The sequence below is a fragment of the Vibrio sp. 1401 genome (genome assembly GCF_033340295.1).
In genome coordinates this window covers 1-45,277 of the sequence record NZ_JAWOWF010000044.1, presented here as the reverse complement: position 1 = coordinate 45,277, position 45,277 = coordinate 1, and the positions used below count along the sequence as shown (strand labels likewise).

The following is a 45,277-nucleotide window of genomic DNA, read 5'->3' as shown; positions in this document are numbered from 1 at the left end:
CTGAAACTCAGTATATTGTTTAATAATTATTCAATTTCGGACGACTTGGTTTTCTGTCCGAATTACGCAACAAAGCCGTTCAGGAGTTAAACTATGACCATGCGTCGTAAAGCTAATTGCTAGCTTGGTTTCTTCTTGTCCAAACTGGCAAAGTTCAACCAAGTCTTCATGCAATGTTGGCTCACCTCCACCAAAGCCGATACCAAACACACCCATACTATCCATTTCAAGCAACCAATCTTTTACTCTACTTTTATCCAGAGTTGAACGATGCTTTGGCGCATAACAATGCGCACACCTCAAGTCACAGTTATTAGTAAGTGCGATAGAAACCTGCCTAGGACTAAGAGTCCAATCGGACTCAGGTGGGATTTCATCATCTAGAAGTATGTTAAGCCCATTTTGGCGGCTAAATAAGTGGACACCATCAGGCCCCTTTCTAATTTTGAACTCGTTGTGTTGGGTAACGCCATTTTTATTCTTTATATACAAAGTTTATTCAATACCTTAAATGGTTAGATCGCAGTGCAATATCAGCACAAGATGAAACTAATAACTAAAGGGTTACTCTTAGTCACTTCAAACATGCCAACCCTACCTATAAAATTCACTCCTACAGATGGCGAGTACATTGAATTGCCACCAAATCCATAGGCACTTTGTGACATAAGAAAAAATAGGTCAAATAACCTCGCTTAGAAATGAGGTACAGAACAGCTCTAGCTTAGAATGGGGCATTTTTGAGTTACCCGATTGCAGTATGTCGTCAGCGAAGGCAGCACATCATTTTTGTTTGCTTGCCTTTGTTATCAGCTGAAACTCCATACCAGTGCGTTTAGTGTTACGGGTTCTATAGCGCGTTGGATATTTATCAAAAAAGTCAGATAACTTCTTCAACCCGTAGTTTCGAGGGTCAAAATCTGGCTTCAGTCTCTTTAAGTACTTGCCTATTTCACCTAGTTTTGCCCAGCCCGATTCATCTCGATAGTTCTGCCAAGCTTGATGCATTAATCGCCATAATTCGCGTTCTGAGTCTTGATTAGAGCTTGGTTGTGCCTCCCCAAGATCAACATCAGCGTTTAAGTTCTCTATCGCTACAAAGTCATCACAAGCGTTTTTAAACGAAGTCGGAGTCATCGCTTTTCCTACACCGATGACGTGTATCTCCGACTCTCTTAATCTCGTAGCAAGACTTGTAAAGTCACTATCACTGGATATCAAAGCAAAAGCATCAAACCTTTGGCTGTACAAGAGATCCATTGCATCAATAATCATTAAAGAGTCTGTCGAGTTTTTTCCAGATATAGGCAAATTGCTGCTTAGCTTGAATCGCTAACTCATTCAAAGGCTGCTTCCAGTTTTTTAGTTGTTCAGCAGAAAAATCGCCATATGCACGTTTAACGATGATCTGCCCAAAACTAGAAAGCTCTTCAATAATCAGGTTTAGCTTTGAGTGTGGAGTGTTTTCTGAATCAATTAATACAGCGATTTTTCTGTTACCCATAATCCGTGCGTGACCATCCTTTATGTAGTTAGTTGCACTATCCAATTTTATTCCTTCCAAGGTTATTGTTCGCGCTCAAAAACAGTTACTAAGGTGCGACGCCCATTATCGTTAACAATAAGGTATGTGAATTTGGAAGTTGGATGCCCCCAAGCTTCTACATTGTCGGCAGTACCGTATTTTTTCGCTTTATGGGCCAAAACATTTGCAGGCAAATTTCGAATTCTCAACTCAGGATGTTTAAGTCGATTGACTAAACTCGCCCAGGGCTTTTTGGGATCTCCAGTGCTCAATCGCTCTTTATACTGTTCAACAGCGTGAGCGGTAACATAAACGGTCCCCATTGCTGGTGTTTCAACGGCATCATGCGTATTTGCATATTCCTGGCGATTTGCATCTAAGAGCACTGTTACACATGATTTTGGGTCGGCCATGAACTCACGACTTTGTGATACCTCTATTTGCACTCCAGCCATTCGGTTTTGAAGAAATGCTGCAAACTTTTGTGCATGTTTTTTCGTAGATTTACCACGGGCAAGCTTTTTGATTGCTCCCTTTGACACAACGAGTTTGTAGCCAGAACCAGAACCCGGCTCTCGACCCATTACTTTTTCTTCAAAGAGTAGGTATTGAATGGCTGATAATTCTGAAATCAAATCAGAATCTTCATGGGAAAAGTCGATTTTTACATCAAGAATTCCACTGCGTTTAGTGCCCACACGCCAGAATACTCGGCTCGTTTGGTCATCTAGTTTTTCAGAAAGAGTGGTTAGAATCATCATAGTCTTATCTCCGGTATTTAAGATCCCTTCCGGCATCGCCGTAAGGACCTCATTTAGTTAATATTCATACTTACTTTATCATGCTTTTTGAAAACGCAACCCCTCCCCTCCACTTTCACATGTGAAAGTCTAAGTAGAAATCCAGCTAGTACGCCCAACTGTCAAAATCTGTATGGGTGAGAATTTCACCGTCTTTGGCCGGACGAACATAAACACTTCCATAACCCCCTTCTGTTCCAATCGCGTAACACGCAATAGAAAATGCAATTTGAGGGTTAGGTATAGTGGCAACTATTTCTTCATTGATTGTTACGACAGAACAATGACCCGTGTACGAATCTGGCAACTCAGAAATTGCGGTTGCTGCATCGAGCGTTTCACTTCCATCCGATATCAGAATGCTCATATTTAGCTACCAAACTGTACTAAAATCCAAAGAAACTACCACCACCAGCAAGTCCTGCCGAATCGCCAACAACAGCAGCATAAATGGCAGCAGCTATTGCCGCAACGATGACAAACTTAACGATGGCAAAGCCAAAAGAGAACAGCCTCCATATTAAAAAGAACCCAATCACAGCAGCAATCCAGCGCCAATCAAAGGGTATATCACCTAAAGAACTATCAAGGGCTCTCTGAACTTCATATAGCCAGCCGTTTATCATATCCATAAGATCAATCTCCAGAGCATCATGCTCTTAGTGTACCGACATGACATTTTTTTAAGAGATGAGAACTTGCCCTTTTTTGTGCAAATTGAGGGACATGACAAAGAGCTACTTAGTAAAAGAGTGATCTGCTTTAGGATGGCAATCCTATTTGTGGTAAGTTGTGTTAAATTATCTACCACAATTCTATTTTGTGGTATCATTGATAACACAATTTACCAAAGGAGCACGACAATGGATATCTGGCACTATCCTCGTACACAGCTTGCTACGTTTATCCTTAACGGGATGGACAAAGGTCTTCTTCAACGTGTTTCAATCTTCGCTCCACGTAAGCGAGGAAAAACTCAATTCATTCAAAAAGATATCATTCCTATGGCTCGTGAACTTGGTGTCTTACCTATCTATGTAGATTTTTGGATGCAAAAAGACGACCCAGAAGGCATCTTCATTAAATCCGTCATTGATGCTTGTGAAAGGAATGAAGGATTTCTACATAAGCTTGGCAAAGCTCTCAACTTCAAAAAGTTAGGTTTTAGTGCAGCTGGTGGCAAAGTTGAAGTAGAGCGTTCTCAGGGAGAACTGAGAGCTGACTTGTTCGCTGTATTTCAACGCTTAAACGAGCTGGATATGCCTGTTTTACTGTTGCTTGACGAAGTTCAACATTTGGCTACTCGCAAAGAATTTGACTCGTTTACGGCAGCTCTACGCAGTTTTGTAGTGAACAGAGAGGATAACAACGTCAAATGCATCTTCACAGGTTCAAGTAGAGAGGGGTTAAGTCGCTTATTCAAAGACAACAAGGCTCCATTCTACAACTCCAGCCAAACCCAGATATTTGAAGAGCTGGATATGGATTTCGTTGAATTCGAGTTGGCCGCATTCAAAAATGTCACTGGTGGTGTCGAACTCGACAAACACAAAGCCCTAGAAATCTTAATCAAACAAAATCGCGCTCCCGCTCGGTTTGTTGAAATGTTAAAGAATATGGCCCTGAACATGGTTCATGACCTAGATATTGGTGTCCATCGTTATGACGTTGATCGTATCGAGTCAGAGGACCACTTTTCAAAAACATACGAACAACTGAAACCTATCGAAGTGGCGATCCTAAAGCTTGTTGCTGCCAATGAGTCAAAAGGTCTTTATACCAAAGCAGGACTAGACAAAGTAAAAGCTTTCACTGGCGACCCAGAAACAGACGTTACAAAATGGTCGGTGAAAAATGCAGTCACACGATTGAAGTCGCTTGAGCTAATTTACAGCCCAGAGCGTGGGAAGTTGGAAATTGAGAACCACGATTTTCGTGATTATATTCTTGAAAAATAAGTGCCTTTCGGCATGTTAAGACTATTAGCCCATGCTTCATGCGTGGGTTTTGTTTATGAGTTGTACTTCTATATTCTCAAACCCCATGTCTCTAACCTGATTTACCAGGATATCAAGCCTCCACACTCTCAAGTCACTGGTTCTTCCATGTCTAATTGCATACGCGATTCCTTTACCACTATCAATCCCAACCAAATGAAACTTGTTAGGATGCAGTTTAGATTCCTGCGCAATTAGTTTGGTCATTGTTCGAGTCTCCGCGAGACGGCGGAACTCACCTTCTTTTACTTGATGAAAAACGACTCCAGACATACATATCACCATTATGTTGACTACATATGCTCATTATGTCGATTTAAAGGGGGAAATCAAAGAGGTTTTATTGCTGGGGCACGATAAGTAATAAGCTGAGGTTCGAAGCAGAAACGCCATCAGCCAGGTCAGTGATGTAATTTTGCACAAACTTTAACTAATTGTCCAAAGTCTCAAACACATCCCCCAGCAATATAGCACAATTAGTTCAACTGACAATATTAGCCCCTACCAGTTGAAGCGTGTCAGTGAGGGAACCACCACTAGCATCAAGCCCTAAGCGGTCAACGGTTTCACTACTAACAAGAGCTTGTACAACATTGGCAAAGTCGCGTGAGCTTAATTGTTCAATACTAAGCTTTGTCTTACAGCTACTTTCCACTGCGGCCTTGTATTGAATGGTGTATTTCGCGTTAACTGGGGCCATAGAGTGCATCGCCATTAGATACGCATCAACTTCTGTTTTAGGGAAAACATCCGCTTGAGCTGAAAATGCAGTTAACGTCGCTAGCAGTAGTCCAATTTTCTTCATCATTCTTGTTCCTGTTACATTGTTCAAAGTGGCATTATTTACTCGACTGATTTTCAAGCTAAATATTACATTCAGTCAAGCACTTATCACTTTTCGAACATGGGTAGTAATTCCTGAACGCTTTTTTCACAAGCGGCTTGTCTACGGCCACTTTCGTAAAAGTAAGCCCATAGACTTTGTGGCATCCCCTCAAGAAACTCGATAGGAAAAGGATTAGGTGTTTTAGCCCAATAGTTTTGCTTCTGGTCAGAATAACCTTGTCGTTGCGCATCTTGCTGAAATAACGTGTACAACGCTTTTAGTTCATCATCATTATAGAAACAATGATAATTACCACCAACTAGTTGGTTAGTCCCTAGTTCTATCCATAGAGGATACCGGGAAGAACTACCGAAACAAATTAACTGATACTGTGGCTTCGATTGTCTTACCTCATCTTCACAAAGCTCTACTTTGCTGGTGGTAAATGTGTCTTTCCCTATTAAAAATGGATTGTATTGATACTGACTAGCCATTTTATCTCCTTGATATTCATATTCGCGCTGGGTTTGCCCGGTTCCGGCATCCACCTCAGCCAATAACTCGCCATCGAGGCCGTAAACATAAAGCACATCCACGCCACCAGCTGACTTCCTCACTCGTTGATGAGCACTGTTATAGTGATAGATTGATGTTTCGCCATTGACCGTAGCCTCAGTCAATCTATTGAAAGCATCATAGACAAAGACATCCGTTCCTCGGCCAATCGTGTTTCCGTTTGCATCATAGCTGTAGGTGATCGAGCCAATACTTGTTTTGGTTAGGCGATTGCTATTGAACACAATGCTGTACGAATCTTTCACGCCGTCGCGGTAGATAGCCGTCCGGTTGCCGTTGTAGTTGTAGGTGTACTCTCGGGTCCCGTAACCACCAGTAGCCTCAATCAAGCGGCTCAGCTTGTCGTAATTGAAAGTTTGGCTATAGCTACTATCCATTAAGTCTGTAATTGAATCGACATTGCTATTGGCCGTATAGAGATAACTGCGGTGCATTGCACCAGCAACCTGTACAGACTCCAATTGATAGTTCATGTCGTAATGGCGCTCTTCCCAAAGCCCATTTCCATGAGTCAGATCAGTTACAGGCCCAAAAGGTTTCCGTACCAAGTCAGAGACTAATGTTCTGCTGTTAACACCATTCTTCAATGTAACGCCAATGACCTCACCAGCTACATTTCGCTGATATACCGCTTTGCGGCCACTCGGGTACTCGATACTCACCAACTGCCCTGCACCATCATAGGTGTAATTGGTTAACAAGGTGCGGCCATCCACAATTAGTTCTTGGCTGGCTATCTCACCACTGGCTGTGTAACTGTATTTTGATACGCCAGAAGCGTCTGTAATGGAAGTAAGCTGCCCTACCCCATACAGCGCTTCTGGCTCATCGTAGCGGAATGTCACACTAGCATTAGGTTGACCATCCACAGTGATTGAAGAAAGGCGATTAAGCGCGTCGTAGTGATAAGTGAAAACCTGACCTTTGGCATCTGTTTTACCGATCAGGTTTCCAGCCTTGTCATAAGTGTAATGAGCCGTGCCTGTGTCTGGGCTTTGTACTGAGAGAACATCGCCATATCCGTTGTATGAATAGTAAGTTCTCCGCCCTCTTGGATCAGTGACTCTCGTTACTAAGGCATTATCGTTATACTGCATTGCAGTGGCGCGGTTAACAGGGTCAATTGATTGGAGCAGGTTGCTAAAACCATCATAGCGGTAGGCATAAGCATTTCCAGAAGGATCAACTTTGCCAGTCAGGTTGGCTGTCTTGTCATAGGAATAGGTATAAACATTGCCCGTTCCATTTGTTGTTGACGAAAGCCAACCATTCAAAGTGTAACTATGCAGTTGCTTCCAGTGAGCAATACCACTGTTATCTTTCAGCTCAACTTGCTCAATATTTCCTAGTAAATCTCGATTAATGCTTTGTCTATTTCCATTTGCATCAATCACGGCCATAAGCTGCTGAGCTGCATCGTACTCATAAGTGAAAGTGCTGTTGGTTGGTAAGGTGATAGATACCAAGAGTCCTGATTCATCGTAAGAGTACAATGTAGTTCCGTCTGGACCAGTAGAAGAAATCAATTGACCTAACGTGTTGTAGTTAAGCGAGTAGCTTACTCCATTGGCATCTGTGACGCTCTGAGCCCTTCCATGAGCATCGTAATTGTCAAATGACACTACGTGCCCAAGAGAGTTGATAACTCGGCTTAGGTTGGCTTGAGCGTCGTATTCAAAGCGCGTTACATCATCAACATCCACCCGAGGACCATCCACTGATTTCAGTTGTCCAGGAACACCGAGAGAGTCTGGATAATATTCAAATGTCCACTGCCTGACATCTGAGTTGGTTCGGTCAATCAATTTAAGCGTTAACAGCCGCTGGTGGTCGTCATAGGTAAATTCTTGGACCAAGTATGACGATGTAATTTTGGTTGGTTTTGGGAACTCTGAATGCCATTGTGTTGTGATCGTATCACCAGTCGAGCTTGTCCTCGAAATTTCAAGTCCTCTTTGGTCATATTGGTAAGAGAATGATTGGCCTTCTTCATTGATAATAGACTTCAACTCACCGTTGGCATCGTAGCCAAACGACTTCGTACCACCAGCAAAACCAGTACATGCAGCACCCTGTATACTGTCAGGCTTTAGTTTTCCGTTATAACGACTAAACAGATAATGTTGTTCGTGACCTAGAGCATTCGTTACCGTAACCGAGCCATCAGGGTTGTATGTAACACTTGTCCTATCAACACCACTGCTATGTTCGCTAAGAACAGCGCGACCCGAAGGATCATAAGACCACGTAGCAAATCTGCTTCCCTTTTCATCCGTAAGGCCAGTCAAAAGGCTTGGGTTTAAACTGTCTTCATAGTGGTAACGTCGCTGATTGGCATCCGGTTTATGCACTGCAACTAACAATTCATTCGAATAATCGTAAGAGAAGATTTGTCCAGCAGGGTCGATCATCTTTATGATCTTCCCTTGATCATAACTAAACCTTAAAGTCCGGCCAAAACTGTCAGAAACAGAGTCTAACTTACCGTTGGTATAATTCAGATCCAGCTCATTTCCCGATGGATGAACAATACGTATCAACTGACCATTACTATCATATAGTTCGACAACACCATCAGCTCTCTGATATCTCCAACCAGAATCTTTGTATAACCGATCATCACTTTTCCATGTTGTCATCCAAACCGCATTTGTCCGGTAGAATGCTAACTCTTTCCCATCTGGCCGATGCAAGACAACCATATTCTCTCCGTGACTTTCTTTGTCAAAAATCACTTTGTTTGAATAGTTGTGGCTCCATCCAATACCAACATCGCTTTGTTTACCACTCAACGCTAACTGGCTGTTGTAATGTCTTGTGAATACAAGAGGCTCCATACCAGCGCTTACATAATCGGTTTCTTGCTGATATTTATTACCAGTAGCTAGGTTGATAGGGTTTCCAACGCACAATTCTGTCTCTGGTTTACCAAGATCTCTATTGAGAAGTGGAGAATCAGTCATCTCCCCAGGAATTATGAATTTTGTCAGTGTAGTTCCAGAGAGAGCTCCAAAGTAACAAGTGTCAGGGTCATAACTACCTGGAGCATCACTACGATGCATACACAGCCATGAGATTAGTCTTCCATCACTATACGTTTCACTCGGGTATAGCTTTTCACTCACATAGCTGTGTGTGCTTGCGAGCTCGTTAATTCTATAGTCCCTTAAAAATTCATGCGCTTGCTCTGGGAGATCAAATCTCATTGCATCAATTTCTGAACTACCACTGGCATTGATACGCCACTGAGCAGAAACAGCACTAGGAACTATAAGTGCTAACAAACAAGCTCTTGCAATTAAGTTAGTATGAAAATGATCCACTGGTTTCTAAAGTCCATTAATTACCTTCTACACGGACTCTATTATCAACTTAATCAAAGAGATTAACTTCATGCTTAACTGCCCTATACGGGCGCATACAGACATGAAACAATGGCTAATATGGAAGCGGGTTTTAATTGAATCGCTCGACTTTGTTTTACTGCTCATAGCAGTGAAACGAAGTTGAGTGATCAGCGAAGCCGCATCAGCGGTGAACGCTACTGATCATATATAGATCCATAGGATCATAAGATCATGCAGCGTGTTAGGTAGCTTAATATCAGGAAATTTCCTAACTTTAAGCTTTGTTTCTGTAAGCTAAAGCTTAATATTAGGAAATTGAAGCTTAATATTAGGAAGTTCATCTCTATCACATAGCTTAATATTAGGAAACACACCTATATCTAAGCTTAAAATGAGGAAACGCCTTAATCCGTATATATAGCTTAATTTTAGGAAAAAGGCGTTAAGCAATAGCTTAATTTAAGGAATTGGATTACTTGGAGGACTTACCAGTACGAAGTTCGGAGAGCTCTGATGCCATGCCACCACCAAATGGGCCATGACTGGTTTGTTGGGCCAAGCGCTTCGATTCCTCAGATAGAAGGGAGTCATCTCTGTGTATCAATCCTGGCTCTTCTGAAAGACGCGATAACCGTCTTTTAACTGGTTTATCTGCTCCTGGCTTTTTCTCATTATCACTATCACCGTCTAATTGATCATTTCTAAGTTGGATAACGACTTCTTGATCAACGTGCAATAGTGAATTGTTACTCCAGTGCAGCCTTATCGGTTTTCTCCACTGCTGGTCAAAAGGCACATAGTTAGCTTTGATATGACGCAAACGAGTCTCTTGTACCGTTCCATCTTTCTTGTCTATCAACTGATCTAAATACAGATGAAGTTTTGACTTTGAGAGAGTGGAAGATAAACCAGAGCCAGAGACGCTGTTGATTATCTCCTTTCCTCTGCTCACATCTTTTGTCGGATGGTGAACAACAAGAACCGCGACATTCGCTTCATTGGCAAGCCTCTCCAAAGCAATTCTGATGTAATAGTCATCATCTACTACGTCAGCTGAGCCAATTGCATCACGCAATGTATCTATAACTACCAAGTCGTACCCTTTGGCCGTGGCAATAAGTTTTTCCAGTGCACTGGATGCTTCTTCCCACTCTTTAGTATGTTTAGATGAGCCTGAACTACAAATTGGATCAGAATGCTTGTATATCCCAATGCTCGATTTTAATCGGTCTTTGATGCTGGTGGAGAACTCAGTCAAATGTGCTTTGATACGCGGAAGTGTTCCGGGCAAGGAATCTTCGATCGGCCATATCAAAGTTCTAAGCACTTTGTTTTCCTCATCCCGTACACCAATTAATGGGTACTCTGGCAAAGCCATCTCATAAGCTATTGATAAAGACAAATAGCTCTTACCAGAATCAGGTGGAGCGATCAGAAATCCGACACTGCCTCGAAACAAACCTTTCAAAATCTGTTCTTTGTTGGAATTGGCTAAACTTTCATTAATGTCTTCTTCGCTTAGAGCGATAACATCCTCATTGTGGAGTGTTGTTGTCATGTCGTTACCTCTTCTTTCTCTTCATCGCCCAGGTACAACAGCATAATATCTTGCTTACCATCGTCACGTACTTTCTCTTGGAGTAGCAATCGGAAATCTCGCAATAACACATCCTTTTTCAAAATGACTTCGGCCATAGTGTTATTGATATGGCGACTCAGATGCTGTTTAGACACTCTAACCTTGTTGGCATAGTAATCTTTAATAAGGTGACTCAGATACTTACCATGTACATATTCACGCTTATGAGCATCAATATATTTACAGAAGTCAGTAACAGCATGTTTGCCCGTTAGCTGCGGGTAGACTTTTAAAAAACGTTTCCGGCTAATAGCTCCCTCTTGTCGCAAAGACGCAGTGAAAGTCTTATGCACTCCAACTATGAAGTGAGTGATCGTATCTGCCCTGATAGATCCTTTATTTTTAATCCCATCCAGAACCAGCAATGGAATGTAGTTGCTGTCCACCAGCTTCATTCGCGTGTGGTAGTGAGGTAGCGTTTCACCATCCTTCTCGTAATCCAAGACCAGTAACATTTGTGATAGCCTTTGAAGTCTTGTCATTACTGTGTTCTTGTTGGCCTTTTGATTTTTCAGGTTCAAGAACTCAAACAGTGTTGTGAAGTCACAAAGGAAGTAGTCGTATACCCCACTAAACATTTTTGTATCGAGAAGGTTGTGGTATTGGTGTGACAACTTATCCAGTTCGACATTAATCTGCGCGAGCTCAATAGCCTGGCGAAGCGTTAAGCCAGATAGGTCTACGTACATCCCCCCTACACTAACGATCCCTTCCAGTAGATGTCTGTCATCGGCCAAGCAGACAGCACTGTATACGTCGATTCTAACGGCATCGAATTCACGTTTATTAGTCCCCTTCTTCCAGTATGGCTTTGACAAGCTGGTGGATAGAAGAGGCTTTTGTGCCAGTAGCTGTTGCTCAAGTTCAGCCTTGTTACCACTGATCCTTGTAATTAAGTCTCGCGGAATTCTACCTGGCAAAAAGATGCAATCCATTAACGTAGTAGTCGATGGCCTGCTGCCAAATGCCTCGTTGACTATCTCAGCAGGGAAATACCCTTCTAAATTGTCTGTGTTACTACTCATTTTTTAATACCGTAATGTTTTTTTGAAGCATACCACATACCTTAAAAAGAGGAAAACAAGCCAAATAGATGTGATTTATACCTTAAAAAAGGACAATAGAACGCTTTACATTTCACGTTATAGCTTAATTTTAGGAAATGTTCGACCATACCTTAATTTTAGGAAAAGCCAGATCACGCTCTTAGGCATTGCTACATAAGACTTTCACATGTGAAAGTGGGCTAAGCGTGTTTCTGGGTCACGGTTGCATTTTTTAATTCCATGATATTATGGAAGTGTAAGTTGAATTGAATGAGGGCTTGACGGTGATGCCGAGATAGCTTTCCAGAGTCAATTAAGGAGACGAAAAATGAGACACATACTTAACCTAGTTGCTTTAGCAGTGATTCTTCTTGGCGTTGCTATGATTGAAACTAACGATAATCAATGGGGTTTGGCTGTAATCAGCGTAGCGGTTGTTTTCTGGTTGATGCCTCTGCTTAGGCTTGTTCATAAAAATGCAGTAGTAATGGTCGTCTTTTGGTCTGGCGTAGCTTACTTTTCATGGCAGGTTGCCGTAGTTGCTCTTTTGGCGTTTGTTGTTTTTTCGGCCACAGCTTCAATCAAGCGCGTTCCAAATACTCCTGCTATTAAAAAGCAACGGTTTATAGTTAATCCTTCTTCTGGTCTGGTGATGAAGAACAAACACTTTGATATCGCTGGCAATGGATTTGCCATTCTCTAGGAGCCATCCTTGCCTCCTAGAGCCCTTAGCAATCTACTTCCACTGAGCCGAGATTGGCAATCTCAATTCTCGTATGACTTTTCCCGTTTGCACTAACAGCTGATATGAGTATATGAGCTGACAATTCAGCTGACTCGTCCATAGTTAAGCCTTGCTCAATACAACTCTGAATGAACATTTCCGCAAGCTCTTTCTTTTTAGGGTCCATTCTATTTGTTCTCCGTGATAGTAATTGCCATAGTTAGATGCTGATTTTCGCTCTCTGGCGCACCTTTTTTAAAAGGAATGATATAGCCGGATTCTGGAAAACCTTCGGCTACCGTGTAAACAGTATCGCTCCCCTCTTCTGTTGGCTTTTGGGCAAATAAAGCTAAAGCTTGCCCTTGATGCTCTTCGTTTAGTAGCCAGAAGGATTGGTTTTCATGTGTGTGTAGCTCTCCATTTGGATGACGCACAAGATATTGTTCAGAGCCATATGCGTCACGCTTCTCTCGTACTTGAACGATATAACCAACAGCATGGTCGAAATCATACTCACTACACATATGTACGACAGGCCCTTTGCTGAACCTGTCGAACATCCTGGTTATTGCACCAACGGCTTAGTCCTGCTTTATCACATTGCTCTGGCATTCTTGCTATCCCAGATTTTTTTGATGTTGCAGAGTATTGAAACGCAACTTGCTTTTAACCAAGCAAAATGTGGCACCTAAGATGGTGCTTGCGGCTAAATAAGCAACGGAGATAAGCGTGATGCGATCCCAATCTAAAGGTGAAGTAGAACCAGTAAAATGGGTTACAGCAGCAAACTCCAGAGCCAGGACTAAAATACAAAGCATGGATACAACCAGTGTGCTTGGTGTGTTTGAAGGTTTGTTCATAATGTACTCTCCAGTAATCACGAGTTTATTTAACACTTCGACCGACACAGGCCAAAGCAGGATTCATCCAAAAGCCAGCAAACGAGCTAAACAACTCAGCTTGTGTTCGCACGTACTCTAAAATTAAGTCACATGCAACCCAACGTCGCCCCGCTCTCTCCGCTGCCAGTCCGGTTTTATTGCTACCAGAAAAGAGATCAACCACCAGCTCATCTTCATTGGTTAGGAACTCAATAGCGAATGATGGAATGTCTGTAGGAAACATTGCAGGGTGTGGTGGTAAACCCAATTCCTTGGCTATCTTCCTTACTGCTGATGTATCAGCACAACGATGACCTCGTTGGATTATGTTTTTAGGGATCTTGCCTTGCGTTTTATTGGAAAAGGCATTCCCTCTTAATCGGTAAGCACCATCACCGTAAGTAGCGATACGACTATCGCCCCCTTGTTCGAGTAATTTCTTATGTTGCTCAGTGTGCTCTACCAAAACTCTTCGGTTATCAGAGCGAACTCGGTCTGGATCGTTCGTAAACCAGTAAACAGGTTCCCACGCGGAACAAAGCTGCATACGGTTAACGCAAGCCCATTGGGTTGGAGCTGGTGGCTTGGATGTGTTTATCCAGGGCCAACGGTCCATTAATGAAAGCCCTAATCGATCATTTAGAGCTAAGACCATACGTTCAAGGTAAGTTGAACGCGAAGGGCGTTTACTTTCAAAAATGTCGTTACTCACGTTGAGTACCACAGAACCCCCTGGCACCAAGTTTTCTACAATTGGTTCCAAAGACTCGGTGATAAAGTCCACCCATGCCTGTTCACTAACATTCCCATACCCGCGCTCGATTTTTAAAGGATACGGAGGGGATGTCACACAAAGGTGGATCGGTTCTCCAAGCTCTGTGAATACCTTTTTGCTATTTCCCCAAATAGCGATGCCTAGATTTGTTGAATATGCGACAAGCTTTACTTCGCCCATTGCTTCATGAAGCCCTTTTTTATTTTTGTTTGCCAGCTTCTATACGCCACGCTCACCGTCCACTTTTTGGATGATATTCATGGACTTTAATGTTTGCTGAAACCAACGAATTTTTCTTTTGATAGGGCTGTGTTGTGCCTTGGCTTTGCCGATTTCGGCTTTAGTATTGATTTCAGCCTCTGATAGCCCGGCTATACTTGCTACCTTCGCATATAGCTCGGCATTGGTCATTGGACCATCAGCTTGTGCATAAGCTTCTTCCACATGGAAAAGCTCCAGCTGCCCCTGCATGTTTGGTTTCATTTATGCTCCAGACCAATATTAATAATTCATAGAATCATTTTATAGTTCTTTAAATGAAATGGCAATATCTAAATCCTGTAGAGATGTCGGTATATCTCTTCGATGGAATTGAACTAATTGGATAATGGGAGCTCTTTAAAGTGATTCATTGTTGAGTTTATGGCGACTTAGCTAGGGTAACGTTTTGTAAAATATGAGATTCCTGCCAACTTATGCCACAGACTTTCACATGTGAAAGTGCGAGTTGGATCTTCTTTATCTATAATGAGATCCTTGCGATGTTCTGACAGAACATTTTATGTTCATTGATAAGATCTACTATATTAACTATTACTTATCGTGAACCTTTGAAAGCAACTTATTTATTGGGTAAATATTAGTGTTTAAATTAAATACACTGCACGAAGCTGTGCCTGGCGTGGATCTAGATAGCCTGCCAGACATTAAAGCAGTAATAGGCCAAGCAGAACCGCTTGAAGCAAGTATGATGACGGTAATTGCATATCGTGAAATGCATAACGCCAACATTTTGAACCTTAGTGAGCGAGAGCGATTTTTTTTGAGTATGTCTTTGATGAAATGCTTTGTGGAGAAAGGGCTTCTATCGTCAGGTGATATGATGAAGTACCGACTTTCACATGTGAAAGTCGGCTGAGGATTTAGTGGATTTGTGTCGGTTGCTGGCACATTGGACAAACGTTACCGCGATAGTTAGGCAATACCAAAACTCTACTTGCCACGTTAACTAAGATTTTGTAGAGCAACATTCTCGCCGTTACCAAACCAACTGCAAAACACCCACCGTAACCAACAACTCTATTTTGAGCAGCTTTTAAGTACTCTTGCCCTATGAGTTCTTCTGCGTTCTCGTAGTTTGTAAGTTCGGTCATAGTTGTTAGATAGACACCTCTAATCTCTTGGGCAAGGAATGCCGCAACACAAAAGATAATGATGGTACACAGTATTCTTACATGGGTTAAGCGGGATATCCCCGCTTTAAACTCATAGTAGATATTGAATACAAGGGAGAACATAAGAGCAAAAAGTAGTGGCTCTGGAAGCGTCAGCTGGTGGAGGTATATCCGGATCAGGCCGATATAGACAAAAATACCAAATACATTCAAAGCCAATGTGCTTACATCCCTACCCAGTTGGTTGTTAATGGATAGTTTCACTTTTTACGTCTCCATTCCCAAGGTGGCATTCTTTCTGCCTCCGGCAATGCCCATAAGCCTACACCATTCTGTTTTGCCTCTTGCTCGTAAGAAAACAGTTCAGTGCTTTTTGCATACCGCCTGTATACCCATGCGTTACCCGTTTTTACCAGTTGTCCGTTTACCCACAAATCATCGACGTAGATATGACCAACAATGCGGCCATAACGATCAACGTCGGTTTGTTCTACACGAACGACTTTCCCACCCACTATAGAAAGAAGGGCTTGTTTTGCTTTCTTTCCCCAGGGTTGTTTCGACTCGGGTGTGTCGATTTCTGCAAGTCTAATACGGTGTTCTTTTTTACCATCGGTACACTGATAGGTGCCAGTGCATGAGGCATCTGTGAGGACTTTTATAGTGTCACCATCGCTGACTCGTACCACCTTCCCATAAAAGGTTTCAGCCATAATTGGTGCATTAAAAACGAAGTAGAGAAGGGTGGTAGTTAGAATTTTTTTAAGCATGATTAATTCCTTACTGTTGTCCTGATAGAGCATTCCACATTTGTTTGTGTAATGCCGAAATAGCGGTATAGGCCCCTTTCATTTCTGGTCGCTCCAGTTCCTTCAAGAACCAAAGAGACCCTAAGAGAATCGCTAAACATCCACCAGCCAGCATTAGATCATTGAACGTCATGAATAGGCTGTACCCAGACAAGCAGACATTGCACAGCATCCAAATTTTAGTGAAGAGCAATCCAGTTGAGTGATAGGTTACAAGCAAGTACGAAATGAAAGATGCGCATACTAGAACTAAAATTGGACCTCCCAACCACGTCGTCCATGTTTGAGTACCAAGAGGCGAGGGTAGTTCTAGTAACCATACTCCAGCACTCCAAATTACAGCTGATGCCATCATGTAGGCTGCTGCCATTTTTATCATCATTTGTGGTTTCATAACACTCCTTACCTATTCCACTTTCACATGTGAAAGTTGTTTTTAGGTTGTTTTTTCATTTAATTCCGATCCATAGCTGTGACGGATACTGTCATCGTTGAACCAGAAGCCCTTTTTGGATGGGGACTTAGTAGTCTCCAATCAAAAAGGCCCCAATTACTGGGGCCGCTTTCACATGTGAAAGTCAATTTGTGCTGATAGAGATAAATACTGACTTTGTGCCATTTACATCTTTCAGCCATGACATTGCACCATAATCTCCATCGACCATCGCGCTGTACCGTTCCCGCACACCTAGACCACACAAGAGGTCATCAATCGCTGTTGTTGGGTCACAGGATGGACGATATGTTTCTTGCCAATGGATATCTCCAGATTCGATGTATGCCTCTTTGATATGGAAGTACTCGCCATTCCAAGTTGTATATAACTTGTCGTCATTTCCAGAAAACAAACGTGGATATATAGCACCGTTTGAATTGAGCTCTGTGACGTTACTTGCTATGGATTGTTCTAATGTGGCAAACATTAGCTTCTCTGTTCTGATGGTATTGCCAACAACATTGTCGCGTTGACGCCACACAGCATGAACATCTCCATTGGTACTGGTTAAGCTAGCTTGCCCTGCATCGGCACTTATATTGGGAATGCCTGAGATAGGAGAGTAACCATTGTTGTCATTACGCCATGTTACGCCGATTAGGTCAGAAGAACCCGACCCTCGGCTTTCAGACCATAGCGCATAGCTAGTAAGGTTAGTGTTGATAGATGCTAAACCACTCTTGACTCCATCATCATCAATAACGCTGCGTTCCACTACAGGCGTATTGAATGGACCAAGTTTGACGGTATGTTTGGCTAGGACATCATTTTCATCATCAGCGCCCTTTTCGATACTTAGGATTTCAAGTACGCCAGGAGAAGTTTCTACTGAATGTATCGAGATAGCACTTTTAACTTCACCGTCACTGTTTGTTTTTATATTTCTCGAAAGTTCTGTCGTTGCAATGATATTGGCTTTTGTGCCGTCGTTGCTTAACCAGGCTATTGCCAATGCATTTGTATCGGAGCCAAAAATCGGAGTTTGCCAGATAACGATGCTTTGTCCTGACGGGTCAGTGAAGAGAGTGTTGTCGGTGATTTTTACTCGACTTTCCTCATTCGTAGCTGCCGCGTCAGTCATAAGTACATGATCAACTTCTAATGGTGGGGACCATTCTTGTGTTGTTGCGTCGTAATAGGAAACGTTCAGTTTCTGGTTGTTACTATTGTCTCTCTGTACCCATGTAATATAGGCATTACCATGATTTGAAAGGCTCATTTGAACAGAGCTCTTATAGTGGTTTTCATCGACAATGAATGGTTGCCAGTCTGATCTTAGTATTTCACCAATATCGGCACTTATCTTGACTTTGTTAGGTACATTGCCATTCGCATAGTCTTCGATAGGGGCTACAGAAGCATATAGCTCATCCGGTTTGTCATTGTTGGCTTCTTCGACCCAGGCACTGTATAGAACAGCCGAACCATTTTCGTTTTGTAGCTGGATGACAGGAAGTGTTGCATCTCTTGTTGGAGAGCTCAGTAACACTTCTTTTTGCCATTCTCGCTTAGCGACCGTTGTTGTTTCTGTTGAGTTGTCTTGGTTATTGCTTTCACTACCATTGCCATTGGAAGTAGTTCCAGTGCCTCCACTGGAACCACCACATCCTGCCAACACTGATAGTAGAGCAGCTGCTAAAGCTGTTCTTCTTAACATCAATTACATCCTCTGTTGTTAGTTGTTTTCGGATTCAATCATCATTTTTCGAATGATGGCCGCGATAGCTTGTGATGGCTGTGCCCCACGAATAAGCTGAGTTTTCCCAGTTTGGTTATCTACGATGAAAGTCGCTGGTGTACCTGAAATGCCATTTTCAGTAGCTTGCTTCACATCTGCTGCTATTTTCAGGTCGTAACGGCCAGAAGCTAAACACTCTCGAACTAGGGAAGCATCGGCACCAACACTCTCAATAACTTCTGCCAAATTAGGCACTCCACCACCATTGCCTTGTGATTTGGCAAATACTTCGTCTAAGAACACCCAGAATCCACGGTTGCCTTTTTGTTCAGCAACACATTCCGCTGCTAACGCTTCTTTTTCTGCCGCTGGGTTATGAAAACTCAATGGCAGATGTTTCCATTGCCAGTTGATATTCCCGTTACTTGCATCCACCACTTCTTTTGGTGTGTCGTGGAATTTTTTGCAGAACGGACACTCCAGGTCAGAAAATTCCACCAGCGTGAATCGAGCGTTCAGGTTTCCATATATGCGTTTATCGTCAGGCACTTGTTCGGGAGCTGATTCGTATTTTGCGTATTTAGCCTGAATATCCTGTTCGCGTTTCTGTTGAACGAAATGTTCCAGTGCTTTTTGAACTGCATTGTTAAAGCGCTCTTCTGATTTAAAGCGATAGTCACTTTCTAGTTGAGTAATCTTCGACTGGAGAGAATCGCGCTCTTGAATGAGCAACTCTTTGGTCTGGTAAATTTGATATCCCACTGTAGCGACAGACGCTCCCAAAATTAGGGTCATAGCAGCACCAACGGCCAGTAGCTTTTTCTGCATTGGACTGAATGATTTTTGTTGTTGTGGTGTGGTTTGTTCTGACATTACATTTTGTCCTTAGTAAACTTTTACAGTTGCCAATTCATGAATCAGGGTTGAAGCTTCCATTTTTGCGCGTTGTGTTAAGCGCTTAACGATGTCTTCACTTGGTGAGTAATCAACGAGGTTTGTTTCTTCTATAACATTGCGAGAAATAGAGTGTAGGCTTCCTAAACCATCAATTAACCCAATCTCAAGTGCTTGCTCTCCATTCCAGATCAATCCAGAGAACACTTTTGGATCGGCTTTGAGTCGTTCACCACGGCTCTCTTTTACTCGCTCGATGAACTGCTGGTGGGTTTTCGATAGCACTTCCTTCCAGAAGCTAGTTATCTCTTCTGAAAGAGGGGAGAATGGGTCTAACAAAGCTTTGTTTTCACCAGATGTTATAGCTCGTCTTTCAATACCCAATTTTTCCATGAGCCCGGTAAATCCGAAGCCAGAACTGATGACACCAATAGAGCCAACCATACTTGCTTTGTCCGCATAAATTTTGTCTGCGGCCACGGCGATGTAATAGCCACCAGATGCACCGATATCATCAATTACAGCGATAACTTGTTTTTCTGGGTATTCTGCTTTTTGAGCTTGAATCTCTTCGTATATTCGACCTGCTTGCACAGGGCTTCCACCAGGACTGTTTATTCGTAGAACGACAGCTTTTGCATGGGGATTTTTGAAAGCAGCCTGAATGGAAGGTATTAGATGATCTTCATCTGCAAGTGAACCCGCAGCGATTTCTCCTTTGATATTAATGAATGCAACATGTGGAGTGTCAGCTTTGGATGTCTGCCAAGGTAGTCCTCCTGGATTTGAAGCTACGGTTAGAAATGCAACTATCATAAGGACAAAGCCAAGGGAGCGAATCAACTGAATCCCTCTTCGCCATCTTCTGTCTTTTACCTGTTCCTTATGGAGGGTAAAGACCAGATCTTTAATCATGTCTTTTTCCCATGCTTCTGGTTTATTGTTTTCACTCATGTTTATTCCTTAGTTGTGGTTTGTTTTCGACCTGGGTGAGGTGGAACCAGAAACAGCTCCCATTCTTCCTCGGTTAATTTGTTCTCTTTCGCTAATTCAAGTTTGTCGGCTTGTTTTAACCTCTCTGATAACGTGGATTCCGCTAACCCGAAATTAGTAGCGACTGCCGCAACGGAAGGGTATCCCTTGCCATTTATCACAATTTCAACATCGGCTTTTCGATTAGGGGGAATAGCGTTGAGTACCTTTTCCCAGTCCATATCTGAAAGCTCGTTACATCGTGCCTTTTCCAATAATTCTCGATGTCGAAGTCTCTGGTAGAGAGCCGAGTACGTTAAGTTAGCGGCTTCGGCTAGATGGTTTAACGTGGGGTAGGAATCACCTTTATAGGTGATAGGTTTGTTGGCCGCCTTTGGGCCCTTGTTTGGAGCTGGTGGTTCAGATAAGACTGAGTTCCAGTTCTCATCTGTCATAGTGTTGGTTTGGTAGGCTTTTAATAGCCCTTTATCCCTAATCCTTGAATAGAGAGTCCTTTCTGCTTTACCAGTTTGTTGGGCCAGTTCGGTTAAACTAGCGTAGGGTTTTCCTTTGACGTAAATAGGTGAACTCTTTCTTCGCCTTGCTTTACGTTTTTTAGTCTTTTTTTCTGGGCAAAATGTGCCAGCTTCTCTTTGTTCTATGAAGACAGAGCTAGTTTCTGCGTTGAAGAACTCATCCGCTATTCTATTTTTAAGCTCCGTTGCCCTGGCTATGACGACATCAAGCATTCGATCAACAGCCACAGCATTTGCTGCACTATACGGAACCAGCTTTCCTTCGCGGTTGCGTTTAAGGCTAAGTGCTTCTGCTTCTCGGCAAAGCTCTGTACATTGAATAGCGAAATGTCCGGTATCTTTCATTAGGTATGATGAAATGATGCCGCTCATTTTCCTCGTGAATCTTGAAGTCATATATTGAACATGCCCATCCATCAACTCCTGGCTTTCTATACCAAGCTTTCTGGACAGCTCTTCAATATCTTTTTGTTTATAACGGAAAGCCGAGTGTTTTAAGCTTTGTGCATTACGAATAAGCTCTTGACTCGCGCCATGTCTCTCCAAGTCGGATATTAGGAATGGGGCCAATAGATCCATGCGCACTACACTCCAACTCCAATGACCTTCAAGACAAATAGGCATAGCATTGAATAGAAGGGGGTTAGCAGTAGAGATGCCATGACCATACCGAATACTCGTGCTGGCATTTTTTTAGCGTACATAACCATCCAAGGCATCATTGCACATAAGGCAGCGATCATTGCTCCACCAGCGCCAAGCTCAGGGAAAAGCACTGATTGGATAAGGATAAACAGGCATTGAGCATAGCCAGCTTGATTCAATGGCTTGTTACTAAGGTTTTCTTCACTTTTTTCTGGTGTTTGAGTTCTTTCCACATTTCGCTCCTTACGCCAACTCTGGTTCACCGAAGTATTGACGGTATAAGTCGTGATCATTCGCTAACAGACGCTTGACTGTGCTTTCATCAATCTCATTAATTGCCATGATTAGGATTTGGTCTTTCCCAATCACACTCATATCTACAGTGAACCAAGTGCCTCTGACCGATTTAGCAAGAATTTGTAGGTTCCAAGGCACTTTTATCTCGTTGGCCGCAGTGATGTTTGAAACCTTAACAACCGTTGCATCCTTCCCGAGCCAGCGTTTGTTATCAATGACAAGATCCATATTGTCGAACGCTGATTTGGCTGCTTTTTTGCGGATTTCTATGATGGAGTTTGAGCCTCCATTCTTGGCCGCAAGCCAAAGAACTACCCCTAATGCTGTACAGGCGACGATAGGTTTACCTGCAAGACCAGCAATTACTCCGCCGATAGATATCAGCAACATCATTGCTTTATTGATTCTTGTTAATGGCATAAGCCCTCCTTTGCCATGAGAGTAACGGATAAACAGCAAAAGCTTCTCACGGCAACATGCCCAATAAGGGCAACTGAGAACTCAATGAAACAATCCCTCACACGAACAGGACGTCTTTATTAGTCCTTGCCTAATAGCCTGATATTTGTAGTAGAGAGAGACGACTTTTTTTTCATTCAGTAACTTTGTTCTGATGTAACGAACCTTGTTCTTTCCGTCGGGCTGTGGGACAACCGTTCTAACGTACCCGTAATCGGATACCTCTAAGTTGTATTGATTTTTAAGAATCACTCGGTATACAGATAGCTGGATTACATCCGATTCAAAGATCCTGTTATCTTTCCTTAACTTGGTATCCAGAGGGATAAGGACTTTCTTTTTTGATAAAAAAACCTGATCAACTCTTCCATGCAGAGGTACAGGTAGTGTTGTTGCCACATCTTCTTCACAAAGAAACAGAGTTGCGTTTCTCAACTCTTTTGGCATGTTTTCTTCACTCCACCAGCTGAGCACCTCATGCAAATGCTTTTTCCGCCATAGGTCTACTTTGGCAATTAGAAATGGAGCGACAATCAGTGAAACTAACAACAAGACTATATTCATAAGATACTCTCGATTACTTTATAGTATCATTATATAGCCCCTTAAATATTTGTCACGTAGCCACTTAGGAAGTACTAAGCATTTAGGTTCGGTATGAGGGAAGGGGTAGCGTGAAAGACTTTTAGGGCAGGGAAGAGCCCCGTGTAGAAGGGGCTATTGCAGCTGGTGGAGCACTAGTGAAGCAAAGAGGGGACTTTCACATGTGAAAGTCTACCGTCAGACATCATATCTAAGGTGTCTACATCTAAATTTGAGTCTCTTAGCCCTTTTCCTTCGTAGACGATATCTGGTGTGCAGCTTGATTTAAATACGCCGTGGGGAATATGATCGAAATCCCCAAGCCACATTCTAAGTCTGAGATCAACGATGTAGTCTCCTGGCAATGTAATCCAGCAATGAGGGGTTACTACGTCTCCTGACGACTTTTCTGTTACATAGCCGAACATGCAACAGTGTTCAACGTTGGCTTGTTTCAGAAGATGGCTTACTAGATAAGTCATTCCATCACAGTCAACCTGACAGTCCTCCAACACAAACAGAACTGTTTCTAATTCAGAAAACCATTCCTCATTGATCATTTGAAAGTTCCTTTTTATTTATCTCATTCTCAAAAGGGTACGGCTTTCTTCTTTCCGCCAATTCAATGTCTGCTCCGCACTGTTTACATAACCCCTGTTCCTTTGCACAGCTGTCGCAGACTGCATCAGTAGCAGTTGAGCCGAACTGCATTGTTTCTTCGCAAACACCACAAGGTTTTGATGTTATCGCAGCTCCTCCTATTCGTTGAGAACGAGCGTAATAGCAACATAAACACAAATGCATGGACTCTCGTTTTTCCTTTTCGACGTCAGAGGTAATCCTTTCGGCAAGTTGGAGTATGTGCTGGATTTGTTCTTTAGCTCTTTTGTTTCTATATGAAATTGTTGAGCGTGTAATTTGTTCTTTCTGCTGCTGCATGTCTACCTCCTGAAAAAGGCAATCTCCCTAAGCAAAATGCTTGGGGAGAGCTAATTAGTTCTCTGGGTGTATGAACAATAGAGGTTCGCCATTGTCGAGTAGATAAGGCGTTTTAAATTTAGATTCACCTACCTGTATGTTCCCAGATGCTACGTAAACATAAGCCCAAGAGGGAAGTTTTCCGCTTACAAGTGAATATATTTTGTCGCTTGGGACATGGCTACCTTTGCCGGGAGTAACTCGGAATCGGTTGTAGTAAACACTGTGGTTTGATTCAAAAGCATACGAATCAATTTCATCGACTCCGACAAAGCTAGGGGCCTTTGCTTCGCGGGGCTCAAAGACTTCGGTTGCTATGTAGCAGAGATCCACATTTGTCATGCCTGGTTTGTATATGGGGCAACCGTACTCTTCACTGTGAAAGTAGAACTCTACTTTGCGTTCGGAATTGCCATTTGTTGCTTCATACTCTAATCCCATTTCTTCTAGCGTTGATTCAATGGCCGTTTTCATTTCAGACAAAAGTTTTTCTTGAGCATTTTTGGTGGATGACGCTTCGGACTTTGGCATCCATGCAATTACGCTGTTTCTGGATGCTGTGTCGGGCTGCTCTAAAAGAGAGGTGACAAGCCCCAATCCTAACCCTGATGTTAAATCTAGGTTCGCACCGAAGGAGGAGGTAAACAAAAGAGAGTTTGTCGCAGCGCTGCCTGCAAATTGCAAAGACTCGTAATTCTCTCTTGGGACGTATTTGTCACTTACATCGTACAATCCACCAGCCTGCGCGATGTTATATGCACGACTGTGTGATTCATCGTATGACACTGGTTGGGAAGTTGACGCACAACCAGTCATTATTACCGACATTATTGACACGCCTAAACCTATTAGTTTTCCATTTATCATTACCTAACTCCTAAGTTGTTTTTAGGTTGCTTTTGTGTTCCTTTAGTGAACAATGCAACTTTACCTTATCTATCAAAACACTACCTTAAAGGCACTTTGCTTTTCTTGACGGCATTCAATCTATTTTTATGCATACCCAGCATTCAATCTAAATGTCGTCTTTGGGTTGCTTTTCGATATTTCACATTGAAAAGCCAAGTCCGTTTTCGGTTTGCCTTTTAAGCTCATTATATGACCTTATAAAGATGATGCAATACACTAATTCACGGCTGGTTAAAGTAAATGTCAGTACGGTCGATTAAAGAAAATCAGTGTCCTATGCTTTTTATTGGACGCTCAGAATTGGCTTGGAGAGCCTTGTATGGAATTTGTCGTTATTACTTTCTTTGGATTAGCTATATCCACGCTGGTGGTGCAATACACTTCTCGGCGTACTAACGGAACAACGCTAAGTTATTCCCAGTCTTTTAAGGTCGTCTTAATTCGCAGTGGAGTGGCTGTGGGGGCTGGGTTTTTGATTGGTAGATTGTTCTCAGTAGCGATTTCAAAAGGCTTTCTGAATAAGGATGTTTTGATAGAACAACCTCTGGTTGTTGCAGGTATAGTTGCGTTTTGCGGCCTAGCTTCGTTCCTGGCATTTCAGTGGGGTTACTCAAAGATTTCCGGCAAACAGGTCTCTCTGTTGTCAGCTCTCAAGTTCGCAGTCAAAGAGATAGGGTACTTTATGTTACTGCTTGCTGGAGTGTTTGTTCTTTCGTTAGCTCTGTTTGGTATTGTGGAGGTTATGGCGAGTAATGGTTCTGAGTTGTCTATCCGGTCTTGATTCGATGTGTGATGTTATTTCGGTGCTCGGAAACATCACCAAACCGGGTTCTAATTCATTGATTAGCCTCTAGTGCTATTTATCTTCTTTGCTTTCACCAAAGCAGTTCCTATGGACCGAAGGAAACACAACTAGGTAGTACCAAGCATTACATAAATCCTTCGGTATCTTCAAGACATTCATATCTGCATCATTTTTTATGACGTTCATCGTATGGCGATAGTGAGCTGGATACCGCGTTTGCAAAGGTAATAAAGCTCGCAATACTTGAGAATAGAACTTCTGAGCTGGCCGCAAGGCAAGTATACACATTGATTTTCTGGATTAACGTAAGACCAGCAAGTGGTTTCGTTAACTCTAGGACCTGCACTGTTGGAGTCTTTTAGGTTGCTAATTGGTAGAGCTCCCTAATTTGGTTTTGGGGTAGGTTTGATATTGATTCATAGACATAAGGCGCGATCGGTTAACTGATCGGGTCTGTATGTTAATTGGCTTGGTGTGTTCTGGTGCGTCATTTGTGTTTTGTCACGCTATGTTCTGCTGTGACATTGTTAGAGCTCTCGTCTCGTTCGAATTTTACCTGGCAATCATGTTTAGTATCCGATTGGTGATTTGTAGAGGGCAGCGTTGTGTTTGGGGGTAATCACCTAATGGAAGTAAGCCGAGAGGATGTAAGCCATTATTTCGACTCTGACATTAAAACCTTTGCTGTGTCTCAATGCTGCTCTTAACAACGTGCAAATTCTGTGTATCAGTAAGGTTTGTTGTGAGGTGACAAATGATGTTTTTATCCACAGAAAAAGTGGATAAGTTTTGTACTAACACCAATTCCTCTGTGTCTTGTGAGTGCAAATTACCCTTGCTTAACTTGCGTATAAAGCTACTAGTGATAGCAATCCCATAGCGAACGCACCGCTTAAACATAGTTGCAGCACACGACGGCATTTAACTTGTTTGTCTGTCATAAAGCGCTGTGTGGCACTCTCATAGGAGAAGTGAGCAAATTCACCTCGCAATGTATCACTGGTTCCGTTAAAAGCGTTAGAGAGCTTTCTAGGCGCTCTCTCGTTGATCCTTTTACTCACTCGTGATCGTTTGATCATTTTTTCACATTTGCCTAATTTTGCCATTTCAGTGGCTGATACAGAATTCATGTTGGTCTCCTTGGTTCATTGTTCTTATAGTTCAACCTTTCGCTTATCAATAAGTTTTTCGTAGTCATTCAGAAGCCTACGGATCTTCATTAGTACATTTGAGCGTTGTCTTAGCACTGCGTAGTATTCTTCGGTCATTTTTATGGACTTGAACTCATCGTCAGTGGCTTTTTTGAATGCTGACAAGTCGTATTGATTGCCTGTCCCTTTCTTGAGGTATGTTGAATACACTTGGGATTTACCCCCCTTTGGATCTGGCTTGAAACGGTTTAAAAACCATTCGGCAGATAGGCTTCTTCCATTCATTCTTGCCCTAGTTCCGAATCGCCATTGATTATTTTCGTCCTCTTCTTCTCTGGCTATTCTGTTTGATGCCCAATGTACGTCTGCTCTTTTCTTTGCTTCAACGATAAGAACTTTCATCTCTTGCTCTAGTGCGGTTTGTATCTCTAGAACAAAGTCTCTTGATATTGCTTCAATGTCATCAAGGTACAGTTCAGATCTTTCATCCTCATTTTTGGGATCTAACAAAAGATCCCAGTCTATATTTGCCTTCTTACTGGTTTTATCCGTACTCATTTCTTAGGCTCCTGAGCTGGCTTTAGCGTGGCTAATAGCAAAATTCCTAACCAATTCCTATCCAAATACCTATCTATCTGGAGGATTTAACTCTTTTATCCAGATAGATAGGTACTCTCTTACGATAGCTCGTGAATTATTTTTGTCAACGCTCTATCTATCTGGATAATTTGTTACCAATATCCTAGATATTGCAATCTTTATGATTATGTATCGGTTTTATCCAGATAGATATAGGATTTCTACTCATAAATATTTCACTATACACCAGCGAGGTTATTAAAGAGTCTTGAGCAAATGCTTCGATTGTTGCTTTTTTTTGGTTTTTTTAATCGAAAAGCAATCTAAACGCCCCTTTTGGGCAATTGTGGAGGCGGTCTTGGTAAATGTCGTGATGTAAATTGTCTCTCATCGGCTGAATTGCATCTAAAAGCCATCTTGTGATTACTTTTTGATTTAATAGGAGTGGGGCATGTTTGTTCTTGGTCTAGATATTGGATACTCAAACTTAAAACTTGCATTCGGAGAGAAGGGGGAAGAGCCTAAGGTTGAAGTTCTGCCTGTAGGCGCTGGGCCAGCAGAGCTTATGCCTCAGCAGTTAATGGGAGGCGCGTCTAATTGTATCCTGGTGGACATAGACGGAGAAAAATGGGTCGCTGGGGTAGAGCCAGATCGATTGCAGGGTTGGGAAAGAGAGTTACATGGTGATTATCCCTCAACCAAATCGTATAAGGCTTTATTTTTAGCTGGCTTACTTTTGAGCGGACGTTCAGAGATTGATGTTCTTGTAACTGGTCTTCCTGTTGATCAGTTTATGGATAAGTCTAAGAGAGATGCACTTGTTGAACGTCTTACTGGTGAGCATCAAATTTCACCTAAAAGAAAGGTGCTGGTGAAATCAGTTGTAGTCGTGCCTCAGCCTGCCGGAGCGTATATGGATGTGGTTAGTTCTTGCGATGATGAGGAACTGTTAGAAATCATAAATGAAGGTCGAACAGTTGTTATTGACCCTGGGTTTTTTAGTGTTGATTGGGTCGCTCTCGAAGAGGGGGAGGTACGTTATCAATCTTCTGGTACGTCTCTGAAAGCAATGTCTATTCTTCTACAGGAACTAAATAGACTAATACAAGAGGACTATGGTACGGGACCTGGATTAGAAAAAATCGAAAAAGCTATCCGCTCGAATAAGAAAGAATTGCTTCTACACGGTTCGAAAGTTCCTCTTAGTGAGTACTTCGATAAGGCTGCGTCTAAGGTTGCTCCAAATGCATTAACGCCTATGAAGAAGTCTATGCGTGAAGAAGGTATGGCTGCTGATGCTGTGTTGCTTGCTGGTGGAGGAGCTTCGGCTTACAAAGAAGCTGCAAAAGAACTGTTCCCTCATTCAAAGGTTGTGGTTCCTTCCAACGCAGTGGCATCGAATGCTCGTGGTTTTTGGTTCTGCGGCTAGTTAAGGGGGACATATGGCTAGTAGTGATTGGGATGGGAAAATTAGTAATTTCAAAGTCTCAGAGCAGGCATTTCCCGAGCTTTATCAAGAGCTATCTCAAATGCATCATAAGGAACGTTGTGACCGTCTTAGATGTTTAGCTATGTTAGGTATGTATGCTCTTAGAGGTGGGGCAATGACTACAGTCCAACACTTTAGCCCTCCACTTGAAGAGCAGGTTGAAGAGAAAAATAATAAGTTAGACAAAGCTAGGAATGGGTTGAAAGGTAAATTGCTGCAAAGTGTATGACGCAGATTGTAAATAGAGCGTTGTTCCAATAGAAAAGGGGTGAGAAATCTCACCCCTTTTTTAATCAATGAGCAAATCAAGCATAAGAATAGTTGCTTTCATGGGTGAGCGATTCTTCTTCATTTTTTCCGCTACATGCTTGGTTTTTACAGAAAGGGCAATCCACACTTGTTCTTTGATTAACTGATGTGAAGTAGTTGCACTTGCAGCTATGACAAGTTTCTATCATAGCTTCACCAGAACGCAGCTCTTGGGCTAAACACCACGCATCGGTGATGTCGAGCATCTGCCAACGAGTTCCTTTCATTCCAGGCGTCTCATTTCTAATAGCGCAATACATTTGGTAAGCCACATGGAGTGCATCAATGTTTATTGAACGAAGGGCCGCTTCGCCAGCTATATTGTAATAAAGCTGCATCAATAGAGACGCTTCAATCTTTGATGTATGGCTATGAATCAAAGTTGCACCTCCACGCGCAGTTCTACTCTTCCTGCAAATTTCAAGACCTTCATCTTCTAGCTCTTTGTACATTCTACGTACTTGCTTGTAGGTAAGTCCTGTTTCTACCATGATGATCTTGGTAATGTATCCAGCCAAAGCCATGTTCCTAGCCGATATCCATCGGGCCAAAGAGTTTGAATTACAACTCATTGCCGCCTCCCGTTGTAGTTATAGATTGTTGATGCTTCTTTAAAATGAGGTGTGTAACCCTTTGTTCGTCACTGTCCAGAATTTCTCTCACCAGCTCAGGTGAAAACCTGATCGAAAATGGCATGTCCTGGCTACATGCTAAGTTTCTTAGTTGATTATCAGAGGCTTGAGATACGATTTTTGTAAGGTTGACTGAGACCCCGAAAGTTTGCGCTGCAATATTAATGTCTTGCTGTGACACTTTTCCCATAAGCAGCCAATATGCAGCCCCAAATCCAGAGTCAGAAGAAGGCGTCAAACAAATTTGATCGAAGGATTGCTCCAAGTGTGAGATATAGATTTTTTCTGGCGAGGAAAGCTTAAAAGAAAGGATTACACCTGATGATAAGAGCTCTAATTGATGCTTTGTAGCATCCGCAAGTGCTTCCACTGTTTCCAGTGGAAGAGAAAATTGCTCCGAGACTTCTCGTGGGTGGATTTCTGCTAGGTGCTTCAACAATGTCCATAAAGACAGATCAAATTCGTAAACATTTCTATCAGCCTGGGATTCACTAAGAGAGGCAATATTCATATTGTAAGAACATGAGTAGTCCATCCTAAATGCCCTCAGTATCCAAGTTTCTATAAATGGCAAGGATTCGACTGCCGTAATTTCTTGCTCTAGCTTCATCAGACCAGGTGTAATAACGACCGATGCCTAGCTCCAAATCTCCAGGAGCGGACGAAATGCACTGGGCTAAGTAACCAGCTCCGACGTCAACGTTTTTAGCAGGGTCCAAGAGCTCATCTGGAGAACTTACTTTATCTCCATGCCAACGCAGATTGATTTGCATCATACCTACGTCAACATTTCTTCCGTGCTGAGCGAGAAGTGCATCGAGTTTTAACTTGGCTGATTCGAGAGAGGTCTCGTAATGAGGACCACCTTTGAGTGTCCTTAATGCCCAAGGCCAAGGGCTAATGTTTCCATCACCTCGACCTGTAGCTGACTCAGCCAACGCAACAGAGTACAAAAGCTTCGCTTCTACACCGTGTTTTATTGCTGCCTTTTCGAATACTGTACCAGTTAAGTCAATCGCGTTTGCTACGCTAGACATCCCGAGCAACGTAATTGCTATAAACTTCTTGACCCTTGCCATATATGAAAACCCTTATTTTCCTAGCCAGTCCTTCGGGGTGATCCCTTAAACTTTCAATTTTTCTTTTGGTAATCCGTCTTCGTATCTTTCCGGCCATATCTCAGTAGGCTTTTTGTTTAACGCTTGTGCGATAACGTACTCCCAGCGCGGGGACGGTTCGTACAAAGTGTTAGAAAGTACTTGTCGAGATGTTTTGTGCTCCCTTGCCAGGGATGCCAGGGATTTCCCTTGTATCTTTAATTGATACTTTATCCAACTGCGTTTCTGTTCTTCGTTTTGGGGAATTTCGCTATTCAAATACATCCTTTGTCTCTCTATTACCAAACTCTTTTTAAAGTTGCTTTCTTGTCGTTTGTTGACATTTCTTGACGTATTATGACCTTATTTATAGGATCATAAAGTGAGCCTATCAACAGAAAAAAACTTTAAAAATAGTTTTATCTTGCGTGGTAACGTTTTTTGCAGTAAGCGAATTGAAATTTGAAGTTTAATTTTTATGCAGGTGCTTTTGACCTGCTAGAATTTTATGCCCAGTTGGGTTGGAGTCATGGGCTATAGGCGTACCATTCGGGGGAGTGGTACGAAGAGGCAGAGTACCAAAAAGGAATGTACTCTACGTGTGTGTAGTAAGCTAAATAAGGTTTAGGAACCGAGCGGGCGCTGGTTCCTAATAAATTCACAACTAACCCTAAGGGTGATTCTTATTAATACTCTGACTTGCAGATGGGATCAGATGCAATTGCAACCATTACATTTGACCGAATAGGGTGCATTTTAACCACTAATAAAATTATAATCAACTGATTTCACAAATGGTTCTTTATTATATTTAGCGTATTCATCACATTTTTGCTGAGTGAAAGTCACATTTTTCATATTTTTCTATATGAAGATGGCGTTATAGGCACTTTCACATGTGAAAGTGAGTAGTAGAAGACGGATTCATGGTTGCATTATTTGATTCTGTGTTATATTGGTATTATGAAATTCGTTGAGGGTAAGAGCATGAAGCATGTCATTAATATTATCGGTTTGTTTCTGTTGCTGCTGGGGTTTGTTATGGCAGCGGATACTGCTTGGGGATGGGCTTTGATGTCTGTTCCTGTAATGTACTGGACGTTGGGGTTTGTGTTATTGGTTCATAAAAGTCCATTTGCAGCGATTGTTTTCTGGTCTGCTGTCGCATACATACAGTGGCAAGTAGCATTGGTAGCAATGATGGCTTTTATTCTTTTCGTTGGGATGCGCGCTGTTTATTCTGGTGGTGTTAATAAAATAGGAACTGGGAGATGCGCAAAGAAAAAACGACACAATCCCGCTACAGGTTTGCCAATGATGGGCCACAAAGGTATGGATGTAGATTCAAATGGTAATCCTTTTAATACCTTCTAAATAAAAAGGAGCACTTGGTGCTCCTTTTGGATTCGGGTGAAAGGGAAGAATTAATCGAATTGCTGATTTGCAATGTTGTAGCCACGAACGGCAGTAAGATAACTTCCTGATCTATCTCCAGCGTCACCTGCATTTTGTAAAACATTCACAAGTTGGTCTGTAAACTCTTGGTTTTGTTGAGATAAAACAGGGCTGCCATCTTCATTCATCATTACTGAACCATTAGCATCAGTTTCAGCATACTGCATTTTTAAGTTGTTAACAGCTTGACTCATTCTATCTTGGTTAGTATCAAAAGATTCAGCATAAACAGCCGCTTGTTCGTTTGTTAAACCGTATCTCGATGTCCCGAGCTCAGCCATAGTTTGCTTGAATTCATCTCCATATTGTTCCATGAAATTAGCTGCTGCACTACAGCCAGCTTCCGCTGCCGACGCTGCCGCTGCTGCGTAGAATGCCCCTCGTTGTTCTAAGCTCATTCCTTTAGCTGCTTCTGAGAGATCCGACTCTCCCGTTAACCACTCTTTGGCTGCGTTGTAACCGCTAGCTGCTGCGCCAATAACATTACGACCTAATTTTGCCGCTGCAACTGCCATTTCTCCGCCAAAGCCGTACTCTTCGGATATATAGTCGTCACCACGTTGAGTCGCTTCGATAAACTGGTCCCTTTGTTCTGGTGTCATGGTTCGCAACTGATCCATTGCATTTGAAAAATCGCTCGCTGTCGCCTGTCCACCAGCTACTGCTGCACCACCAACTTGCTCAGCTCTTCGAGCCAACCAGTCTCCAGTATTGTCTACTGCCCCCCAAGTGGAAGCGCTCCATGACATATCCGGCAAAGCATTGAGCATATTATTTCTTGCTTTTTGCTCTTCTGGGCTAGAAACAGCTCGGTTAGTCTGATTTGCAAGATTGCCTAATTGTTGGAGGTTTGCATCATGTTCGCCAGTTACCGGAGTAACAGGAGGTGTTGGTGGCGTTTCTGTTACCGGAGCTGTGCCAGACGTACTGATTGTGTTCTCCCTAAAATTGGAAGGTAAAACAGGACCGCTTCCAACGTTGCTGCCAACTGTCTGCCCTAAATTCTCTGGCACAGTCGGAGGAGTGAGGCCGCTGTACTGTAGAGGGTCGCTTTCAAATCCGCTATTTCTCCCGGTAGCTAAGTTGATTGCACTAACAGCAGCTTGGAAGCCTCCAACTTGTTGCCCTGGCTGATAGTTGTTGGTATTTGTCATAGCTGTCAGTCTAGCTGCCGCTTTAGCTACACCTGGGTCCATGCCATAACCACGATATCTTTGTTCGAGATTTGCCGCTTCTTTTCGAACTGAGTCCGGTGCATTTTGATAATGTTGGTTGAGGTAATCCATTGCTTCTGGCGAGCGAGCGACTTCGCCACCCAATGTTTTAAAGTCGCTATTTGTCATCGAGCCCATAGAGTTTTGCAATTGATCCATTGTTGTATATGCATTAGTGGCAGAAACAAGCTCTTGTGCAGACTTAGATAGATTTTGAGATAAATTATCACCCCATGACTGTTTAAAGGATTCGCCACCTTGTCTATTAATGCCATGAGCTAATTGATTGGTAAGTGCCTGAGAATCAGTCTTCCCCCATGAAACATTTTTCATGAATTGCGATACATCACTGGCAGACCATGTTGACGTATCTGTTGCAGACGATTCCGTTTTTCCCTGGGCTTGAGCAGTTAGACCTACAATATCACCACCACCGCCTTTGGCTCCATCCTCTTGAGAAGGTATAGTTGCCAAACCAGTTCCTTTGGAGGGACCTTTAACTGCATTTTTTACTGCTGCACGAGCGGTGCCCATCAGTGGCATTACCATTGCCGCAGCTTCTTTTACATCTAAAGAGCCTGTAGCCTGCATTGCGAACGCGCCTTTTACAGCATCGGCATGTTGATCATCAACTTGAAACTTATCCATGAAGCTTTTAGCTTGTTGATTAACCAACTGGCTTTGTTGAGTGTTTTGTGAACCGATTGTTCGGCCAATGCTAGAAAGACGGGAGTATGCTTGGTCTTGTGATACGCCATGAGAAAAACCTCGGCCAAGGGTGTCTGAGAATGCTTCTGACTTCTGGCTTTGTACTGCCCTTGCTGAGCTAACCCCGCTTCCAATAGATGAGCCAAGAGAAAATGAACTGATCATGCTTTCCGCTCCTGTTGCCATCGTCCCACTAAATTGGTTGTGGTTATATGCAGGTTGACTGTTCATTACTGGGCCTTGATTCAAAGCGTCAGGCGACTGAATTTTCTCATTGACATGATCAGAACCGTTAACCCTGTTAGCTAGACTGGTAAATGCGTATGTTGATCCTGTCACTATGAATAGTGAAATAATAGGAGTGGCTGCTGCTAACATTCCCCCCGTAGCGATCCAGTTCTGTAGAATGTCTCCTGTTGAGGATAATGCATACATTGAGTTTAAGCCTGGTGTAGACAGGCTTGCCATTTCATTAGTCGCTGCTGTATGAATGAATAGGTTTGTTATAGATAGAACTGGCATCCATAGCTGTATCCAGAGAACCGTTTGGAAGTATTTTCCTGCCAACGTCATTCCCATTGAACCCATAACGATGATAAAGCCCATTATAGGAGTTATCGCGTAAACAAAACCTTCAAAGAACGTTAACATCGGTCTGACGACTGACATGAACATAGATTGCTCTGCTGCCCATTGAGTGTTTCGCTGTTGAATCGCTTGGTTAATCATCAATGCAGAACCATAGTCTTGAAGGTCCTGGTATCGTCCGGCAGCTGCTTCATAATACAAAGGCTCTAGTAGAGCGACTTTTGTATATTCTACTGCTGAGGTGGAAATTGCTCCTACTGCTTGTAATGAGTCAGCTATCTTTGTTAGAGCATTTACACCTGTATAGGTAGGATCTACACCAAGTAGATTGTTTAAAGCGTTATTTACATTGGACCCACTTAGGTTATTTAATGCCCCAACAATGCCAACCCCCTCAGCTGTAGACCATGCCTCACTACAAGTAAAATCACCACCATCGGGATTCGACGCGTTTAGATATACACGCGTTCCGTATAGTGAAGAATTGAATTGTAAGGCTTGATCTAAAGGGAGTGTTAGAAGCTCATCTAAGCTCATCAGGTTGAGATCTACTTTTGTTAGCGTACATTCTCTAATGTAATTAGAAACTGAGCGACGAACATCAACATAGCCACCACCTTGCTCTTGGTTTAGGGCTGTAAAAATAGCGCTATCGTACACACCGCGTCTTACATCATTCAGTAGCTTGAGTGTTTCAGAAAAGTGAGTTTCAGTAACATTGGGTACGATAATGCCGTAACCAGTCTCAAATAATTTTGTTAGGGTGTAGCCAACATTCGATATAACACCTCCGGCAAAGCCTATACCAATCGGCACGTTTGCCACAGGACGAACTTGCCCGGTGTAAGCATCTTCAATCTTGACTAATGAAGTCGGTACGAAGAAGCAGGCGTATAGTAGCCACCCCATAAAAATTTGCTGAATATTGATCTGTTTTGCCCCTTGGAAAACAGATTGAACGGTTATCATCACTACACCAATAAGCAACCCAACACTGACCATCTTGGTGAAGTCATTGGTCCCCGTGATCATGGCTACAGCAATTAATATCTGCTCAAGAAATGCTGAGTCGCCAATGGAGTAAATAGTAAATTCAGGCATGAAGTTTTACTCCTTTGTTCTTGGTGCTTTAGTTAGCGTCGATAACATATATTTTTGCTTTCGAACGTTATTTAGGAGGTTGTTGTACTTTTCGATTTGAGAAGAGAGATCTCCATATTGAGCTGTAAGAATTGAGTATTCGGCTCTCATGTTGGCTTGAGATTCACGTAATACTTCCAACGCTTGCTGTTTATAAGGACTATCACTGTTTGATATAGCAATAAATGCAGCTCTGAAAAGCTCATTAGTAAATGAATACATCATTGCTAGAGAAATCGCTCCAGACGACTCTGAGGCAAATAACATTGCAGAGTCTTTAGATAGAACAGAAAGATTTCGGATGATTGCACCTATACCAACAGGTAAGCTAGCTAAAAAGTTTTGCTCGCTAGTTGATAGTGTTCCAGCATTACTAGCAAACTTGAAAATAATACCTGTAGATGTACTTGAACCAATAAGCATATCTTCAATTTGGCTCTTTATGCCTGTGATGTTGACGGTTTTAACACCGCCACCAGTTGCCCCAGCGCTTAGGCAATTTTCAGTATCTGAACCACATGAGTATATTTCAACGTTACTACCAGTGATTAGATCTGAAATTTGGATTTTATTGCCAGGTAAAGTGGTGATTGGTGTCGTTTTTTCCGTAATACTTGCGTGTGAATCATTAACAATATCACCGATTATTACTGTTCCCGTCACAGACATTATGGCTTCTAGTAATGTGTTGTCTCCGTATGTGAACCATGCGTTTGCATTATTTTTCTTCAATTGCTTCCAGATGATATTACCAATCATTTTCTTGTACTCATCTGGGTTGTTTGATTTCAATTGTTCGAGTGGTGTAGAACCGCCTTGCTCTTGCTTAGATGAGAATACATCGTCAAACAGACCCGTTGTGGTAGCTGTAATGGAAGCGTCAGTTTTGTGTTTAACATCGAATGAAGAGGTAGCGTCATTTACGATACCTTGTGCAAGTTGACAAGAATTACCCAAATATTGGTTTAATTGTTGTATTTTCTTTTGGAAGTTTTCTATCCATTTTGCACCATCAGGAAAGACGTTATCCAATGCTAATTGGAATGCGTATCCCTTTGCATTTGCAGCTACCGAACGCAGCAAAGTGACGATTTGTTCTGCGTTAACAAAGCTCAATGAGCCCCCAAATAGGTCAACACCACCACAACCAGCTTTCCATGATGGAGGTGTGAATGACACTAGGTTTTCATTAAATATGCGTGTTTTCGTGGTGTATCGACCACCAGCCAGAACCCCTCGACGCTGTGTTTCAAATACACCTGGTTGAGTGACATTGCTCATTTCATTGAAAAGGGCGTCCATTTCAGACTTTAAGCCGTTAGCTGTAGATATACTCGGTACTGTCCACAGAACGGATGCTACGCAAATAGCGAGAGCTTTCTTCCGCAGCTTGTTCTTTCTGAACATCTTATTTCTCCTTAATTTTTTCGCGGATGAAGTCCATCAATTGTTCCGGCGGGATATAGTTCCCTTTATCATCCGTCATGATTTCTTCTAAGGAAGCCTCACCTGTTTTATCGGTAAGAATTTCCGCAATGTTGTTGTCGGTATTAACCAGTGCTCTTGTTTTGTTGAATTCGTCATCACTGATCCAACCTGCTCGGCGAGCAGTAACTAGAATTCGATTGGCTGTATCTGGAAGTGACATTACCCCTTGCCCAACAGGAGCAAAAATCCCATCTGGTGAAGCTAAGAATAAAGCTGGGTAGGTGACGACACCTAGCTGTTCGGCATGGCCGTTATCTACTTTGAACTCGGGGAAAATGTTTCCTGGGAAAGGGGTGCCGTCAGAAGATACTGCCACGACAGTAAATCCATATCCTTGCTCAAGCATTTTGACTATTGGAGCCTGTATTTCGCACATTTCGCAGTTTGGCTGGTAGAAGAAAAATAGACCCACACGACTTGCTACAGTCCCAAGTAATGTCTGCCTTTCCTTCCCAGCCTTACTATCTACTTGCTGAGATGCGAACGTGGCATAAGGTCTTCTGGACACTTCATCAAGATAAGGATCACCTAAAATAGCCAGTTCATATGCATCTTGCGCTTGTTCTGAACGATCCATTGCGAATCGCTGCATGTAAGCAAAAGCTTTAGCGTTCTCAATGGTTGGGTTATCCCACCAAGCATCTTTGTATTTAGGTAAGTTCTCTCTAAACCACGCAGCAGAAAAATATTCAGGTCCTTCACTCTGGGCCATCTGTTCTTGCTCAGGAGGTGGTGGGGGAGGTTGCACTGCTACTGGCTTAGGTTTAGGTACTTCTTTTTCTTCTGGCTCGACTTCATAGAAAAACCATCCTTCCGCCTTTCTATCGTAAAAGCCGGGCCTACTGTCTTCTGCTACGGAGATATTTGGCATTGAGGCTATCAATGCCAGCGCTAAAGTAGCTTTCTTTAAAGTCTTGTTGTTCATGTCACCACACATATTTTCCCATTCAGGCATATGGTAACGGGGGGGAGGATTAAGGAATGCATCTGAAACCTCCCATTTAGGGCAATTAGGGGAGGTTTTATTGTTGTATTTTTGGTCGATTAGGCTGTTTTTATGTGTTCTGACTGATTGTTAGTTGCTTCTTCCTGCTGAATCTTTTCAAGTTGACGCTTATGGGTGATGTACCTGATCACCATTTCCACTGAAGCGTTAAGCGCAAGTGCTCGCATGGCTCTCGTGCTTGCAACGTAAAGTAGATTGATCTCATCATCCCGTGCCTCAGGTTCTAGCTCGGGGTCCAAAACGTCAGGGAAGTCATCAAATAGTTGGACATAATCCCACTCCAGTCCCTTTGCTCTATGACTGGTAGACACAGTGACATTTGCAACCAATTCGTCTTTTACGGTGTTAAGGCGTAATATCGCAAGATGTTCAGGAAGATCTTCGTAGGCTTCGATAATTGCCATCGCTCTAAACATCTCGTTGTCTTGAGTCGCACGAGCTATCTCGGTGAACTCTTGATAGTCCTCATAATCATTAAGTATCTGCTTGTTTCTGACACGTTCTCTTTCTTCACGTGAGAACCAAAAGATATCTTCCAGATAGTCGATTTGGTAAGACTCTATACCACCAGCCCAGAAAACTTTATGTCCCGCACCTGTGTAGCCCAAAGCAGTTTGAATAACTCCCATTACCGTGCGGTGTAACACAGCATGATGCCCGATATTTTGAGGTAGCATCATAAGAACCTGATCTTTAGCTCCGCGCCCAATTACCGGCTTGGTCTCTCCTTTTAGTTCGAGAAGGGCATTAGCAACCATCGCTACATTAGGCCCAAATCGGAAACTATGTGTGAGGTAGAGTTGATCTGCGTTCGAGAAGCGGGGGTTATTCATCGCATCATTTGCACCTCTGAAACGATAGATTTGCTGGTGGACGTCTCCAACAAGAATAGTCCTTGAGCGCTGCCTAATTACAATGTCACTAGTTACTGGGTTAGCGTCCTGTGCTTCATCAAAGAGGATTACCTGGTATCTCAATGATAAATTGGGGTGAGATAATTGGTACAGCTTTAAGTATCCATCATGAACCATAGGGAAAGGATCTTGAGGTTCACACATCCTCTTCCAAATATCTTCTGCACTTTGAACGACTTCTATTACGTATCTCTCTTGCTTTGTTGTTAGTAGTAATCCAGTATCTGCTCTTTCGAAATGGTCATACAGAATTTGGTCATCTGCGCTGCACATAAATGCATTTAGCGTATCCAGGCAGTCTCTTGCAAGAGTCCAGTTTTTTGTGTTTAACGCTTGTGCTATATCGGTCAGGCGAATGTTTCCCACTAATTTGTGCGCAAACATACGTCCAACAGATGCGAATGCTAGTTGATGAGAGGTTTTGCACGTAACATTTCGGGGAAACTTTTCCGCAGCTTCATCTCTTATCGCTCGGTTGTACGCGATATACAGCATTCTTAGGCGAGGATTAGCAAGAGCATATTTGATGAGGGTTGTTGTCTTTCCCGTGCCAGCATAGGCCCTAACTATCAGTTGGTTTCCTTGATAGTTGGTGATTCGGGCTTGCTCTGGGGTATCAGGTGGTAATGTTTTGTTCATCGCGTGTACTTCACTATGGGAACGCCCCAGAATAAAATCCGGGGCTTACGATGGAATTAGTTGGACGTTTCTTTAAGGTCACGAACTAGCCGCAGATATATATTAGATTGTGCTAACGATGCGAACTCAGTTCCTTCATTGAAATCAATAACTCGCGCTTTCAACTGAGGGTTAACCTTGCTGTCAGGAGTGTTTGACCAATAAAGTACTTTTGGGGTGCTTTTGAATACCTCCAATCTGATCGCAGGAGCTGAGCATGACCTTTCGACAATGGAACCAAGCTCTTTAATGTTGGGTAGTCTCCAGTCAGAGTACCCTAGTAAATTGCTGCTGTTAGCGTCGTCCACAGCTAGTAACGCATCAGACCAAGTAGGAAATGATTTTAGAGTTCCAATGCAGTTATCGGCACTATATCTTTGTCCCATAGTGCAAGTGGTCCACATCAAGCCTGTTGCGGCGTCAGTAACTGTGCCGTCTTTATGTACTGTAAATTGCTCTATATTGGTGGTGGGAGCGATAATATCTGACTTACAAGTCTGTGCGTAAGTTTGAGTTGATATCCCTACAAGACAAAGAATGCTTGCCGCAACGGTTAGTTTGGACTTCATCACTGTTTCCCTCCTCTTGCTAAACGAATGCTCGCCGAGTTGCTTTGTTTATGACACAACTTAGCTTGTCCATTGCTTGAGTCCATGCACCATGCTGTACCTTCACCATTTGAACTCGGGGTTCCAGACCAAATCGGTGCGCCACCTTCGTAGTTATAGAAATAGTCGGTATCGAGCAGTGTTTGACTGTTTTCATAATTGGCAATAGAACGTAGCTCTTCAATGGAAGGTAATCGCCAATCTTTATAGCCACAAACGGCTAGCTCGTTGGCCGCACGAATGTAGTCATCGGTACTACATGATGTGACTTTTACATAGCCAGCGTTATCTGTCGTAGGGAACGCGCATTGTGCCTTATCGTGAACAGGAGCATTACGGTTTTGGAATTCTAGTGAAGCGCCACCAGCACTGCCACCGTCATTAGTTCTATCTTTGCTGTACCAGGTGTATAGGTAGTTTTTAGCTTGCCAGTTTTGATGCCAGTGATAATAAGGGTAAGGAACATAATCCTTTGAGCTTGGGTTTCTGCTGGCACGCCAAGCATCATTTACTAGGGCTTTGAATTCTGCTTCCGAAAGTGAAGATGGAATATCAGTAATTGCATCACCTTTGTTTTCCCAGACGATCCCTGTTCGGTTATCCAAGACACATGACCATGCCGTCGCTGTATGAGGAAGGTGGTTTCCGGAAACGTCTAATTTTGTAAAAGAGAAACCTGCATAACCATCTAAGTAGTTTGGTGAGTCAGTATCAGCGCCAAATTCAGCATCTTGCCCAGGAAGATCATTAGGTGCGCCTTGGGCATCGAAGTCATTCCCATTTACATATCTGGTGACGCCAGTATCGTTTAACACTAAGTCTCCAAGGATAATAACACTGGTCTCAAACTGTTTGCTGAGTGTGGCATTGTTAGCCTCGGTAAGTTTAATTTTTATTGTTTCACCGCCTTCGGGAACGTCATCTTGAACAATATTTAACTCAAGAAACTGCTCAGTAGTTCCAGCCGGGAAAACAATAGTGCTGTCACTGATGACACTATAATCTTGGCCGTTAATAGCTAATCCACTGAGTTCGTAACTGACGCTTACATCTTTTCCTGATGAAGTGTTTAGTTGTAGCGGAATTTTAACGCGACCACTTCCTTCTGATGTGGTTCTGATTTCTGAGGTAAATGATATTTCTGGAGAGGAGTCATCATTGGTGATTGTTACGGTAGCAGTATCTCTCTCTATGCTGGAGGCACCAGAAACATCGAAAATTTGAACGGAGAATGTTTCATCATATTCATCCTTTACATCACCAATGATAGGGATGATCAAATCAACCCGAGTAACGCCATCTTGAAGCTCAAATTCTCCAACAGTTTCCAGGTAATCTTGATCTGATAATGCAGTTCCAGGGGTAGTTCGGTATTTACCTTTAATTACACCATCTTTACCACCGCTACGAGTAACACGCACTTTGGCATCACTGTTACCTGAATTTCCTTCTTTTATCGAGATGTTATCAATTTTAATAGAGCCAGATTTTGTTCCTGGGTTGGTGTTTGTATTGGAACTACTTCCTCCATCTTCTCCACCGGAACCACATCCGCTTAATGCTGCAATCAAAGCAATTGCCAATGCTGAACGTTTCATTAATGTATTGCCCTCTTTAATTAGACCTGTTTGAGGTTTCCAGTCTAATAGGGTAGGTGCATAGATTATGACTCTGTATCAGCCCATTTTGGGCAAATACGTCGCAAAGGTTAGAGACTTCGTGTAATGGTCCATTTTGGGCAGTTTGGGAGTGGAAAAATGGAGTAACGAAAAGGAAAATCTAATCGTCAATTTGGTTTCGCGCTGAAAGATGCTCAAATCTCTGACCAGTCCTTCGACTAGACCGCCCTGTGAAAAAGGTGTTTTTATCTAAACCAATATGTTTCGTGTAAACCGGAGCGATGTTAGGTAATCAGGGCATCCTATAAACTCGCTCTATTGGAGTTGACATGAAAAACCTATCTAATGACGTAACTTTTGCCTCTAAAGAGGCTGCAAATTCATTTGCTGATAACCTTTCCTCAGTTTTGAAACAAGACCATAGCATCTCGCTCAAACCAATAAAACTGCTTCACGCCACGGCTAAATGTCTCGGGTATAAAAACTGGAATCACTGGTGTGGCTCTGCATTTAGCTCCAAATCTGATCTCATGTATTTATCAGGTGATAATGGGGATGATGAATTCTTTGTTTCTCATGAGGAGCGCACTCCAATTCAGTTCTTAGATGCGTCTTGTATTGATGAAGTTAGAGCTAACGATAGCGAAATAGCTTATTTATGTGGTAGTAAGGTGCTGTCTACACTAGAAAAAGCTATCGAGCATATGAGGCCGGATGACGAGTACGACTTCCATATCGAAAACTATGGAGGTGTGATCCATTCATTTGTTGTTGCCAAGCGTTTTATGATGACTCACGAAGAGATCGCGGAGCGAGCAAAGTTATCCATTTTATCGCAATTAAAGCGTGAACCTGATTCTTATGAACTGAAAAAACAATCTCAGCTTGATTATTTTGGGGTCTATGATAACCCTCGTCTTAATACACTTTACTACCGTCTCGATAATGCCATTGGTGCTTTTTTTAATGAGGAACTGGAGCACAGCATTGGCTTTCACTATTTTTCTCCCGTGGAGCAATTCGCTTACTTTGATAGTGAAGGCAATCATAAGGTAATGGATCGAGATGAGCTTATGGAATTTTTAAGTTCTATTGAAGGAAACATCCCTGTATTGGCTGGTGTTTACAGACCTCTCTTTGGATAGGCTCCACTATCAAATTGCGTAATTACCAACCATCCGGAAATTCCGGATGGTTGGATTTTGAACAGATGGATTTTGGTTCCCTCATCTATGAGGGAACCAAATTTATGTGTGTGAATGTATCAGTTCTCTGCCTGATTGCCCTCAACGGGCAGTTCTACAGTGTGTCATTTGATATGTACTTGCTATCATTCTGGGGTCATTACGATTTCGCGCTGAAATATGCTCAAGTCCTTGACCAGTCTTTTGACTAGACCGCCCTGTGAAACAGGTGATTTTATCTTTGCAAATGTCTAACCGTGTTAATGCAGATTCATTTAACTGGGGGCTTGGCAGGTAATCAGGGCAACCTTTCATAGATACCCCGTTAATTTGGAGTTGCTTTAATATGAAAACTACCACGATATCGTTTGGCTCGAAATCAAACGCTGAATATCTCGCAAGAAAACTGTCATCAACATTGAAAGATGATTTTAATGTTTCGCTGAAACCAATCAAACTCCTTCATGCACTAGCTAAGGCTCAGGGTTATAAAAATTGGAACCACTGGGCTGGGGCTGGGCTTTCTGAAAATACAGATCAAGCTTTAACTGAGCGACCACCTATCGCTTATGACTTAGATCTTCCTGTGCCTTTTTTAAAACGAGCTCCGGTTGATGCGAATCCTGACGCGGCAACATCCTATATAGTTGAAATATTGGATATTAATCTTTTTGACTCAGTACGAGTTATGTCAAACGAATTATCCGCCGAGCTTTGTGAGAGGAGAAGAAAAGCATACTCGGAAAACCCCAGCATCACAGCAGGTTCAATGACTGTGTACACAGTGGTTATAACAGGCAAACGCTACACTAATGGACGCGGAGGTTATTGGTACTATGACCCTGAGGTTAAGTATTTTCACCTTCCAAAGGATTCTGATTCAGGTACTTTTGTCACTGAAAAATATTTGAATGAATTGAGGAGCGTTCAGTCCAATACAGTTGTCGAAATGATGCCGCCTGAATACGATGGTTTAGGTCATGCTGTTATTTGCGACAAGTGTGGTTTGAATTACGTGCCAAACTTGGCTGAGGATAGAGTTCTACATCATCAGTTCTGTACTCTATTGTCTTCTGCTAGTGAGTATTTCGGGAGACCTTTGTTTACTTATGAAATGTTTGAAAAGGCCAAATCCGTTCAATTGAACGATCCTAATCCAACTATCGCTGACCAAGCTGCTTTATATAAAAACAAATTGTGGGGATATTTTTCTCGCTCAGTGCAAGCCTGGATGAGGCAACGTGATTTTAAGGAACATCCTCCCTTTTTTGTTTACTCACAAGCAATGATAGCTTCGGACTTGGATGATGGTCACGTGTCTCATGATGTAGCTCAGTATGTTGCTAAAGATATGGGAATTGAGCATCTTGAACAATCTCCAGCAATGCCAAGCGGCTCATCGTATTGGGCTATTGACGACAACATCTAACAATCCTTAAAAGCATCAGTTGTTCGGTTTAACCGAACAACTGATATCAATTTCTTCTGTCTTCGTTTTACGTTGAATCTTCTTTATTTAACTTTTTGGGAGCTATCTGCTCTATTTGTCGGCCAGCGAACGTGCCAAGGATAGTTGAGCTTTGTTTGTCCGAGCGTTGCTTTCTCTCCACTGCGGCCACAAACGAAGCGATCTGTCCAGCCTTGAAGGGTTCATCTTGTACCACGATGATCGGCAACGGAGCAGTCATGGTTTTCTGCCCAGAGAGTTTTACCACATTGGGGTTCTAGGGATTTTCCCCTCTAAAAAGACTTAATCCTCTGTAGACCACACCAATAAATGGCTGCGGAGGTGGGTTACTACTTATAAGTGTGGCAAATTAGGTAAATA

At 42.5% G+C, this 45,277-nt stretch carries 48 protein-coding genes and 1 pseudogene; 9 read left to right on the top strand and 40 right to left on the bottom strand.

Annotated elements, in window-relative coordinates; all coding sequences use genetic code 11:
• Positions 1 to 30: 30 nt before the first annotated feature.
• From R7Z77_RS19080 to R7Z77_RS19055, 6 genes and pseudogenes are all read right to left on the bottom strand, one after another.
• Positions 31 to 492, bottom strand: a complete 462-nt coding sequence (locus R7Z77_RS19080; RefSeq protein WP_318136788.1) for a radical SAM protein — start codon at positions 490 to 492, stop codon at positions 31 to 33.
• A 291-nt stretch (positions 493 to 783) separates the two neighbouring features.
• Positions 784 to 1,137 (bottom strand): OST-HTH/LOTUS domain-containing protein, encoded by a 354-nt coding sequence (locus R7Z77_RS19075; protein ID WP_250155127.1) that lies wholly within the window; start codon positions 1,135 to 1,137, stop codon positions 784 to 786.
• 9 nt (positions 1,138 to 1,146) lie between these two features.
• A pseudogene (locus tag R7Z77_RS19070) lies at positions 1,147 to 1,504 on the bottom strand (NYN domain-containing protein); the annotation flags it as partial.
• A gap of 62 nt (positions 1,505 to 1,566) precedes the next feature.
• On the bottom strand, positions 1,567 to 2,286 hold the full coding sequence (locus tag R7Z77_RS19065; protein WP_032073007.1) for a hypothetical protein: 720 nt from the start codon (positions 2,284 to 2,286) through the stop codon (positions 1,567 to 1,569).
• Between the two features lie 145 nt (positions 2,287 to 2,431).
• Positions 2,432 to 2,692: a hypothetical protein gene (locus tag R7Z77_RS19060; RefSeq protein ID WP_046224235.1), complete on the bottom strand. Its 261-nt coding sequence runs from the start codon at positions 2,690 to 2,692 to the stop codon at positions 2,432 to 2,434.
• A gap of 19 nt (positions 2,693 to 2,711) precedes the next feature.
• Positions 2,712 to 2,957 carry a hypothetical protein gene (locus R7Z77_RS19055; protein WP_046224236.1) on the bottom strand — a complete coding sequence of 82 codons (246 nt, stop codon included), beginning with the start codon at positions 2,955 to 2,957 and terminating at the stop codon, positions 2,712 to 2,714.
• Between the two features lie 231 nt (positions 2,958 to 3,188).
• Here R7Z77_RS19055 and R7Z77_RS19050 point away from each other — a divergent pair, with 231 nt between their 5' ends.
• Positions 3,189 to 4,283, top strand: a complete 1,095-nt coding sequence (locus tag R7Z77_RS19050) for a hypothetical protein (protein WP_046224237.1) — start codon at positions 3,189 to 3,191, stop codon at positions 4,281 to 4,283.
• 36 nt (positions 4,284 to 4,319) lie between these two features.
• Here R7Z77_RS19050 and R7Z77_RS19045 read toward each other — a convergent pair whose 3' ends face one another.
• The 5 genes from R7Z77_RS19045 to R7Z77_RS19025 all read right to left on the bottom strand — a co-directional run bounded on the left by R7Z77_RS19045 (position 4,320) and on the right by R7Z77_RS19025 (position 11,735).
• Positions 4,320 to 4,595, bottom strand: coding sequence for a hypothetical protein (locus R7Z77_RS19045; RefSeq protein ID WP_014386655.1), 276 nt, complete (start codon positions 4,593 to 4,595; stop codon positions 4,320 to 4,322).
• Between the two features lie 208 nt (positions 4,596 to 4,803).
• Positions 4,804 to 5,130: a hypothetical protein gene (locus R7Z77_RS19040; protein ID WP_226977600.1), complete on the bottom strand. Its 327-nt coding sequence runs from the start codon at positions 5,128 to 5,130 to the stop codon at positions 4,804 to 4,806.
• Between the two features lie 83 nt (positions 5,131 to 5,213).
• On the bottom strand, positions 5,214 to 9,008 hold the full coding sequence (locus R7Z77_RS19035) for a DUF6531 domain-containing protein (protein WP_169592580.1): 3,795 nt from the start codon (positions 9,006 to 9,008) through the stop codon (positions 5,214 to 5,216).
• 535 nt (positions 9,009 to 9,543) lie between these two features.
• Entirely contained in the window at positions 9,544 to 10,629 is a 1,086-nt protein-coding gene (locus R7Z77_RS19030) for an AAA family ATPase (protein WP_046224244.1), read from the bottom strand.
• Positions 10,626 to 11,735 carry a hypothetical protein gene (locus tag R7Z77_RS19025; protein WP_046224245.1) on the bottom strand — a complete coding sequence of 370 codons (1,110 nt, stop codon included), beginning with the start codon at positions 11,733 to 11,735 and terminating at the stop codon, positions 10,626 to 10,628. The genes R7Z77_RS19030 and R7Z77_RS19025 overlap by 4 nt, the downstream gene beginning before the upstream one ends.
• Before the next feature lie 349 nt (positions 11,736 to 12,084).
• Between R7Z77_RS19025 and R7Z77_RS19020 the strand changes: the two genes are divergently transcribed.
• A complete protein-coding gene (locus tag R7Z77_RS19020) occupies positions 12,085 to 12,459 on the top strand; it encodes a hypothetical protein (RefSeq protein WP_052715035.1) in 375 nt (124 codons plus the stop codon).
• 209 nt (positions 12,460 to 12,668) lie between these two features.
• Here R7Z77_RS19020 and R7Z77_RS19015 read toward each other — a convergent pair whose 3' ends face one another.
• Genes R7Z77_RS19015 through R7Z77_RS19000 form a run of 4 tightly spaced genes read right to left on the bottom strand, consistent with a single transcriptional unit; the run spans position 12,669 to position 14,619 of the window.
• On the bottom strand, positions 12,669 to 13,040 hold the full coding sequence (locus tag R7Z77_RS19015) for a hypothetical protein (RefSeq protein ID WP_180827199.1): 372 nt from the start codon (positions 13,038 to 13,040) through the stop codon (positions 12,669 to 12,671).
• A 57-nt stretch (positions 13,041 to 13,097) separates the two neighbouring features.
• Complete coding sequence (locus R7Z77_RS19010) at positions 13,098 to 13,340, bottom strand: hypothetical protein (protein WP_014386860.1); 243 nt, start codon at positions 13,338 to 13,340, stop codon at positions 13,098 to 13,100.
• A 25-nt stretch (positions 13,341 to 13,365) separates the two neighbouring features.
• Positions 13,366 to 14,316 carry a DNA-methyltransferase gene (locus R7Z77_RS19005; RefSeq protein WP_046224247.1) on the bottom strand — a complete coding sequence of 317 codons (951 nt, stop codon included), beginning with the start codon at positions 14,314 to 14,316 and terminating at the stop codon, positions 13,366 to 13,368.
• Positions 14,317 to 14,355: 39 nt separating this feature from the next.
• Complete coding sequence (locus R7Z77_RS19000) at positions 14,356 to 14,619, bottom strand: hypothetical protein (RefSeq protein WP_226977602.1); 264 nt, start codon at positions 14,617 to 14,619, stop codon at positions 14,356 to 14,358.
• A 379-nt stretch (positions 14,620 to 14,998) separates the two neighbouring features.
• Between R7Z77_RS19000 and R7Z77_RS18995 the strand changes: the two genes are divergently transcribed.
• Positions 14,999 to 15,274 carry a hypothetical protein gene (locus R7Z77_RS18995; RefSeq protein ID WP_032073047.1) on the top strand — a complete coding sequence of 92 codons (276 nt, stop codon included), beginning with the start codon at positions 14,999 to 15,001 and terminating at the stop codon, positions 15,272 to 15,274.
• Between the two features lie 4 nt (positions 15,275 to 15,278).
• Here R7Z77_RS18995 and R7Z77_RS18990 read toward each other — a convergent pair whose 3' ends face one another.
• The 12 genes from R7Z77_RS18990 to R7Z77_RS18935 all read right to left on the bottom strand — a co-directional run bounded on the left by R7Z77_RS18990 (position 15,279) and on the right by R7Z77_RS18935 (position 24,704).
• Positions 15,279 to 15,794, bottom strand: coding sequence for a hypothetical protein (locus R7Z77_RS18990; protein ID WP_181726420.1), 516 nt, complete (start codon positions 15,792 to 15,794; stop codon positions 15,279 to 15,281).
• Positions 15,791 to 16,300 carry a thermonuclease family protein gene (locus R7Z77_RS18985; protein WP_041154785.1) on the bottom strand — a complete coding sequence of 170 codons (510 nt, stop codon included), beginning with the start codon at positions 16,298 to 16,300 and terminating at the stop codon, positions 15,791 to 15,793. Before R7Z77_RS18985 ends, R7Z77_RS18990 begins: the two co-directional genes overlap by 4 nt.
• 10 nt (positions 16,301 to 16,310) lie before the next feature.
• Positions 16,311 to 16,733 (bottom strand): hypothetical protein, encoded by a 423-nt coding sequence (locus R7Z77_RS18980; protein ID WP_017086025.1) that lies wholly within the window; start codon positions 16,731 to 16,733, stop codon positions 16,311 to 16,313.
• A 184-nt stretch (positions 16,734 to 16,917) separates the two neighbouring features.
• The gene (locus R7Z77_RS18975) at positions 16,918 to 18,492 is read right to left on the bottom strand and encodes a hypothetical protein (protein WP_032073045.1); all 1,575 of its coding nucleotides are present in this window, start codon (positions 18,490 to 18,492) and stop codon (positions 16,918 to 16,920) included.
• A gap of 18 nt (positions 18,493 to 18,510) precedes the next feature.
• Positions 18,511 to 19,386, bottom strand: a complete 876-nt coding sequence (locus tag R7Z77_RS18970) for a DsbA family protein (RefSeq protein ID WP_032073044.1) — start codon at positions 19,384 to 19,386, stop codon at positions 18,511 to 18,513.
• Positions 19,387 to 19,398: 12 nt separating this feature from the next.
• Complete coding sequence (gene sppA / locus R7Z77_RS18965) at positions 19,399 to 20,361, bottom strand: signal peptide peptidase SppA (RefSeq protein WP_014386852.1); 963 nt, start codon at positions 20,359 to 20,361, stop codon at positions 19,399 to 19,401.
• Positions 20,362 to 20,363: 2 nt separating this feature from the next.
• On the bottom strand, positions 20,364 to 21,494 hold the full coding sequence (locus R7Z77_RS18960) for a hypothetical protein (protein ID WP_014386851.1): 1,131 nt from the start codon (positions 21,492 to 21,494) through the stop codon (positions 20,364 to 20,366).
• A 5-nt stretch (positions 21,495 to 21,499) separates the two neighbouring features.
• Positions 21,500 to 21,793: a hypothetical protein gene (locus tag R7Z77_RS18955; protein ID WP_014386850.1), complete on the bottom strand. Its 294-nt coding sequence runs from the start codon at positions 21,791 to 21,793 to the stop codon at positions 21,500 to 21,502.
• Positions 21,794 to 21,803: 10 nt separating this feature from the next.
• A complete protein-coding gene (locus R7Z77_RS18950) occupies positions 21,804 to 22,277 on the bottom strand; it encodes a hypothetical protein (protein ID WP_014386849.1) in 474 nt (157 codons plus the stop codon).
• Positions 22,278 to 23,053: 776 nt separating this feature from the next.
• Positions 23,054 to 23,458: a hypothetical protein gene (locus R7Z77_RS18945; protein WP_014386847.1), complete on the bottom strand. Its 405-nt coding sequence runs from the start codon at positions 23,456 to 23,458 to the stop codon at positions 23,054 to 23,056.
• Positions 23,448 to 23,837 carry a hypothetical protein gene (locus R7Z77_RS18940; RefSeq protein ID WP_014386846.1) on the bottom strand — a complete coding sequence of 130 codons (390 nt, stop codon included), beginning with the start codon at positions 23,835 to 23,837 and terminating at the stop codon, positions 23,448 to 23,450. The genes R7Z77_RS18945 and R7Z77_RS18940 overlap by 11 nt, the downstream gene beginning before the upstream one ends.
• Positions 23,838 to 23,891: 54 nt before the next feature.
• The gene (locus R7Z77_RS18935; protein ID WP_181726419.1) at positions 23,892 to 24,704 is read right to left on the bottom strand and encodes a hypothetical protein; all 813 of its coding nucleotides are present in this window, start codon (positions 24,702 to 24,704) and stop codon (positions 23,892 to 23,894) included.
• 400 nt (positions 24,705 to 25,104) lie between these two features.
• Here R7Z77_RS18935 and R7Z77_RS18930 point away from each other — a divergent pair, with 400 nt between their 5' ends.
• On the top strand, positions 25,105 to 25,566 hold the full coding sequence (locus tag R7Z77_RS18930) for a hypothetical protein (protein WP_014386844.1): 462 nt from the start codon (positions 25,105 to 25,107) through the stop codon (positions 25,564 to 25,566).
• 863 nt (positions 25,567 to 26,429) lie between these two features.
• Here the strand turns inward: R7Z77_RS18930 and R7Z77_RS18925 are convergent.
• Both R7Z77_RS18925 and mobI read right to left on the bottom strand, forming a co-directional pair.
• The gene (locus tag R7Z77_RS18925) at positions 26,430 to 26,720 is read right to left on the bottom strand and encodes a hypothetical protein (protein ID WP_014386843.1); all 291 of its coding nucleotides are present in this window, start codon (positions 26,718 to 26,720) and stop codon (positions 26,430 to 26,432) included.
• A 24-nt stretch (positions 26,721 to 26,744) separates the two neighbouring features.
• Complete coding sequence (gene mobI, locus R7Z77_RS18920; RefSeq protein ID WP_014386842.1) at positions 26,745 to 27,299, bottom strand: conjugative transfer protein MobI(A/C); 555 nt, start codon at positions 27,297 to 27,299, stop codon at positions 26,745 to 26,747.
• Positions 27,300 to 27,771: 472 nt separating this feature from the next.
• Here mobI and R7Z77_RS18915 point away from each other — a divergent pair, with 472 nt between their 5' ends.
• Both R7Z77_RS18915 and R7Z77_RS18910 read left to right on the top strand, forming a co-directional pair.
• Positions 27,772 to 28,749, top strand: coding sequence for a ParM/StbA family protein (locus R7Z77_RS18915; RefSeq protein WP_181726418.1), 978 nt, complete (start codon positions 27,772 to 27,774; stop codon positions 28,747 to 28,749).
• Positions 28,750 to 28,762: 13 nt separating this feature from the next.
• Positions 28,763 to 29,038, top strand: a complete 276-nt coding sequence (locus tag R7Z77_RS18910; RefSeq protein WP_014386840.1) for a hypothetical protein — start codon at positions 28,763 to 28,765, stop codon at positions 29,036 to 29,038.
• Positions 29,039 to 29,114: 76 nt separating this feature from the next.
• Here the strand turns inward: R7Z77_RS18910 and R7Z77_RS18905 are convergent, their stop codons facing one another.
• The 4 genes from R7Z77_RS18905 to R7Z77_RS18890 are packed head-to-tail and all read right to left on the bottom strand — an operon-like array spanning position 29,115 to position 31,132.
• A complete protein-coding gene (locus R7Z77_RS18905; protein WP_342749706.1) occupies positions 29,115 to 29,642 on the bottom strand; it encodes a FlhC family transcriptional regulator in 528 nt (175 codons plus the stop codon).
• 37 nt (positions 29,643 to 29,679) lie between these two features.
• Positions 29,680 to 30,285: a hypothetical protein gene (locus R7Z77_RS18900; RefSeq protein WP_014386838.1), complete on the bottom strand. Its 606-nt coding sequence runs from the start codon at positions 30,283 to 30,285 to the stop codon at positions 29,680 to 29,682.
• A 1-nt stretch (position 30,286) separates the two neighbouring features.
• Positions 30,287 to 30,829 carry a transglycosylase SLT domain-containing protein gene (locus tag R7Z77_RS18895; RefSeq protein ID WP_014386837.1) on the bottom strand — a complete coding sequence of 181 codons (543 nt, stop codon included), beginning with the start codon at positions 30,827 to 30,829 and terminating at the stop codon, positions 30,287 to 30,289.
• Positions 30,830 to 30,874: 45 nt separating this feature from the next.
• Positions 30,875 to 31,132 carry a transcriptional regulator gene (locus R7Z77_RS18890; RefSeq protein ID WP_032073043.1) on the bottom strand — a complete coding sequence of 86 codons (258 nt, stop codon included), beginning with the start codon at positions 31,130 to 31,132 and terminating at the stop codon, positions 30,875 to 30,877.
• Positions 31,133 to 31,834: 702 nt separating this feature from the next.
• Between R7Z77_RS18890 and R7Z77_RS18885 the strand changes: the two genes are divergently transcribed.
• Positions 31,835 to 32,221, top strand: coding sequence for a hypothetical protein (locus R7Z77_RS18885; protein ID WP_109320325.1), 387 nt, complete (start codon positions 31,835 to 31,837; stop codon positions 32,219 to 32,221).
• Between the two features lie 50 nt (positions 32,222 to 32,271).
• Here the strand turns inward: R7Z77_RS18885 and R7Z77_RS18880 are convergent, their stop codons facing one another.
• The 6 genes from R7Z77_RS18880 to R7Z77_RS18855 form a co-directional block, all read right to left on the bottom strand.
• Positions 32,272 to 35,913, bottom strand: a complete 3,642-nt coding sequence (locus R7Z77_RS18880) for a conjugal transfer protein TraG N-terminal domain-containing protein (RefSeq protein ID WP_181726417.1) — start codon at positions 35,911 to 35,913, stop codon at positions 32,272 to 32,274.
• A 6-nt stretch (positions 35,914 to 35,919) separates the two neighbouring features.
• A complete protein-coding gene (locus R7Z77_RS18875; protein WP_014386833.1) occupies positions 35,920 to 37,359 on the bottom strand; it encodes a conjugal transfer protein TraH in 1,440 nt (479 codons plus the stop codon).
• A gap of 1 nt (position 37,360) precedes the next feature.
• A complete protein-coding gene (gene traF / locus R7Z77_RS18870) occupies positions 37,361 to 38,365 on the bottom strand; it encodes a conjugal transfer protein TraF (protein WP_318136402.1) in 1,005 nt (334 codons plus the stop codon).
• A gap of 119 nt (positions 38,366 to 38,484) precedes the next feature.
• Positions 38,485 to 39,999, bottom strand: a complete 1,515-nt coding sequence (locus R7Z77_RS18865; RefSeq protein WP_014386831.1) for a UvrD-helicase domain-containing protein — start codon at positions 39,997 to 39,999, stop codon at positions 38,485 to 38,487.
• Between the two features lie 56 nt (positions 40,000 to 40,055).
• The gene (locus R7Z77_RS18860; RefSeq protein WP_014386830.1) at positions 40,056 to 40,607 is read right to left on the bottom strand and encodes a DUF1566 domain-containing protein; all 552 of its coding nucleotides are present in this window, start codon (positions 40,605 to 40,607) and stop codon (positions 40,056 to 40,058) included.
• Positions 40,607 to 42,244 carry a DUF1566 domain-containing protein gene (locus R7Z77_RS18855; RefSeq protein ID WP_046224259.1) on the bottom strand — a complete coding sequence of 546 codons (1,638 nt, stop codon included), beginning with the start codon at positions 42,242 to 42,244 and terminating at the stop codon, positions 40,607 to 40,609. The genes R7Z77_RS18860 and R7Z77_RS18855 overlap by 1 nt, the downstream gene beginning before the upstream one ends.
• A 350-nt stretch (positions 42,245 to 42,594) precedes the next feature.
• On the opposite strand from R7Z77_RS18855, the gene R7Z77_RS18850 reads away from it, so the two are divergent.
• Both R7Z77_RS18850 and R7Z77_RS18845 read left to right on the top strand, forming a co-directional pair.
• On the top strand, positions 42,595 to 43,410 hold the full coding sequence (locus tag R7Z77_RS18850) for a hypothetical protein (RefSeq protein ID WP_032073040.1): 816 nt from the start codon (positions 42,595 to 42,597) through the stop codon (positions 43,408 to 43,410).
• A gap of 385 nt (positions 43,411 to 43,795) precedes the next feature.
• Positions 43,796 to 44,878, top strand: a complete 1,083-nt coding sequence (locus tag R7Z77_RS18845) for a hypothetical protein (protein WP_032073039.1) — start codon at positions 43,796 to 43,798, stop codon at positions 44,876 to 44,878.
• A 67-nt stretch (positions 44,879 to 44,945) separates the two neighbouring features.
• On the opposite strand, the gene R7Z77_RS18840 is transcribed toward R7Z77_RS18845, so the two are convergent.
• Positions 44,946 to 45,137, bottom strand: a complete 192-nt coding sequence (locus R7Z77_RS18840; RefSeq protein ID WP_318136403.1) for a hypothetical protein — start codon at positions 45,135 to 45,137, stop codon at positions 44,946 to 44,948.
• Positions 45,138 to 45,277: the final 140 nt, after the last annotated feature.

Excerpts from the sequence above, each read along its gene's own strand:
- R7Z77_RS18855 (WP_046224259.1), bottom strand. The coding sequence starts at position 42,244 with ATGAAACGTTCAGCATTGGCAATTGCTTTGATTGCAGCATTAAGCGGA.
- R7Z77_RS18930 (WP_014386844.1), top strand. The coding sequence starts at position 25,105 with ATGGAATTTGTCGTTATTACTTTCTTTGGATTAGCTATATCCACGCTG.
- R7Z77_RS18950 (WP_014386849.1), bottom strand. The coding sequence starts at position 22,277 with ATGCCATTAACAAGAATCAATAAAGCAATGATGTTGCTGATATCTATC.
- R7Z77_RS18880 (WP_181726417.1), bottom strand. The coding sequence starts at position 35,913 with ATGCCTGAATTTACTATTTACTCCATTGGCGACTCAGCATTTCTTGAG.
- R7Z77_RS18840 (WP_318136403.1), bottom strand. The coding sequence starts at position 45,137 with ATGACTGCTCCGTTGCCGATCATCGTGGTACAAGATGAACCCTTCAAG.
- sppA (WP_014386852.1), bottom strand. The coding sequence starts at position 20,361 with ATGAGTGAAAACAATAAACCAGAAGCATGGGAAAAAGACATGATTAAA.
- R7Z77_RS18850 (WP_032073040.1), top strand. The coding sequence starts at position 42,595 with ATGAAAAACCTATCTAATGACGTAACTTTTGCCTCTAAAGAGGCTGCA.
- traF (WP_318136402.1), bottom strand. The coding sequence starts at position 38,365 with ATGAACAACAAGACTTTAAAGAAAGCTACTTTAGCGCTGGCATTGATA.
- R7Z77_RS18980 (WP_017086025.1), bottom strand. The coding sequence starts at position 16,733 with ATGAAACCACAAATGATGATAAAAATGGCAGCAGCCTACATGATGGCA.
- R7Z77_RS19015 (WP_180827199.1), bottom strand. The coding sequence starts at position 13,040 with ATGTTCGACAGGTTCAGCAAAGGGCCTGTCGTACATATGTGTAGTGAG.
- R7Z77_RS18890 (WP_032073043.1), bottom strand. The coding sequence starts at position 31,132 with ATGTATTTGAATAGCGAAATTCCCCAAAACGAAGAACAGAAACGCAGT.
- R7Z77_RS18985 (WP_041154785.1), bottom strand. The coding sequence starts at position 16,300 with ATGCTTAAAAAAATTCTAACTACCACCCTTCTCTACTTCGTTTTTAAT.
- R7Z77_RS19010 (WP_014386860.1), bottom strand. The coding sequence starts at position 13,340 with ATGAACAAACCTTCAAACACACCAAGCACACTGGTTGTATCCATGCTT.
- R7Z77_RS18935 (WP_181726419.1), bottom strand. The coding sequence starts at position 24,704 with ATGTCGGTAATAATGACTGGTTGTGCGTCAACTTCCCAACCAGTGTCA.
- R7Z77_RS19000 (WP_226977602.1), bottom strand. The coding sequence starts at position 14,619 with ATGAAACCAAACATGCAGGGGCAGCTGGAGCTTTTCCATGTGGAAGAA.
- R7Z77_RS19055 (WP_046224236.1), bottom strand. The coding sequence starts at position 2,957 with ATGGATATGATAAACGGCTGGCTATATGAAGTTCAGAGAGCCCTTGAT.
- R7Z77_RS18905 (WP_342749706.1), bottom strand. The coding sequence starts at position 29,642 with ATGGCTTTGGCTGGATACATTACCAAGATCATCATGGTAGAAACAGGA.
- R7Z77_RS18860 (WP_014386830.1), bottom strand. The coding sequence starts at position 40,607 with ATGAAGTCCAAACTAACCGTTGCGGCAAGCATTCTTTGTCTTGTAGGG.
- R7Z77_RS18915 (WP_181726418.1), top strand. The coding sequence starts at position 27,772 with ATGTTTGTTCTTGGTCTAGATATTGGATACTCAAACTTAAAACTTGCA.
- R7Z77_RS18960 (WP_014386851.1), bottom strand. The coding sequence starts at position 21,494 with ATGGATCTATTGGCCCCATTCCTAATATCCGACTTGGAGAGACATGGC.
- R7Z77_RS18885 (WP_109320325.1), top strand. The coding sequence starts at position 31,835 with ATGAAGCATGTCATTAATATTATCGGTTTGTTTCTGTTGCTGCTGGGG.
- R7Z77_RS18945 (WP_014386847.1), bottom strand. The coding sequence starts at position 23,458 with ATGATCAATGAGGAATGGTTTTCTGAATTAGAAACAGTTCTGTTTGTG.
- R7Z77_RS19075 (WP_250155127.1), bottom strand. The coding sequence starts at position 1,137 with ATGACTCCGACTTCGTTTAAAAACGCTTGTGATGACTTTGTAGCGATA.
- R7Z77_RS18940 (WP_014386846.1), bottom strand. The coding sequence starts at position 23,837 with ATGCAGCAGCAGAAAGAACAAATTACACGCTCAACAATTTCATATAGA.
- R7Z77_RS19005 (WP_046224247.1), bottom strand. The coding sequence starts at position 14,316 with ATGGGCGAAGTAAAGCTTGTCGCATATTCAACAAATCTAGGCATCGCT.
- R7Z77_RS18865 (WP_014386831.1), bottom strand. The coding sequence starts at position 39,999 with ATGAACAAAACATTACCACCTGATACCCCAGAGCAAGCCCGAATCACC.
- R7Z77_RS18975 (WP_032073045.1), bottom strand. The coding sequence starts at position 18,492 with ATGTTAAGAAGAACAGCTTTAGCAGCTGCTCTACTATCAGTGTTGGCA.
- R7Z77_RS19065 (WP_032073007.1), bottom strand. The coding sequence starts at position 2,286 with ATGATGATTCTAACCACTCTTTCTGAAAAACTAGATGACCAAACGAGC.
- R7Z77_RS18895 (WP_014386837.1), bottom strand. The coding sequence starts at position 30,829 with ATGGCAAGGGTCAAGAAGTTTATAGCAATTACGTTGCTCGGGATGTCT.
- R7Z77_RS19060 (WP_046224235.1), bottom strand. The coding sequence starts at position 2,692 with ATGAGCATTCTGATATCGGATGGAAGTGAAACGCTCGATGCAGCAACC.
- R7Z77_RS18845 (WP_032073039.1), top strand. The coding sequence starts at position 43,796 with ATGAAAACTACCACGATATCGTTTGGCTCGAAATCAAACGCTGAATAT.
- R7Z77_RS19020 (WP_052715035.1), top strand. The coding sequence starts at position 12,085 with ATGAGACACATACTTAACCTAGTTGCTTTAGCAGTGATTCTTCTTGGC.
- R7Z77_RS18875 (WP_014386833.1), bottom strand. The coding sequence starts at position 37,359 with ATGTTCAGAAAGAACAAGCTGCGGAAGAAAGCTCTCGCTATTTGCGTA.
- R7Z77_RS19050 (WP_046224237.1), top strand. The coding sequence starts at position 3,189 with ATGGATATCTGGCACTATCCTCGTACACAGCTTGCTACGTTTATCCTT.
- R7Z77_RS18925 (WP_014386843.1), bottom strand. The coding sequence starts at position 26,720 with ATGAATTCTGTATCAGCCACTGAAATGGCAAAATTAGGCAAATGTGAA.
- R7Z77_RS19045 (WP_014386655.1), bottom strand. The coding sequence starts at position 4,595 with ATGTCTGGAGTCGTTTTTCATCAAGTAAAAGAAGGTGAGTTCCGCCGT.
- R7Z77_RS18910 (WP_014386840.1), top strand. The coding sequence starts at position 28,763 with ATGGCTAGTAGTGATTGGGATGGGAAAATTAGTAATTTCAAAGTCTCA.
- R7Z77_RS19025 (WP_046224245.1), bottom strand. The coding sequence starts at position 11,735 with ATGAGTAGTAACACAGACAATTTAGAAGGGTATTTCCCTGCTGAGATA.
- R7Z77_RS19030 (WP_046224244.1), bottom strand. The coding sequence starts at position 10,629 with ATGACAACAACACTCCACAATGAGGATGTTATCGCTCTAAGCGAAGAA.
- R7Z77_RS19040 (WP_226977600.1), bottom strand. The coding sequence starts at position 5,130 with ATGATGAAGAAAATTGGACTACTGCTAGCGACGTTAACTGCATTTTCA.
- mobI (WP_014386842.1), bottom strand. The coding sequence starts at position 27,299 with ATGAGTACGGATAAAACCAGTAAGAAGGCAAATATAGACTGGGATCTT.
- R7Z77_RS18970 (WP_032073044.1), bottom strand. The coding sequence starts at position 19,386 with ATGTCAGAACAAACCACACCACAACAACAAAAATCATTCAGTCCAATG.
- R7Z77_RS18900 (WP_014386838.1), bottom strand. The coding sequence starts at position 30,285 with ATGGACTACTCATGTTCTTACAATATGAATATTGCCTCTCTTAGTGAA.